Annotated in this window: 41 protein-coding genes, 2 tRNA genes and 4 pseudogenes; 26 read left to right on the top strand and 21 right to left on the bottom strand. The window is 52.7% G+C overall.

The window, feature by feature from the left end; all coding sequences use genetic code 11:
• Positions 1 to 209 precede the first annotated feature (209 nt).
• The 4 genes from JCM12308_RS26090 (at position 210) to JCM12308_RS26075 (ending at position 4,319) form a co-directional block, all read left to right on the top strand.
• The gene (locus JCM12308_RS26090; RefSeq protein ID WP_014283037.1) at positions 210 to 578 is read left to right on the top strand and encodes a group I truncated hemoglobin; all 369 of its coding nucleotides are present in this window, start codon (positions 210 to 212) and stop codon (positions 576 to 578) included.
• 163 nt (positions 579 to 741) lie between these two features.
• Positions 742 to 1,599 carry a CPBP family intramembrane glutamic endopeptidase gene (locus JCM12308_RS26085; protein ID WP_054785602.1) on the top strand — a complete coding sequence of 286 codons (858 nt, stop codon included), beginning with the start codon at positions 742 to 744 and terminating at the stop codon, positions 1,597 to 1,599.
• 109 nt (positions 1,600 to 1,708) lie between these two features.
• A complete protein-coding gene (locus JCM12308_RS26080; protein ID WP_054785601.1) occupies positions 1,709 to 2,989 on the top strand; it encodes an MFS transporter in 1,281 nt (426 codons plus the stop codon).
• 232 nt (positions 2,990 to 3,221) lie between these two features.
• Positions 3,222 to 4,319 (top strand): cystathionine gamma-lyase, encoded by a 1,098-nt coding sequence (locus JCM12308_RS26075; RefSeq protein WP_054785600.1) that lies wholly within the window; start codon positions 3,222 to 3,224, stop codon positions 4,317 to 4,319.
• Between the two features lie 150 nt (positions 4,320 to 4,469).
• On the opposite strand, the gene JCM12308_RS26070 is transcribed toward JCM12308_RS26075, so the two are convergent.
• The 3 genes from JCM12308_RS26070 to JCM12308_RS26060 form a co-directional block, all read right to left on the bottom strand.
• Positions 4,470 to 5,711: an MFS transporter gene (locus JCM12308_RS26070; RefSeq protein ID WP_054785605.1), complete on the bottom strand. Its 1,242-nt coding sequence runs from the start codon at positions 5,709 to 5,711 to the stop codon at positions 4,470 to 4,472.
• A gap of 78 nt (positions 5,712 to 5,789) precedes the next feature.
• A complete protein-coding gene (locus JCM12308_RS26065; RefSeq protein ID WP_054785599.1) occupies positions 5,790 to 6,194 on the bottom strand; it encodes a DUF2794 domain-containing protein in 405 nt (134 codons plus the stop codon).
• A gap of 472 nt (positions 6,195 to 6,666) precedes the next feature.
• Positions 6,667 to 7,266 carry a hypothetical protein gene (locus JCM12308_RS26060; RefSeq protein ID WP_054785598.1) on the bottom strand — a complete coding sequence of 200 codons (600 nt, stop codon included), beginning with the start codon at positions 7,264 to 7,266 and terminating at the stop codon, positions 6,667 to 6,669.
• Between the two features lie 135 nt (positions 7,267 to 7,401).
• Here JCM12308_RS26060 and ppa point away from each other — a divergent pair, with 135 nt between their 5' ends.
• The gene (gene ppa, locus JCM12308_RS26055; protein ID WP_008550487.1) at positions 7,402 to 7,938 is read left to right on the top strand and encodes an inorganic diphosphatase; all 537 of its coding nucleotides are present in this window, start codon (positions 7,402 to 7,404) and stop codon (positions 7,936 to 7,938) included.
• An 82-nt stretch (positions 7,939 to 8,020) separates the two neighbouring features.
• Here ppa and JCM12308_RS26050 read toward each other — a convergent pair whose 3' ends face one another.
• Both JCM12308_RS26050 and JCM12308_RS26045 read right to left on the bottom strand, forming a co-directional pair.
• Positions 8,021 to 8,548 (bottom strand): disulfide bond formation protein B, encoded by a 528-nt coding sequence (locus JCM12308_RS26050; protein WP_054785597.1) that lies wholly within the window; start codon positions 8,546 to 8,548, stop codon positions 8,021 to 8,023.
• Between the two features lie 105 nt (positions 8,549 to 8,653).
• On the bottom strand, positions 8,654 to 9,232 hold the full coding sequence (locus tag JCM12308_RS26045; protein WP_054785596.1) for a YqaA family protein: 579 nt from the start codon (positions 9,230 to 9,232) through the stop codon (positions 8,654 to 8,656).
• 263 nt (positions 9,233 to 9,495) lie between these two features.
• Here JCM12308_RS26045 and JCM12308_RS26040 point away from each other — a divergent pair.
• Positions 9,496 to 9,580, top strand: a tRNA-Leu gene (locus JCM12308_RS26040).
• A 66-nt stretch (positions 9,581 to 9,646) separates the two neighbouring features.
• Here the strand turns inward: JCM12308_RS26040 and JCM12308_RS26035 are convergent.
• Positions 9,647 to 10,570, bottom strand: a complete 924-nt coding sequence (locus tag JCM12308_RS26035) for a site-specific tyrosine recombinase XerD (protein WP_037037324.1) — start codon at positions 10,568 to 10,570, stop codon at positions 9,647 to 9,649.
• A gap of 7 nt (positions 10,571 to 10,577) precedes the next feature.
• A complete protein-coding gene (locus tag JCM12308_RS28425) occupies positions 10,578 to 10,718 on the bottom strand; it encodes a hypothetical protein (RefSeq protein WP_008550317.1) in 141 nt (46 codons plus the stop codon).
• 379 nt (positions 10,719 to 11,097) lie between these two features.
• Between JCM12308_RS28425 and JCM12308_RS26030 the strand changes: the two genes are divergently transcribed.
• The 3 genes and pseudogenes from JCM12308_RS26030 to JCM12308_RS26020 all read left to right on the top strand — a co-directional run bounded on the left by JCM12308_RS26030 (position 11,098) and on the right by JCM12308_RS26020 (position 14,135).
• Positions 11,098 to 11,721: a shikimate kinase gene (locus JCM12308_RS26030; protein ID WP_054785595.1), complete on the top strand. Its 624-nt coding sequence runs from the start codon at positions 11,098 to 11,100 to the stop codon at positions 11,719 to 11,721.
• A pseudogene (gene aroB / locus JCM12308_RS26025) lies at positions 11,718 to 12,841 on the top strand (3-dehydroquinate synthase). The gene JCM12308_RS26030 and the pseudogene aroB overlap by 4 nt, the downstream one beginning before the upstream one ends.
• A pseudogene (locus JCM12308_RS26020) lies at positions 12,838 to 14,135 on the top strand (HlyC/CorC family transporter). The pseudogenes aroB and JCM12308_RS26020 overlap by 4 nt, the downstream one beginning before the upstream one ends.
• Before the next feature lie 173 nt (positions 14,136 to 14,308).
• On the opposite strand, the gene JCM12308_RS26015 reads toward JCM12308_RS26020, so the two are convergent.
• A complete protein-coding gene (locus tag JCM12308_RS26015) occupies positions 14,309 to 14,569 on the bottom strand; it encodes a BolA family protein (protein ID WP_008550622.1) in 261 nt (86 codons plus the stop codon).
• Positions 14,570 to 14,700: 131 nt separating this feature from the next.
• Here JCM12308_RS26015 and JCM12308_RS26010 point away from each other — a divergent pair, with 131 nt between their 5' ends.
• The 4 genes and pseudogenes from JCM12308_RS26010 to JCM12308_RS25995 all read left to right on the top strand — a co-directional run bounded on the left by JCM12308_RS26010 (position 14,701) and on the right by JCM12308_RS25995 (position 19,410).
• Positions 14,701 to 15,321: a J domain-containing protein gene (locus JCM12308_RS26010; RefSeq protein WP_008550542.1), complete on the top strand. Its 621-nt coding sequence runs from the start codon at positions 14,701 to 14,703 to the stop codon at positions 15,319 to 15,321.
• 97 nt (positions 15,322 to 15,418) lie between these two features.
• Positions 15,419 to 16,392, top strand: a pseudogene (cobS, locus tag JCM12308_RS26005) (cobaltochelatase subunit CobS).
• Positions 16,393 to 16,402: 10 nt separating this feature from the next.
• Entirely contained in the window at positions 16,403 to 18,292 is a 1,890-nt protein-coding gene (cobT, locus tag JCM12308_RS26000) for a cobaltochelatase subunit CobT (protein WP_008550628.1), read from the top strand.
• A 110-nt stretch (positions 18,293 to 18,402) separates the two neighbouring features.
• A complete protein-coding gene (locus JCM12308_RS25995) occupies positions 18,403 to 19,410 on the top strand; it encodes an esterase-like activity of phytase family protein (protein ID WP_208608874.1) in 1,008 nt (335 codons plus the stop codon).
• Between the two features lie 83 nt (positions 19,411 to 19,493).
• Here the strand turns inward: JCM12308_RS25995 and JCM12308_RS25990 are convergent, their stop codons facing one another.
• Positions 19,494 to 20,096, bottom strand: a complete 603-nt coding sequence (locus JCM12308_RS25990; protein ID WP_008550233.1) for a VUT family protein — start codon at positions 20,094 to 20,096, stop codon at positions 19,494 to 19,496.
• 69 nt (positions 20,097 to 20,165) lie between these two features.
• Positions 20,166 to 20,453: a 50S ribosomal protein L28 gene (rpmB, locus tag JCM12308_RS25985; protein WP_008550259.1), complete on the bottom strand. Its 288-nt coding sequence runs from the start codon at positions 20,451 to 20,453 to the stop codon at positions 20,166 to 20,168.
• 491 nt (positions 20,454 to 20,944) lie between these two features.
• On the opposite strand from rpmB, the gene JCM12308_RS25980 reads away from it, so the two are divergent.
• The 6 genes from JCM12308_RS25980 (at position 20,945) to JCM12308_RS31065 (ending at position 25,098) form a co-directional block, all read left to right on the top strand.
• Positions 20,945 to 21,655 carry a DUF3108 domain-containing protein gene (locus tag JCM12308_RS25980; RefSeq protein ID WP_208978950.1) on the top strand — a complete coding sequence of 237 codons (711 nt, stop codon included), beginning with the start codon at positions 20,945 to 20,947 and terminating at the stop codon, positions 21,653 to 21,655.
• A gap of 177 nt (positions 21,656 to 21,832) precedes the next feature.
• Positions 21,833 to 22,789: an acetyl-CoA carboxylase carboxyltransferase subunit alpha gene (locus tag JCM12308_RS25975; protein WP_008550517.1), complete on the top strand. Its 957-nt coding sequence runs from the start codon at positions 21,833 to 21,835 to the stop codon at positions 22,787 to 22,789.
• 242 nt (positions 22,790 to 23,031) lie between these two features.
• Complete coding sequence (locus JCM12308_RS33175; RefSeq protein WP_208978949.1) at positions 23,032 to 23,481, top strand: L,D-transpeptidase family protein; 450 nt, start codon at positions 23,032 to 23,034, stop codon at positions 23,479 to 23,481.
• Complete coding sequence (locus tag JCM12308_RS33170; RefSeq protein ID WP_208978948.1) at positions 23,481 to 24,200, top strand: hypothetical protein; 720 nt, start codon at positions 23,481 to 23,483, stop codon at positions 24,198 to 24,200. Before JCM12308_RS33175 ends, JCM12308_RS33170 begins: the two co-directional genes overlap by 1 nt.
• Before the next feature lie 74 nt (positions 24,201 to 24,274).
• A complete protein-coding gene (locus tag JCM12308_RS25965) occupies positions 24,275 to 24,850 on the top strand; it encodes an FkbM family methyltransferase (RefSeq protein ID WP_208978947.1) in 576 nt (191 codons plus the stop codon).
• Positions 24,847 to 25,098: a hypothetical protein gene (locus JCM12308_RS31065; RefSeq protein ID WP_208978946.1), complete on the top strand. Its 252-nt coding sequence runs from the start codon at positions 24,847 to 24,849 to the stop codon at positions 25,096 to 25,098. Before JCM12308_RS25965 ends, JCM12308_RS31065 begins: the two co-directional genes overlap by 4 nt.
• Here the strand turns inward: JCM12308_RS31065 and JCM12308_RS25960 are convergent.
• The 3 genes from JCM12308_RS25960 to ispG are packed head-to-tail and all read right to left on the bottom strand — an operon-like array spanning position 25,095 to position 28,029.
• The gene (locus JCM12308_RS25960) at positions 25,095 to 25,841 is read right to left on the bottom strand and encodes a DUF429 domain-containing protein (protein WP_054785593.1); all 747 of its coding nucleotides are present in this window, start codon (positions 25,839 to 25,841) and stop codon (positions 25,095 to 25,097) included. The genes JCM12308_RS31065 and JCM12308_RS25960 overlap by 4 nt on opposite strands.
• Entirely contained in the window at positions 25,834 to 26,751 is a 918-nt protein-coding gene (pdxY, locus tag JCM12308_RS25955) for a pyridoxal kinase (RefSeq protein WP_054785592.1), read from the bottom strand. Before pdxY ends, JCM12308_RS25960 begins: the two co-directional genes overlap by 8 nt.
• Positions 26,752 to 28,029 carry a flavodoxin-dependent (E)-4-hydroxy-3-methylbut-2-enyl-diphosphate synthase gene (gene ispG, locus JCM12308_RS25950; RefSeq protein ID WP_008550310.1) on the bottom strand — a complete coding sequence of 426 codons (1,278 nt, stop codon included), beginning with the start codon at positions 28,027 to 28,029 and terminating at the stop codon, positions 26,752 to 26,754.
• A gap of 371 nt (positions 28,030 to 28,400) precedes the next feature.
• Between ispG and JCM12308_RS25945 the strand changes: the two genes are divergently transcribed.
• Both JCM12308_RS25945 and JCM12308_RS25940 read left to right on the top strand, forming a co-directional pair.
• A complete protein-coding gene (locus JCM12308_RS25945; protein ID WP_054785591.1) occupies positions 28,401 to 29,183 on the top strand; it encodes a 3-hydroxybutyrate dehydrogenase in 783 nt (260 codons plus the stop codon).
• 52 nt (positions 29,184 to 29,235) lie between these two features.
• On the top strand, positions 29,236 to 30,276 hold the full coding sequence (locus tag JCM12308_RS25940) for a patatin-like phospholipase family protein (protein ID WP_008550652.1): 1,041 nt from the start codon (positions 29,236 to 29,238) through the stop codon (positions 30,274 to 30,276).
• Positions 30,277 to 30,850: 574 nt separating this feature from the next.
• Here the strand turns inward: JCM12308_RS25940 and JCM12308_RS25930 are convergent.
• Together JCM12308_RS25930 and JCM12308_RS25925 are read right to left on the bottom strand one after the other, a co-directional pair.
• Positions 30,851 to 31,285, bottom strand: a complete 435-nt coding sequence (locus tag JCM12308_RS25930; protein ID WP_054785590.1) for a L,D-transpeptidase — start codon at positions 31,283 to 31,285, stop codon at positions 30,851 to 30,853.
• Between the two features lie 312 nt (positions 31,286 to 31,597).
• Positions 31,598 to 32,380 carry a MipA/OmpV family protein gene (locus tag JCM12308_RS25925; protein WP_054785589.1) on the bottom strand — a complete coding sequence of 261 codons (783 nt, stop codon included), beginning with the start codon at positions 32,378 to 32,380 and terminating at the stop codon, positions 31,598 to 31,600.
• Positions 32,381 to 32,825: 445 nt separating this feature from the next.
• Between JCM12308_RS25925 and JCM12308_RS25920 the strand changes: the two genes are divergently transcribed.
• On the top strand, positions 32,826 to 34,241 hold the full coding sequence (locus tag JCM12308_RS25920) for an L-serine ammonia-lyase (RefSeq protein ID WP_014283068.1): 1,416 nt from the start codon (positions 32,826 to 32,828) through the stop codon (positions 34,239 to 34,241).
• Between the two features lie 4 nt (positions 34,242 to 34,245).
• Here JCM12308_RS25920 and mnmC2 read toward each other — a convergent pair whose 3' ends face one another.
• Entirely contained in the window at positions 34,246 to 34,923 is a 678-nt protein-coding gene (mnmC2, locus tag JCM12308_RS25915) for a tRNA (5-methylaminomethyl-2-thiouridine)(34)-methyltransferase MnmC2 (RefSeq protein ID WP_054785588.1), read from the bottom strand.
• A 91-nt stretch (positions 34,924 to 35,014) separates the two neighbouring features.
• On the opposite strand from mnmC2, the gene JCM12308_RS25910 reads away from it, so the two are divergent.
• The 3 genes and pseudogenes from JCM12308_RS25910 (at position 35,015) to JCM12308_RS25900 (ending at position 36,989) form a co-directional block, all read left to right on the top strand.
• Complete coding sequence (locus JCM12308_RS25910) at positions 35,015 to 36,133, top strand: NAD(P)/FAD-dependent oxidoreductase (RefSeq protein WP_054785587.1); 1,119 nt, start codon at positions 35,015 to 35,017, stop codon at positions 36,131 to 36,133.
• A gap of 245 nt (positions 36,134 to 36,378) precedes the next feature.
• The gene (locus tag JCM12308_RS25905) at positions 36,379 to 36,669 is read left to right on the top strand and encodes a YggT family protein (protein WP_054785603.1); all 291 of its coding nucleotides are present in this window, start codon (positions 36,379 to 36,381) and stop codon (positions 36,667 to 36,669) included.
• A 3-nt stretch (positions 36,670 to 36,672) separates the two neighbouring features.
• A pseudogene (locus tag JCM12308_RS25900) lies at positions 36,673 to 36,989 on the top strand (ACR/YggU family protein).
• A 12-nt stretch (positions 36,990 to 37,001) separates the two neighbouring features.
• On the opposite strand, the gene JCM12308_RS25895 reads toward JCM12308_RS25900, so the two are convergent.
• The 5 genes from JCM12308_RS25895 to JCM12308_RS25875 form a co-directional block, all read right to left on the bottom strand.
• Positions 37,002 to 37,154: a Trm112 family protein gene (locus JCM12308_RS25895; RefSeq protein WP_174519225.1), complete on the bottom strand. Its 153-nt coding sequence runs from the start codon at positions 37,152 to 37,154 to the stop codon at positions 37,002 to 37,004.
• A 71-nt stretch (positions 37,155 to 37,225) separates the two neighbouring features.
• Positions 37,226 to 37,906, bottom strand: a complete 681-nt coding sequence (locus tag JCM12308_RS25890; protein WP_008550327.1) for an LON peptidase substrate-binding domain-containing protein — start codon at positions 37,904 to 37,906, stop codon at positions 37,226 to 37,228.
• A 43-nt stretch (positions 37,907 to 37,949) separates the two neighbouring features.
• Positions 37,950 to 38,945, bottom strand: coding sequence for a thioredoxin (gene trxA, locus JCM12308_RS25885; RefSeq protein ID WP_054785586.1), 996 nt, complete (start codon positions 38,943 to 38,945; stop codon positions 37,950 to 37,952).
• 121 nt (positions 38,946 to 39,066) lie between these two features.
• Positions 39,067 to 39,594 carry a prolyl-tRNA synthetase associated domain-containing protein gene (locus JCM12308_RS25880; protein WP_054785585.1) on the bottom strand — a complete coding sequence of 176 codons (528 nt, stop codon included), beginning with the start codon at positions 39,592 to 39,594 and terminating at the stop codon, positions 39,067 to 39,069.
• Between the two features lie 65 nt (positions 39,595 to 39,659).
• Positions 39,660 to 40,799 (bottom strand): cytochrome-c peroxidase, encoded by a 1,140-nt coding sequence (locus tag JCM12308_RS25875; protein WP_208978945.1) that lies wholly within the window; start codon positions 40,797 to 40,799, stop codon positions 39,660 to 39,662.
• Between the two features lie 776 nt (positions 40,800 to 41,575).
• Between JCM12308_RS25875 and JCM12308_RS25870 the strand changes: the two genes are divergently transcribed.
• Positions 41,576 to 41,650 (top strand) — tRNA-Gly (locus tag JCM12308_RS25870).
• Positions 41,651 to 41,670: the final 20 nt, after the last annotated feature.

The raw sequence follows: 41,670 nt of genomic DNA, 5'->3' as shown, positions 1-41,670 counted from the left end.
CCAAAGAACGTCACATTTCACATCCTTCAGGCAAACCACCATACAGAAAAACCAAGTAAATACAGGTAGTTAAATTTCAGAGGCTCAACACAACAAGCCAGCTCACCACCCATTTCAGCCAAATATGCAGACTTAACATTTATCAAGTAGAAATACCTAAATCCTGTTTAATCTCAGCCTTTTAACCCCCTAGGACAAAAGGCCTGATTATGAGTAACAAGACTTTGTACGAACGCCTCGGCGGCTATGACGCAATTTCTGCGGTCGTCGACAACCTGCTCCCTCGCCTTCAAAGTGATGACCTCCTCGCACGGTTCTGGCAGAACCGCGGTGAAGATGGGATCGCACGCGAAAAGCAGCTGCTCATTGATTATCTCGCCAACAGCGCAGGCGGACCACTCTATTACACCGGCCGCGACATGGTCCTCACCCACAAAGGCATGGGCATCACCGAAGCTGACTGGGAAGCCTTCCTCGGCCACCTCAAAGCCACACTGGAATCCTTCAGCCTGCCAGAGGCTGAGTTCAACGATACAGTTGGGTTCGTCAGCAGCCTGAAAGAAGAAATTCTGGTTTAACACGCCAGATCATTCCCAAACCAAACATCTCAGCATCTCCCGGTACACAGCCTCATCAGCTCCAGCCGGGCGATGCCTTCTGCACATTTGACTTAGCGGCAGCTTTACCTCACTCTCTAAAGCAACTCATTTTCTGCTTATTGCGACACCCAAAAGTTTCATCATGCCGCTTTCATTGAGTGCTTATCTTATTCTCGGCCTTGCCATTGCAAGCGTCCCTTTCATCACCCAACCAAGGGTGCCACTTGCTTTAATCGCGCTCTCTCTGATTTTAGCGGTGATCGCAGGCATACTAAACACAACAGGCCTTCTGCTCGTCCTCAGTTGGGCCGTGGTCAGTGCTTTCCTCTTCAAGCAAAAACACCCTGTCTGGCTCTATTATGTGATGGTCGCTCTGTTGCTGCTGGCAGGCCATCTCGTCATGAAGCACGAAGCCCCCGGCTTTCACAATCTGCAGGTTCTCTCTGATGTGAAGACCAGCCCGGATGCCGTGCCATACTCGCTGTATCTGAACTTCGATAAGGCCGCGCTCGGCTTCCTACTGTTCCTCTTCGCCGCCCCGCGCATGCGCTCAGCAAAGGAATGGCTCCGCAGTCTGCGTATTACGCTGCTGTTCTTCATCCCAACAGCAGCCGTCCTCATCGGCGCAACCTATGCCGCCGGACTGGTGGTACTCGACCCGAAACTGGTGTCTTTCCTGCCAGTCTGGATGTTCGCCAACCTGCTGTTCACCTGCGTGGCAGAAGAGGCATTCTTCCGCCAGTTCATCATGGGCCAGATCATGGAGAAGCTGGGCCGCAGCTTCTGGGCAGGCACCGCCGCTCTGGTGATCTCCTCCCTCCACTTCGCCTACTACCATCTGGAAGGCGGCCTGCCATACGCCGCCTTCTCTTTCGTTGCAGGCCTGTTCTACGGCGCTACCTTCTGGAAATCAGGCCGCGTAGAAGCCGCCATCGCCGTCCACTTCCTCGTCAACCTCACCCACATCCTGTTCTTCACCTACCCCATGCTGGCAAAGTAAGGCACACCAAACACCACGATACCTTTTCCGTAAGGGAATGCTGCTAAGCAGTGTTGTGTAACGAGCTCGCCAGCCACGGCTTCGAGCTATCTCGGCAAAGGGTTGTTGAATGTCCGGATCACAACAGAGACTGCCACCCCGCTCAATCATCGCAGCAGCGAGTGGCAATGTTCTGGAGTGGTACGACTTCACGGTCTACGGCTTCCTCACCGCCACGTTGGCCACCCAGTTCTTCCCGCTAGAAAACCGGGTTGCCTCCGTCCTCTCCACATTCGCCGTGCTGGCTGTCGGCTATGCCGCACGACCGATCGGCAGTGTCATCTTCGGCCATATCGGAGACCGTGTCGGCAGAAAGGCCGCCATGATGATCTCTGTCCTGTTGATGGGCGGAGGCTCCCTCGCCATTGCGCTGCTGCCCACATTTCATCAGATCGGCATCACCGCAGCAGTTCTTCTCGTCCTGATCAGGATCATCCAGGGCATTGCCGTGGCCGGAGAATACACCGCCTCAGGCGTCCTTCTGGTAGAACAGGCTGAACCGGAACGCCGTGCACTCACAGGCGCATGGATCGCCTGCGCCATGATCTCCGGTTGCCTCATAGGCTCTGCAGTCCCCGCTGGCATCAGCCTCTTGCTTACTGCAGATCAGATGGCGGACTGGGGATGGCGCGTGGCTTTTGCATTCGGCACACTGGTCGCCCTCTTCAGCGCAATCATCAGGCGGCACATCACTGACACTGTGCTGGTCAAAAACCAGTCAGATCAAGGCTCACCAGTCTGGCAAAGCCTGCGAGATCATTCCGCCTTGATCGGGCAGATGATCTTACTGCTCATCCCAACAGCGGTGATCTACTTCGTGATTTACGTCTACGCAGTGTCATATCTGAGCGCTGACCCAAACTTTGGCTCATCAGCAGCGCTCAACGTCACAACGCTTAATCTGGTCGTGATGGCTCTGTTCATTCCCGTTTGCGGACTAGCTGCAGACCGGTTCGGCTTACGGCCAGCTTTTCTGGCAGGAGCTGTTGCAACATTCATACTGGCAGGCCCATGCTGGTGGCTCATGCTCCGCCCAGACACGGCCTCTGTCTTTCTCGGCCAGTTCGGCCTCACCCTGACAAGCACAGTCGGCTGGGCACTCTCCATCACAGCCCTTACCCTGATGGCCCCGGATCATCTGCGATGCAGTGTGGTAGCTCTGGGATATAATCTGAGCATGGCCCTCTTTGGCGGCACCACTCCCATCGTCGCCACCTATCTGGTCAACCAGACCGGCAGGGATTACGCCCCTGTCTACTACATCCTCCTTGCCGTCCTCGTCTCCATCCCCATCATCTGGCGCCTCCCCAAACTCATCGCCACCACACGGCTGAAGAACGCTTTGGCATAACGTTCAGCGCCTCGTGATAGAGCGAGCCGCCTATTGAAAAAACCAACGTGTTAAGCTGAAAATACGCTGCTCATCAAAGGGATGCTTTCTCCTATTTGATAGGAAGATAGACAACTCTGTAACGCGTACATTACCATCACTGCAATGACCGTTGAGCCCCCCTCATAAAGGCCAGCATAAACAACAACTCAGTGCGGAACGCGCGCTGACACGATCCAATGGGAGATTCCGCATGACACAACGCACTTCACCAAACATGGGCGAGTTCCTGCATCTTCGCGGTCAGAACCTGTCTAAGGGTGAGCCAATTGCGTTACCTCTGGTGCAAAGCTCCATGTACCATCTTCCAGGATTGCCCGAAGACTTCCCAAACTACGGACGTGTCAGCAACCCAACATGGACCCAACTGGAACATGCTCTCGCCCATCTCGAAGCAGCGCCTTGCCTTTGTTTTCCATCCGGAATGGCAGCAATTTCAGCAGCCCTCTTCGCAACGCTCAAAGCAGGCGATCGATTGCTCGTCCCGGCAGATGGCTACTATGTGACCCGCATCCTCTCCAGCCAGTTTCTGGCAAAGTTTGGCGTTGAAGTCTTTGAGCGCGACACTGCTGAGTTCACCACAGGCGGCTTTGAGGGGTTCAACGTCGTGTTTCTGGAAACGCCCTCAAATCCGGGCCTCGACCTACTGGATATGTCAGCAATCGCGTCTGCCGTAAGCGATGCAGGTGGCATCACAATCTGTGACAACACAACCCTCACGCCGCTTGGCCAGCGTCCATTGGATTACGGGGTCGATATCGTTGTTTCCTCGGACACCAAATCCATGGCAGGTCATTCAGACGCTCTGATGGGTCATGTCGCCACTCGAAACACTGAGATCTTCGATGCTGTCGAAGAGTGGCGCAAGTTTTCCGGCTGCATTCCTGGCCCACAAGAAGCATGGCTGCTGCATCGTGGTCTGGAAACGCTGGATGTGCGTTATGATCGGATGTGTAACTCTGCGGCCCTTCTGGCAGAACGCCTTGCAAAGCATCCTGCTGTCAAATCCATCCGCTTCCCGGGCTTAGAAAACGACCCAGCCCACACGCTGGCCAAAACTCAACAAATGCGTTTTGGTTTCCTCATCTCCTTCACCCTTGAGACGGAAGCTCAGGCTGAAGAGTTCATCAACTCATGTGCACTCCTGCGCCCTGCGACCTCCTTTGGCGGAGTTCACAGCTCAGCAGAACGCCGCGCCCGCTGGGGAGATGCAGTAGGCCCCGCCTTTATCCGTTTGTCCGTGGGATGCGAGCCAGTAGAAGAACTCTGGCAAGCCTTCTCAGAAGCTTGAGCGGGTTTCAAAAGAGCGGGCAGTCAGTTCATGAGTTCAGCCTCTTAGGCTGCTCAAATACAATCTGGTCTTCGCTGTCAAACGAGCCACTCGTCAAAGACAGCGAAGAAACCTCCAATCCAGCAAATGCTAACTGGCAGAAATCAGCGCCTACCCATAATCCAAAGCCCGAATATCCGGTTGGCGCCAGAGGAGGAAAATGAGGCCAAGGGCGATGGCGAAGCAGGTGATACCGGCGATGAACACGCCATGGATGTTGGCTGTCATCAACGAGGCGCCGGCAATAGCAAGGATGAACTGGCCGCCTGTTGAGCTTGAAATGGTGATCCCCATAATCCAGCCCTGCTCGCTTTCATCAACGGCGGCAGAAAACAAAGAGAACATGAGCGGCAGGGTCAGCGCAAAGGCCGCAACGATAGGCACCGTCAGGAAGTAAGACAGCCACGCCACGTCGTTCACCGTAAAGACCAGCAGCCCGACGCCCATCACAGTCACGCTCACAACAATGGTCGCCACCTTCGAAAACCGCTGCGATATTGGCCCCACCAAAAGCGAACTGACAAGCGCCAGAACCGATCCGAAAATGATCATGAGAATGCTGTTCTGCAGGGTATCGAACCCAAAGCGCAGCACCATGTAGTTGTTGAGGTAGATGTAAAAGGCACTCAGCCCCACCTCGACAAAAAGAAACACAGCACACAGCTTCAGGATTGTTGGCCGAGAATGCGCCCGCCAAAGAACGAGAAACACCTCCGACAGGCCAAAATCTATCTTACGCCGTGTCTGATTTGTCTCCTCAAAGAAAATAATGATCAGAACAATGTTGATCAGGATCAGCACCAGCGCCGCGTAAAAAGGCAGTTCCAGCGAAGCATACCCACCCATGATCGAGGGATCACTGAGCGTTCCTGCAAACAGCGGCCCGATGATCAAACCAAGGGCAATCGCCGCCGTCACATACCCCATATTCCGGTTTCTCTCGGCACTCGTGGTGCTGAGATCAACAAGAGCCGCTTGCGCAATTGGCTGATTGCCAGCAGAAAACCCGGTAATCGCACGCGCCAGCACAAGCAATGGCAGATTGGACCAAAGCAGCGCAACAACAGCCAGCCCGTATCCGAACAAAGCGCCAAACAGGCAAACAAGAATGGCCTTCTTACGCCCGATGTAGTCTGAAAGCTTGGAGATATAAGCGCCACCAAAAAACCAGCTGATGTAGAACGCCGCCGTCAAAAGACTGAAATCAATCTCCCGGATAGCTAGGGAATCTCCACGGGGAACAAAGGTACTGCCCGGCACCAGCACGAGGGTGTTGACGATCGGAAAGATCATCCCTTGCCCCATAACATCCACGAGGACAAGGAGAAGCAATGCAAATCGAGACCAACCCATCGCTTCACGCCTTTCGCGCTTCACATCAGCAAATGCTCACCGGCGGCACCAGCATCCTCAGACAGCTTAACAGCCTGATCACTCCACCACACGCAGATGCTTTTTCTTTTCAAGCACTTTGAGTACGTTGGCCAGATCGTGGCCGCGTTTGAGGATCATGCCGCCAGCGCCAACAACACAGTAGGCGCCTTGTTTGCGGGCAAGTTTGGGGTCTTTTTCAATTCGGTAAAGCGGCATTTCGCTGGAGCGGCGGAAGATGGCGAAGATCGCCTTGTCTGTTCCGTGGCCGATGGCGTAATCGCGCCACTCGCCACTGGCAACCATGCGCCCGTACAGCCTGAGGATCTGATCGAGTTCCGTTCGATGAAAAGCAACTATCGGTTTCGGGAGGTTCGGTTTTCGTTTAACGGCAGTGCTGTTTGAGCTACCATCAAGAGAGCGAACGCTCCCCGACACTATTGCAATATCATCCCCTTCACTCATGAAGGCCTCCCGCGTTCAGATCCTGTGGTCAGGCACCCGCTGGAAAGACGAAGCTCAGCTCCCTCATCCGCGTTTGCACCGGGGCAATCTGGTTGAGCACGCAGCGTGATTTTGGAAATCCGCGACACACTTCAAGCCATCGACAAACCCATTTTACCACATAATCCGTCCATCCTGCGGCAAAGCCTGAAAGAACGCAAGTCAGGCACTTTTTGTTGCCCGGCAAAGGTACCCCTCAGAATTCAGAGTACACGCTAAAATTGTCACAGTAGTTTCTCTATTTCGCCCCAATTGGGTCATTGAGGAGCCACGAATGCCAGCCAAATTATCGTTGTTGCCCAAGCAGGTTCGGTTCTGTGGAGCTGTGGTGATGACTCTCACCCCTACCCCCCATTGACCCACTCGTCACAGTGCTGAAGGAGAACCGAACCGCTTCCCCCTACAACTTATTGCTGCGAGAATTCGCGGGGTCTTATTCAGTGAGGCCGAGGGAAAGACCACCACCTCCAAGTAGTTTCGGCTGGCTTGTACAATCCCATATACCCGCCAGAAGTCCGGCCGCATCCCGCGCCAGCTTGTTCGCATCCTTGGCAGCGCGCGCATCCACGTAGCCGATGTGACAGGTCTTGCCCTGCCCCAGCTGCGTGATCACCAGCACCTGTCCGCGATAAAACCCATCCGCATCCGCTTTTTCAGCACCAGCAACATCCGCCGGAATATCCGTATGCCACCGCAAAATGGTCGCCACAGGCTCGCCGCCCTCCAGCACCCACTCGATGGTGGTGCCGAGCCGGTTCCACGGGCTCAGGCCCTGCGTGGCAGCGGGCTCGTCCCGCGCCATATCACCAAAACTAACGAAGAACCGCAGGTCGCCTTCAGCTACATACACGGGGATACCGTTATACCCCTGACACATCCACACGGCAGAGCCCTCTGCACGATCAGAGGTCACTTCCTGAAGCTTGCAGGTCTCGTTCAAATCAAGGGTGGAATAAACACTCTCAGCCCAAGCCTGACTGCACATAAAAATTCCGGTCATGGCAACAATGAGGAACTGAAAATTCTTCAACATCAAGCACCCACTTATCCCAGAGTTATTCGTCAGAAATTACTTGGACGAATTACGCAAGCTCAACAGCGAAATATATCTTGCAAGACGCCGGTGCCCCTGTAATACAGGCAGCAAATGAAATTGGAGTATACATAAATGCGTATCGATCGTATTCCCGTCGGTAAGAACCCGCCTGAGGACATCAATGTTATTATTGAAGTTCCAGTTGGTGGTGAGCCGATCAAATACGAGATGGAAAAAGAATCCGGCGCAATGTACGTCGATCGCTTCCTCTACACCCCTATGCGTTACCCAGGCAACTACGGCTTCGTTCCACACACCCTGTGCGGTGATGGCGACCCAATCGACGTTGTTGTTGTGAACCAGCGTCCAATCGTTCCAGGCGCTGTCATGAGCTGCCGTCCGATCGGCGTTCTGATCATGGAAGACGAGTCCGGCCAGGATGAAAAGATCATTGCTGTCCCAAGCAGCAAGCTGACCCGCCGTTATGAGTCCGTACACACCATCGAAGACCTGCCTGAAATCACCATCAAGCAGATCGAGCACTTCTTCGAGCACTACAAAGATCTGGAGCCGAACAAGTGGGTTAAGATCACCGGCATTCACGGTGCTGAAGAGGCAAAGCGCCTCATCGTAGAAAGCATCGAGCGCTACGGCAAAGAAGAAGGCTAAGCCCTCTTTCTTACAAGCCTACAAAAAAGCCCGGGGTTGCGTAGAGCCCCGGGCTTTTTTCATATCATCAGATCACTGAGACTTACCGCTTGCGTGGCAGCACCAGACCGCACACGGCAATGATGCTCATGGCAGTCGCGTAGATCACGTTCAGGCCAGCAAACGACAGGCCGAAGATGCGGAACTGAGCAACAGAGCAGCTCACCACTTTGGTGGTTGCAAGGCTCTGCAGCATATTCGCAGCGGACCCCAGCTCCATGCTGCCGCCAGCGGCACAGTCATTCGGGCCAAGCCAAAGTTCCCACTCCGCGCCAGCCTGATAGAAGCCAACACCGCCGCCATACAGGAAGCCACCAGTAGCCCCCAGCAGCGCCAGCACGGAAACCCAGCGCAGCTTCTCGATACGGGTGAAGATCAGCGCCAGAATACCCAGCACCAGACCAGCATAATAAGGGTTACGCTGAATGAGACACAGCGGGCATGGCTTGAAGCCGCCAATAAGCTCAAAACCCCACGCAGTTGCCAATGCAGTGGCACTTCCCAGTGTCACCAGCGCAGCACCAGAGGTGAGCGGGTCTTTCAGAAGCAGCGCAAAAAAGCGTCCTAGCATTTCCAGTTAACCTCTCCGGCGAGCTTCCGGAAACCCTCTGTCTCCGGCAAACCCGCACGATCACAACGAACAAGGCGGCTGTTGCGTCTCACAAAACGCCAGCAGCTAGATAAACTTTATCAGAGCGAAGCCACCCACCAGCAGCACCACAAACACAGTGAACACCAGCGCAAGCCGCTTCTCGATGAAATCCCGAATAGCCGGGCCAAACAGGTACAACAACCCTGCCACGACAAAGAAGCGGATACCGCGCGAAACGATGCTCGCCACGATGAACACTGGAAGATTCAGAGCAAAAACGCCACTCGCAATAGTAATTACTTTGTACGGAAATGGCGTCAAACCAGCGATAAACACAAACCACCAGCCCCAATCATCAAAGATCTGCGCAAACTGGTCGAATTTATCCATGTAGCCGTAGAACGCGAGGATAGGCTTTGCCACTTCCTCAAACAACACGGCACCAATCAGATAGCCCAGCAAACCACCCAACACAGAAGCAATGGTGCACAGCCCGGCATAAAACCACGCCCGATGACGCTTGCTCACACACATCGGAATAAGCAGCAGATCCGGCGGCAGCGGAAAGACAGAGCTCTCAGCAAAAGCAACTGCGCTCAGTGCATGAGGGGCACGCGGTCCGGCAGCAAGAGAAAGGGTCCAGTCATAAAGGCGACGCAGCATAAGTCAGCAGTGCTCCAAACAATCAATCATTCAGTCGAAGAATACAGTTCATTTCACCGTGCGGTAACATTCAATAACGGCCCCACGCTGGACTCCTACCCCAATCAACAGCAGCAATCACAGGAATATGGCTGTAAATGTGGCCTCGCCCTTTTTATCCCCCGTAAATATATATGATTACAGGAACACAAATGCTGTGGTTAGCTGAATCAAAATATTGACGCCATACCCTATCTCGATATATTTCGCCCTTACCAACCGTTGCCCCTGTGGCGGAACTGGTAGACGCGTCGGATTCAAAATCCGATTTCTTCGGAAGTGCCAGTTCGAGTCTGGCCAGGGGCACCACTCTTCTCTTCCCAAAAATTTCAGCAGCTTTCCACCAACGCTACACGTGCGTGTTCACTGACGTACTCACGCCAACGGATGGTGGTCTTCCACGAGCTTTTGCAGGCGCTCTTCCAGGACGTGGGTGTAGATCTGGGTGGTGGAGATGTCTGCGTGGCCGAGCAGTTGTTGCACGACGCGCAGGTCAGCGCCGTTCTGCAACAGATGCGATGCAAAGGCGTGGCGGAGCACGTGCGGAGAAACCTTGTTGCGGTCAATGTCCGCTTCCAAAGCCAACGCCTTCAGATCACGCCCAAACGCCTGCCGCGTAAAATGTCCGCTTTCGCCGTGAGACGGAAACAGCCACACACTGTCTGCATACGCACCAACTGCCGCACGCAGACGCACATACTCCACCATGGCAGACTGCGCCCGGGGCGACAGCGGAACAGCGCGCTCCTTACCGCCCTTGCCTTTCACGGTGATCAGGCGGCTGTCACGGATCGCAGCAGAAACTGGCAGAGAAACAAGCTCGGAAACACGAAGACCCGTGGCATACAAAACTTCCAGCAGAGTGTAGATGCGCGCAGCTCTGATCTGCTTGGCATCACTATCATGCGTGATATTAGCTAACTCTTCGGCCTTACCAATCAGCCGATCCACCTCTTCCTCGCTCAAAACACTCGGCAAAGTCGCGGCTTTCCGCGGAGAAGCAACGGTTCGCGTCGGATCATCATCACGAATATCCTCCGCATAGCAGAACTGATAGAACTGGCGCAGAGCAGAAAGACGACGCGCCTGAGAGGACGCAGCAAACCCGCGATCTGTCAGATCAGAGAGGTAGGCGCGCACATCTGTCACCTGCACAGCCAGCAGATCAACACCTTGCGTAGTCAGGAAACTATCAAAATCTTCCAGATCGGTTCGGTAGCTTTCCAGCGTGTTGAACGCACTGACGCGCTCAACGCTTAGCATTTCAAAAAAGCGTTCAGTCTCAAGAGTTCGACGCATAAAAAGCCTATTCGAAGCCTTCCTTTTGAATTTCAACGATGATTTCGCGTGGCTCCGGCTCAACATAGCTGACGAGCAGGTACATGCTCAGCACAGCGCCCGTAACGATCAAACCTATGATAGACAGCAATCGCGTCAATGTTGGCATGGCAGAACCGGATGCTCCCGTATAACTTGACCGCGCATCTCCGAAAAGTGGTCGTCGGTTTTCGGATAAAGCTACGCGACACGATAAGGTTTTGAAGCATTTCACTCTCATGCTTCAAGTCACCCCGAAAGAGGTGGGGTGTAGCAGTATACTTTACAATCAAAAATAGACCGTTTCACTGTGCAGGTTCAACCCAAAGGCACTCCGTGTACCGCCTATTTCGCGATATCCTCTCAGTGCAGGGTCCACACCCCGCACATTCTGTAGAAAAGTAGCCGTTAAATCCTATCAAACACACTTAGCCTAGAACCTTGACAGGACACTGTGTGATAATGTCAAAGCGTAAGTAAGAGTAGATGAATCGGCGAGGGCGTGGACGATGATAGGCAAACGACACAAAGTCAGACAAAAAACGTCAACGGCAGCAGAATATTTTGAAGCGCTGGGCAATAAGCCGATTGTACTTGTTGGCATTATGGGATGCGGCAAATCCACTGTGGGGCGCCGTCTGGCACAATATCTCTCTCTCAACTTCGTTGATGCAGATACAGAGATTGAAAAAGCGGCAGATCGTTCTATCTCAGAGATATTCGCTGAACACGGTGAAAGCTACTTTCGGCAAGGTGAAAAGCGTGTCATCGCCCGTCTGCTGGACGAAGGACCACAAGTCCTCGCAACAGGTGGCGGTGCCTTCATCAATGAAGAAACACGCTCCCGCATCAAAGAAAAGGGCATCTCCATCTGGATGAAGGCTGAGCTGCCTGTCATCATGACCCGCGTGCGCAAGCGCCCAACCCGGCCATTGCTGCAAACCGCGGATCCTGAGGCAACCATGCAAAAGCTGATGGATGAGCGCTATCCGATCTACGAAGAAGCGGACATGACAATCTGGTCACGCGATGTGACCCATGAAGCTGTGATGGAAGAAATCCTGATCGCTCTGGAAAAAGGACTACCGCCTCTGACCGATGAGGCACCTGAAAATAATGAGGTTGGAAAGTGACAAAAGAGAATAAAGCCACAGTCGTCAATGTAGAACTCGGCGACCGTAGCTATCCAATCCTCATTGGCCGCAATCTGCTTGAACGCGCCGGAGAAGAAATCTCCAATCGCCTCCCCGGTTCCAAAACAGTCATCATCACAGATGAGACCGTAAAGAAGCTCCATCTGAAGACACTGGAAGAAAGCTTCCAAGCTGCAGGTGTTGAGTACAGCACGCTTGTTGTACCGGCGGGCGAAAAAACCAAACGCTTCGAAATCTTCGAGCACCTGTGTGATGACATCCTCGCTCTGCGCCTTGAGCGCGGCGATGCCGTTGTCGCCTTAGGCGGCGGTGTTGTGGGCGATCTCTCCGGCTTCGTCTCCGGCGTTGTGCGCCGTGGCATGAAGTTTGTGCAGATCCCAACCACCCTGCTCGCGCAGGTCGACAGCTCTGTTGGCGGCAAAACCGGCATCAACTCCCGCCATGGCAAAAACCTTCTTGGCGTCTTCCATCAGCCGCTCTGGTGCTGGCGGACACGTCCGTTCTGGACACTCTGAGCCCGCGTGATTTCCGTGCAGGCTATGCAGAAGTGGCCAAGTACGGCCTGATCAATGATCCGGAGTTCTTCGAATGGCTGGAGAGCAACTGGGAAGGTATCTTCTCTGGTGGGCCTGAGCGAGATCAGGCAGTTGCACATTCCTGCCGTGCCAAAGCAGCTGTTGTTGCAGCGGACGAACTGGAATCCGGCAACCGGGCACTGCTCAATCTCGGCCACACCTTCGGCCACTCGCTGGAAGGTGCCGTCGCCTATGAGACTGAACGACTGGTGCACGGAGAAGGCGTTTCCATCGGCATGGTACTGGCCCACGAGTTTTCTGAGCAGCTTGGCCTGTGCCCAGCAGAAGATACCAAACGTGTCATCGCGCACATGGAAGCCGTTGGCCTGCCAACCCGCATTGATCAAATCCCCGGGCAGTTACCGCCAATTGATACTTTTATGGACCTAATCGCACAGGACAAAAAAGTAAGTCGCGGTCAGCTCACTTTTATCCTTACAAAAGGGATCGGCACTTCCTATGTCGATAAAACTGTAAGCGCGGAACCCCTCCGCGCGTTTCTTGAGGAGAAACTCGGCAAATGACGGACTACGCTTTTTGGGCTTCCGTTGTCGCAATTGCAATTTTGCTCGTCCTATCGGGCTTTTTTTCCGGGTCGGAAACGGCCCTGACAGCTGCATCACGCGCACGCATGCATGCGCTGGTTAAATCCGGGAATAAAAGAGCGTCTATTGTTGCAGGACTGATCGAGTTCAGAGAGCGCCTCATCGGCGCCCTGCTGCTTGGCAACAACCTGGTCAACATTCTGGCCTCCGCACTGGCAACCTCCCTGTTCCTGAAGCTTTTCGGTGACGCAGGTGTAGCTTACGCCACATTGGTTATGACCTTGATGGTTCTGATCTTTTCAGAAGTGCTGCCAAAAACATGGGCCATCGCCAACGCAGAAAAGTTCGCACTCAGTGTGGCACCGGTCGTTCGTGTACTGGTCATCGTCTTCGGTCCGATTGTTGCTGCAATCGAGGTGATTGTTCGCCTTGTACTGCGCATTTTCGGCATCCGCATCGATGAATCCACCGCTGTGCTGTCCGCTCACGAAGAGCTGCGCGGCACGCTGGACCTTCAGCACAAAGAAGGCGGACTGATCAAAGCAGACAAAGACCGTATCGGCGGCCTGCTGGATCTGGCGGAGCTGGAAGTCTCCGACGTCATGGTCCACCGCACCAAGCTGTTCGCGCTCAACGCTGACCTGCCACCGGAAGAGCTGGTGGAAGAAGTGCTGGCCAGCCCGTTCACCCGTATCCCGCTGTGGCGCGATGATCCGGACAACATGGTCGGCCTGCTCCACGCTAAAGACGTTCTGCGCGCAATCGCAAACCTCAAAGGCGACATGGCGCGGTTTGAGCTGGACAAGGTCATGAGCCCGCTGTGGTTCGTACCGGACACCACCAGCCTGCAAAACCAGCTTAACGCCTTCCTGAAGCGCAAAACCCACTTCGCCCTCGTGGTGGACGAGTACGGCGAAGTGATGGGCCTCGTCACGCTGGAAGACATTCTGGAAGAGATCGTCGGTGAAATCGCAGACGAACACGACATCGAACTGCCAGGCCTCAAACCTCAGGCAGATGGTTCCGTCATCGTCGAAGGTTCAGTCCCGATTCGAGATCTCAACCGCGCAACCGACTGGAACTTGCCAGACGACGAAGCAACCACGATTGCGGGTCTGGTTATTCACGAAGCCAAGATGATCCCTGAAGAGCGTCAGATCTTCACCTTCACGGCTTCCGCTTCACAGTTCTGAGCCGGGAAAAGAACCGCATCACACGCTTGCGCATGATGGCGCTCAACCCACTTCAGGACGCGAAGAAAGCATCCAAATAAAAATGGGCCCTGCGGGGCCCATTTCTATCTCTGCGGTTCAATAAAAAACGCAGAAATAACGCAAAGCGCTCAAATCAACGCACATAACAACGCAAACGCGTGAAAGGCTAATGTCTACAACGTACTAGCCATTTGCCGCATTGATTTAGTGCTGCCAATATACCAAATATGACTTAGTGAGATTTGGCTTCAATGGCGAGCGCATGAATGCCTCCGGCGATCTCCTCAGCCACGCATTCGTTTACTGCACGATGCATAGCGACGCGGGACATACCCTCAAAGGCTGTGGATATGATCTTGATCCGGAAGTGGGTTTGTCCCCCTTCGCGCCAGCCGCCATGGCCGCGGTGGCTCTCGGATTCGTCGGTGACTTCAAGAAGCTGCGGCTTGAACGCTGCTTCCAGTTTAGTGATCATGATGTCTCTTGTGCTCATGTTTTCTGTATCTCTCACGAAGGAAACCGTCGTCAAGGCCTTGCCTAACAGGGTCACTTTTTTCTATTTATACCGGCTACCTGCTTTAAGGCAGGTGCTGTTCCAATCGCAAGGCAACTGAAAACCGAAAAATGAAGCAAACTTCCTCCATTTTCGACAGCATTCGCGTTAAGTCAAATAAAGACCGCACTCAGAACACCGACGGGCCTAAGTGCGAATGGGACGGCTGTGACAAGCCTGGCACCCACAAAGCACCGAAAGGTCGCGACCGGGAAGGCCAATACTTTCACTTCTGCGTAGACCACGTAAAGGCCTACAACAAATCATATAATTACTTTTCTGGAATGGATGACGACAGCGTTCGCCAGTATCAGCGCGAAGGCATGACCGGACACCGTCCAACCTGGAAAATGGGTGTTAACTCCAAAGCAGACGCCGCCAACGCCCGCGATGGTAGCCGCTCCAGCATTGGTGGAGACAACGTCAACGACCCGCACGACTTCTTTGCCGGAGCCGCCGGAGGCCGCCGCCAACCACAAGAGCCGCAACGTAAGGTGCTGGCACTTGAGAAAAGGTCATTTGAAACTTTGAACCTTAGGGTAACTGCCCGTGGCGCCGAGATAAAAACCCGCTATAAAGAGCTGGTAAAGATTCATCACCCTGATGCCAACGGCGGAGACCGCTCCTCGGAAGACCGCCTACGCGAGATTATTCAGGCCTACAACGTGCTCAAGAAATCCGGTTACTGCTAGGTCATCCGTTCGACTAGTTCCCAGATCTCTTATGATTTTCTAGATTTTCATTACCCCGATTTCGACGTGGGGCCGCGGAGGAAAAATGATAGATACGATGCAGACCGCTCAAACCCTGCCGACCGAAACTATTTCTGTACGTGAAGTCTTTGGCATCGACAGCGACATGGAAGTGAAAGCATTCGCTGAGCCGAATGAGCATGTTCCTGAAGTTGATCCGGACTACCTCTTTGATAAAGCGACAACTCTCGCAATTCTGGCAGGTTTTGCAAGAAACCGCCGCGTAATGGTCTCCGGCTACCACGGTACTGGTAAATCAACCCACATCGAGCAAGTCGCTGCCCGCCTTAACTGGCCTTGTGTGCGCGTAAACCTCGATAGCCACGTCTCTCGTATCGACCTGGTTGGTAAAGACGCCATCGTCGTAAAAGACGGCCACACCGTAACCGAATTCAAAGACGGCATCCTGCCATGGGCGCTGCAGAACAACGTTGCTCTCTCTTCGACGAATACGATGCAGGTCGCCCGGACGTGATGTTCGTGATCCAGCGTGTTCTTGAGGTTTCCGGTCGCCTGACCCTCCTCGACCAGAACCGCGTGATCCACCCTCACCCGGCTTTCCGCCTGTTCGCGACAGCAAACACTGTCGGCCTTGGCGATACATCCGGCCTCTACCACGGTACACAGCAGATCAACCAGGGCCAGATGGACCGCTGGTCTATCGTGACCACCCTGAACTACCTGCCTCACGACAACGAGGTAGAGATCGTTCTGGCGAAGTCTCCGCACTACAGCGGCGCAGAAGGCCGCTCCATCGTTTCCAAGATGGTCCGCGTGGCAGATATGACCCGCAGCGCCTTCATCAACGGGGAACTATCTACCGTGATGAGCCCGCGTACAGTGATCACATGGTCAGAAAACGCTGAAATCTTTGGCGATATCGGCTTTGCCTTCCGCCTGACCTTCCTGAACAAGTGTGACGATACCGAGCAAGCGCTGGTTTCTGAGTTCTACCAGCGTTGTTTCGGGGAAGACCTTCCTGAATCAGCGGCAAACATCGTCATGAGCTAAGGGGAGTTACATGGCAGGTACCAGCAACTCCTCTAGTAAGAACAAACCTGCCAGCCAGCCATTCAAGCAAGCGATGGGCTCTACAGTCAGGGCCATCGCGGGCGAACCTGAGCTGGAGGTTGTTTTCTCACCGGATAAACCGGGTATGACCAGCGGGCGCGTACGCCTGCCGGAACCATCCCGTACGATGACAAAGGAAGAAGTCGCGATCACCCGTGGTCTTGGCGACTCCATGGCATTGCGCCTTGCTTGTCACGATCCGGCAGTGCACTCCAAGCACGTCCCTCAGGGCGAAAACGCACGCGCTATCTTCAACGCAGTCGAACAGGCTCGCGTCGAAGCCCTTGGTGCTGTTCGCATGCCGGGCGCTGGCGACAACATCGACGCCATGCTCGAAGACCGCTATTTCAAAGGCAACTTCGCTGAAATCACCGCCAAAGACGAAGCGCCGATGCAGGATGCGATCGCTCTGCTGGTGCGCGAACGCCTGACAGGACGCGAAGTCCCGAAAAGTGCTCAGCGTATGGTCGATCTCTGGCGTCCATTCGTGGAGGAAAAGGCGGATCACGAGCTGAACAAACTCGTTACTCGCATGGACGATCAGATCGCATTTGCCAAGCAGATGCGCGATCTCCTCACCTCTCTCGACATGGCCGATGAGCTCGGTGAAGAGCCAGAGGACGACGACGAGAACAACGACGAAAGCCAGCAAGATCAGGAAGATCGCTCCGATACGTCCGGTGACATGCAGGAAGATCAGGGTGATCAGGAAGGCGCTCCTGAGGAGATGGAACTTTCCGGCGAAGAGCAGGAAAGCGGCGAAACCGAAGGCGTCGACAGCGAGATGCAGGACATTTCCGAAGAGGATATGTCCGATCAGGCTGAAGAGCCGGGCGAACAGGAACGCCGGGATCATCCGTTCTCCAACCAGCCTTCTGCTGATGAGTATCGCGTCTTCACACAGGCCTTCGATGAGATCATCGCTGCCGAAGATCTTTGCGATCAGGAAGAGCTGGATCGTCTCCGTGGCTTCCTTGATAAACAGCTGGCATCCTTGTCCGGCGCTGTCTCCCGTCTGGCCAACCGCCTGCAGCGAAAGCTCATGGCGCAGCAGAGCCGGTCCTGGGACTTCGATCTGGAAGAAGGCATCATCGACAGTGCCCGCCTCCATCGCGTCGTAATCGACCCATTGCAACCTCTTGCGTTCAAATGGGAAAACGATACCGAGTTCCGCGATACCGTCGTGACACTGGTGCTCGACAACTCCGGTTCCATGCGTGGTCGCCCGATCACCGTTGCAGCCACGTGCGCAGATATTCTGGCGCGTACACTGGAACGTTGCGGCGTGAAAGTGGAGATCCTTGGCTTCACCACGAAGGCATGGAAAGGTGGCCAGTCTCGTGAGGCTTGGCTCAAGGATGGCAAACCATCCAACCCGGGCCGCCTGAACGACCTACGCCACATCATTTACAAGTCCGCAGATGCCCCTTGGCGCCGCGCCAAGCGCAACCTCGGCCTGATGATGCGTGAAGGCCTTCTGAAGGAAAACATCGACGGTGAAGCTCTGGATTGGGCACACAAGCGTTTGCTTGCTCGTCCAGAACGTCGCCGCATCCTGATGATGATCTCAGACGGCGCACCGGTAGATGACTGCACACTCTCTGTGAACCCAGGCAACTATCTGGAAAAGCATCTGCGTAATGTGATCGCCGAGATCGAAAACAGATCTCCGGTCGAACTGATCGCAATCGGCATTGGTCACGACGTAACGCGCTATTACAAACGTGCAGTAACAATCGTGGATGCTGAAGAGTTGGCAGGCGCTATGACAGATCAGCTCGCTGACCTGTTTGATGAGCACAGCAGCCAAGATCACGGCAGACGTCGCGGACGCCGATGAAGCTATCTCGACGTATATTTTTGACAGGAGCAGCGGCCGCAGCAACAACTGCAGTCGCTGCTTCTTTGCCTTTTAGCGAAAGCGAAGCCCAGCAAAGCGGTTTTCAGCCAATGAAAATCCGCTCTAAAGAGATCAAACGCTTCAAGTTCTCCGGTGGCCAATCAGAGCAATACGGTCCCCTCCTGTTTCTAGGCGGCCTTGAGCTGAGCAGCTCCAATGGGCGTTTCGGCGGCTACTCTGGTCTACTGACACTTAACAACGGCACAGACATCATCGCCGTGTCAGATCGCGGACACTGGCTGCGTGGCCAACTCTCACAGTCATCCCGAGGAAAGCCCCAAAAGCTCCTCAACGCTGAAACAGCTACTTTGCTGGACAGTAAGGGTAGAAAACTCAAAAAGACTTCCAGAGCCGATACAGAAGGCCTGAGCATCGGCGGCTCCGCCAGCGCACCTCGCATCTTCGTAAGTCACGAAGGCAAAGGCGGCATTATGACGTATCCTCTGAACCTGAAAACAGGCGAAGAGCGCGCAAAGCACCTGCTGATCCCTAAAGAGATCAGAAGCCTTGCTAGAAACAAAAGTCTTGAGTCTGTAGCAGTTGGCCCACCAAACTCTCCCTTATCAGGGTCGATTATCACCATCGCTGAACGTGGAAAGTCGCTGGATCACCACAGACCTGCATGGATCATCGGCGGCCCTAAGGAAGGCAAGTTCTGGATTAAGAAGCAGGGCAACTACGATGTCACGGATGCAGCATTCCTGCCCAACGGCGACCTGTTGATCCTTGAGCGCCTGTTCAACCTCTCAGAAGGCCTTGGGATGCGCATCAGGCAGCTGGATGGCTCCAACCTGAGGCCAAACCACCTCCATACAGGAAAGACGCTCCTGACCGCTGATTTCAGCTATCAGATTGACAACATGGAGGCTCTGAGCGTTCACAAGAACACCTTCGGAGAAACTGTTCTCTCCCTCATGTCAGATGACAACAGATCATTCCTGCAACGCACAGTCCTGCTGCGCTTTGTTCTGACAGACAATGATCCTTTCAGAGAACCGTTTGAACGCGCGCCCAAAGAAGCGAAGATCGTTCCTAAGCCCAAGTCCAAGCCGAGGTAAGCAGGCTTTAACCGCACCCTGAAAAGCAAAAAAGGCATCGGAGCAAATCCGATGCCTTCTCAAATTCTTTTAAAACGATCAGCTTATCCGCGCTGCGGAGCAGGTACCGCGCCGATTACTCCCAAAGCGATGCGGTAAGGAACAAGCATGCTCATCGCTACGAGGATCTTCACGCTGAAGTCGCCAACTGCCCAGGAAACCCAACGAGGAACTTCCAGAGCGAACACACCAAACAATGGCGCGACCTCTACCGCAAACGCATCGTGATAACCCAGAAACGCAAACTGTGTAGCAAAAGCAAGGCTAAAGAACAGCGCAGTATCGAGCATGGTGCCGAGCGTGGAGGAGACCACAGGAGCCTTCCACCAGCGACCATCACGAAGACGATGGAACACAGTCACATCGAGCAACTGAGCAATCAGGAATGCACTTCCTGATGCAATTGCAATGCGTGGTGTTGCCAGAACGATAGAGAGTGCAACAGCAACAGCGAAGCCCGCATACACGACTTTGCGCGCAGCAGCAGGACCAAACTGTCGGTTAATCAAATCAGTTACAAGGAATGCCACCGGATAGGTGAAAGCACCCCATGTAAGCAGGTCTGCCAGATTAACAGCCCCGAGCATTCCCTGAACAGGAAATTGAACGAGGTAGTTCGAAGCGACGACCACTGCGGTCATTGCCATAATGGCAAGAGCCAGTGGTCGAGCAGTATTCGACTTAGTCACGCTCAATCCCTTTCAAGAATGATGTGATTAAGCAGCTGCCTGACGACGCTTGATTTCGGTGCGCAGCAGACGTGCTTTTGGAGAAAGCTCAGCTTCTGCAGCTTTCATCAAGAATGCGTCCAGACCACCACGGTGCTCAACAGAGCGCAGTGCGTGTGCAGAGATACGCAGCTTGTAGGTTTCGCCGAGAGTATCGCTCATCAGAGAAACGTTGCAGAGGTTTGGCAAGAACCGACGACGGCTCTTGTTGTTTGCGTGAGACACGTTGTTGCCGGTCATCACGTCTTTACCGGTAAGTTCGCAGCGGCGTGCCATGAGGGTCACCCTTTTAATTTGTAGGCGCCCTCATTTTTGGGCGCATTCTGTTAAAACCGGCAGGTCGCGGACGACATAGTCACGCGGAACCACCTCCGGCCCTGTACGGAAAAGTTGGCTTGCTATAATTAGTACAGCAGAATTCGTCAAGGCTTTGCTGCCTATTTGCCTGTTCGAAGCCCATATTTCAATCAAAACTCGAACAAACTCACATCTCTTAACCACCGTGTTACCATGTTTAGGTAGTTTCATATTTCAATGACTTTGAATTTTTTGTTCAGTTTCCTGAGTTCTCAGGCTGTCAGGCGCCAATGTCTGCGGCTGCGGAGGTACAGTATCGTGCGAGTATCAGTTTCTAAGATTTGCAGTTTTGCAGGCAAATCGAGCGTAATAGCCGTCGCAGCACTTTCATTTGGCACACTATCACAGCTGCGCTGGGGAAAACGGAACGCCTCGGCGGTGTCTACAATATTTCTTATGCAGGTTTCACTGTGGGAAAAGGGTCTTTCTCACTCATCCTTAGAGACAACGCCTACTCCGCAAAAGTCGGCATGGAACCAGCAGGCATCGGAACTCTCTTCTCCACAGGCAAAGGTGGAGCGCAGGCCACAGGCTGGATGAAGGGCGGTAAAATTCTGCCAAGCACCTACACCATGGCCTCCCGCGCATCTAACCGTGACTTCTATGTAAACCTCGGTCAGGGCTCAGGTCACGTCCGCACTACTCAGGTCACTCCGAAATACAAACCTTCCAAGACCCGCGTTAAGGTTACCGGCCAGCACAAACTCAATGCGATGGACCCATTGAGCGCAGCAATCGTTCGCGCACCGTCCCGCTCTAAAGTGCTTGATCCATCAGTATGTAATCGCAAACTGCCAATCTATGATGGCTGGGCACGCTTCAACATCAACATGAAGTTCAAGGAAGTACGCGAGGTCTCCGGCAACGGATACAACGGCCCTGTCGTCGTCTGCTCTGCACGCTGGGAGCCGATTGCCGGGCACCGCCCGGAAAGAAAGTCAGTTCAGTATCTGGCCAACAACGCCAATATTGAGACATGGCTGGCACCGATTGGAAACACGCGCATTCTCATTCCTTATAAGGTCTCTATTCCAACTGCGACGGGCACACTCGTTCTGGAGGCTTCAAAGCTCAACATGCCGCAAACGTCAGGACTCCGCAAAAAAACAGCTTCCCGCTAGGATTTGCACTTTAATCCAAGATCTTCTTGTTTGAAGGGGTTCAAACACCCACATTTGTGCTGCAAAGCCTTGACAGATGACCCAGCTGTCGCCAGTGTCGCGCCAAAATTATAGCGCGGTCCAACGCCTTTTAGTCGGCGGGTCAAGCCCGCTGATTGTTACGAGTGAATATCCAATATGCGCAGTTACCTCGAATTCGAAAAACCAGTTGCTGACCTTGAAGGCAAAGTACAGGAATTGAAGATCCTGGCTGAAGGTGGGGAAGCGGTTGATGTGGAAGACGAGATTGCCCGTCTCCAGGAAAAAGCAGATCAGGCACTCAGCGACATCTACTCTCGCTTGACGCCTTGGCAGAAAACTCTGGTGGCCCGCCACCCAGACCGTCCACATTCACTGGACTACATCAACGCTCTGATCACAGACTTCACACCTCTTGCTGGTGACCGCAAATTCTCCGAGGATTGCGCAATTATTGCAGGCTTTGGTCGCTTCCGCGGTCAGTCCGTTGCAATTCTTGGCCAGGAAAAAGGTAACGACACCGAAAGCCGCCTGAAGCACAACTTCGGCATGGCTCGTCCGGAAGGTTACCGCAAAGCCGTCCGTATCATGGAACTGGCTGATCGCTTCAACATCCCTGTTGTCTCTTTCGTAGACACCGCAGGTGCATACCCAGGCATCGGCGCTGAAGAGCGCGGCCAGGCAGAAGCAATTGCTCGCTCTACCGATATGTGTCTCGGCCTTGGCGTTCCAAACATCTCCATCGTCATTGGTGAAGGCGGCTCCGGCGGCGCGATCGCGATCGCCACCACCAACCACGTGGCAATGCTGGAACACTCCATCTACTCTGTGATCTCTCCGGAAGCAGGCGCATCCATTCTATGGCGCGACAGCACCCGCGCACAGGACGCAGCTACCAACATGAAGATCACTGCAGAAGACCTCTCCGGCTTCCGCATCATCGACGAGATCATCAAAGAACCAATCGGTGGTGCACACCGCGCAAAAGAGATCGTTATCGATCGCGCAGGATCCAGCATTGAGAACGCTCTGAGCAAGATGGCAGGTCAGTCCGCAGACGACCTCAAGAAGCAGCGTCGGGAGAAGTTCTTACGCATAGGTCGTGAACTCGGCTGATTCGAACCTACGATTTATTGTGGGTATCCACTAAATTTTTTATAAAAGGCATCAGATATACGTCTGATGCCTTTTTTGTTTGATCCAATCAAACTCGGGGGAAAGTGCATCTTGGGGAATACCCCTCAATCTCAGAGAGAATGATCTGTGGTAAGATTCGATCAACCTTAACCCAGATAGTCTAAGTGTAGAGTCGAGATTGGGGTTCGGGCAAACTAGCCCCAGCATGGTGGGTCAAGCACATGATTAAAGTGTTTCAGGGAGAGTCTGGCAAGAACGTAAAGCGCGCCGCTGCGCTTGCGCTGGCACTAACGCTAGCCGCTTGTCAGGGAACAGAATTTGGCGCTGAAAAGCACCAGCAGCCTGTCAGCAAAAGCCTTTCCAACCGCATGAAGTCCAAGGACATGGAGCTCAAGTCTCCAATCATGGTCCGACTGTTCAAGCAAGAGTCCGAGCTGGAAGTCTGGAAGCAGACCAAATCTGGCGAGTATGCACTGCTTGAAACATTCGATATCTGCAAATGGTCTGGCAAACTCGGCCCGAAATTCAAAGAAGGCGACCGCCAGGCCCCTGAAGGCTTCTATGAAGTCACTCCGGGCCTGATGAACCCGTTCTCTTCTTACTATCTGTCATTCAACCTTGCTTCCCAAACAAGTTTGACCGCGCCCACGATCGCACAGGTTCAAATCTGATGGTCCATGGTGCCTGCTCTTCTCGTGGCTGCTACGCCATGACTGACGAGCAGATTGCAGACATCTACGCTCTTGGCCGCGACAGCTTCCTGGGTGGTCAGAGAAAGTTTCAGGTTCAGGCGTTCCCATTCCGCATGACACCAGAAAACATGGCAAAGAACGCAAGTTCCGAGCACTACGAGTTCTGGCGCATGTTGAAGCGTGGCTACGACCACTTTGAGGTCACCAAACGCCCACCGGCTATTGAAGTCTGCGATAAGAAATATGTCTTCAACGCGAAGGCAGACCGCCGTGGCACCAAGTTCAACTCTCGCGCAGCCTGCCCGGCTTACACAGTACCTGAGCACATCGCAGTCGCAGTTGCTGAAAAGCAGGCCAGAGACGCGCGTGAGACAGCTGAAATCCAGATCGCAATGGAAAACAGCAAACGGCGCAAAGAGAAGATTGCAGCATTCTTTGGTGGCACCTCCACAACCGATGTTGCAAAGGCAGAAGCACCAAATGCAACGCCTGTGAATGTAGAAGCCGCAAAAGTTCTGGCACTTGCAGCGGAAGAGCCATCCCCGGCTCCAAAGAAAGCATCTGAAACAGAGCGTGCCTTCAACTACTTCACATCCCTGTTCTCAAATAGCCGTATTGGCGAAGAGAACAAGGTTGTTGCAGAGGTCAAGGATCCGTTCCCGGCAGCCCCTGCCCCACGCATCAAACCGCAATTGTGACGCTGCGTTAATCGAAACCTAGCCTGGCTCATGTACGCTGGTCTCAATGAAGATCAACAAGTCAGGTTAGGCAGATGCCAGGCTCAAAAACCTTCTTTGGCAAGTATCACAGCAAAGAGTACATCAACGAACGCCGCCACCTGCGCGGCCTTCTGGGCTATTACATCAAGTACATCCCCATGTCGTGGGGTGTCCGGCTTGGCCTCTCCTCTGGCATCCTGACCAGATATGGCGTTGAACTCACCCCCAACGTCTTCGACGCAACCTTCCGCATGTGCTGTGAAGGCGGCTACGGCACATTCCTCTCCAGCTATATGGTGGACTACGAAAAGCCCTTCATCATGCTGGACATTGGTGCCAATCAAGGCCTCTTCAGCCTGCTTGCCGCTCAAAACACCAAATGTCAGCAAGTCATAGCCTTTGAACCTGTTGCCACCACATTTCAGCTGCTGGAACAGAACATCGAGCTCAACCTTGCCACCTCACGCATCAAAGCAGTGCAGGCAGCTGTGTCCGACCATGCCGGACAAGCTCGGATCTTCCTCAGCAAGACCCATAGCGGCGGCGCCTCACTCAGCCAAAGCACAGTGCACTCCTCTGACAAAACAGAGGAGATCGAAACCGTATCAGACAGCAACTCAATGAGATGATAACAGATGACGTTGATGTGGTGATTAAACTGAACGCAGAGGGCCACGAGGAAACCGTCGTCAAAGAACTCATAAAGACGAACTTCTTCCCGCAGGTTCAGGCAATCTTCTATGAAAGAGATGTTCGGTGGACTGATCCCAACATGCTCAAAAACCTACTGGAGGAACAAGGCTTCAAGAGCTTCAAACGCGTTGGTAAGGAGCCGCGCCTCGATGTCCTTGCAAGCCGGGAAGCCGACGAAGCTTAAGCCCAGATAGCCATCCGCAAACCGCGTTCATCCCGCCCAAAGTCAGCAGGGAACGGCTCCGCTTGCCCAGTCAACAACCGCTCCGCAATCACTGCATTAACAGCAGCATCCATCAGATCATCCCGCGCTGCCCCTTTAGGTGGCTTCTGATCCAGAAAGCTGGCGGTGTAGTCATATTGCACAAGCAAGTCCCGCCGTGCATCTAAGCCCGCAGGGTAGCTGCTCCCTTTGACCTTCTTAGGGACCGCAATCGGCTCCTGCCCGTTTAAACGCCAGAAGGCCACCTCGGGATGAACCTCAAACACCCGCTCTTCCAGCTCAGGTGTCATCAGCTGATCAATCTCGCGGATTTTCGGGAAGATATGGAATGCCTGTTTAGAGACCTTCTTCGGCGGCGTGGAATGCGCCAGCGCAGCAGAACAAGCCTCGCGATAATCTTCGCAGTAAATCGCAGCACGTGCCGGAATGGAAAACACCGTCGATTGCCGCATCCCAAGAAGTGGCCGAACCGCCTTCTCCGGTCCGCGCCCTACACTGCCAATCTGCTTAGGCAGTCCAATCGGCATATCGACCGCTATCTTTTGAGGCTTAAACTCTGAAGCCAGCAAATCAGCAAAATGCGGGAAGATTTTCACTTCAGAAGGTCGGTCAGAACCAACCCAGCGGAAAACAGCGATCCACCCAGCTTTACAGCCATCAACACCAGCGACACAGACGGGTGCAGATTGAGCTGTCTCAGGCACGCTCAGGAGCCTCTACCACGCGGCGACTATTCACCAATGCCATCGGCTGGATCAGCGGATCCTGATGCTCCGAGTAAAGCAAATCGTCAGAACCAACTTTCACAGAGCGAGCAACCAGCTCAAATGTTGAAGCAGTCGCTTTTTTCAACGCCTCTTCGTCACTCTGGCCACTCAAACTGCGCGCCAGATAAAGCGCCGCCAGCAAATCGCCAGTGCCATGCGGAGCGCCCTGCACTTCTGCATGCTCAATCGCCAGACTTCCACGCGGGCCAACCAGCAAGTTGGAAATGGAATTACGCCGGATAGCAGGAGAAGACGTCACAATCGTCCGCTCCACCTGTAGCGTACGCGCCGCTGCAACAGCTTCATTTTCCATCTCGGTACCAAACCCACTCAGCCACGCAAGCTCATAGCGGTTTGGCGTGATAACGTCTGCCAAAGGCAACAGCTGATCGCGAATAGCTTCAGCGATAGGCTCAGCAACATAAAGCCCGCCTTTGTCACCGATCACAGGATCGCAGAGATAAACCGCATCATCATTACGGCTCTTCACCTCTTCCACGATCTTCGCCACCTCAGTAACCTGAGCGGCGTTTGCCATATAACCAGAGATGACGCCTTTAACGGAGCTCAGCCGGTCACTCGCACAAATTTGTTGGGTGATCTGCGTAAACGCTTCTTCACTGGCAGAAATCCGCTCACCTGCACCTTGCCCCGGATGCCACGGCAGCAAAATAGTAGGCAACATCCAGACATTGAAGCCCATGCGCTCCAGTGCAAACACAGCGCTACGCGTGCCAACACAGCCACTGACGACCTGAGAGGAGATCACCAGAACCGAAGGTTTTTCCTTCGGGGCATTGTCTCTGATTTTGTGCTCTACTTTTTTGACAAACCGCTCAAGCGACATCTAGGAAATCTCGTGTTCTGAAGAAACGCCGGTACCATAGCGCTTCTCGATATAATCCAGAACCATCGCTTTAAATTCATTAGCGATGTTCGGCCCACGCAGGGTAACAGTTTTAACACCGTCAACAAACACAGGTGCAGCAGGTGTTTCACCCGTACCCGGCAGGGAAATTCCAATATCAGCGTGCTTGGACTCACCCGGACCATTCACGATACAGCCCATAACCGCAACGTTGAGCTCTTCAACACCCGGATACTGCTCACGCCATTTCGGCATGCTCTCGCGAATATGTTCCTGAATGTCTTGCGCCAACTCCTGGAAGACGGTGGAAGTTGTACGGCCACAGCCCGGACATGCCGCAACAATCGGCACAAAGCTGCGGAAACCCATAGTTTGCAACAGTTCCTGAGAAACCTGAACCTCACGGGTACGATCTCCACCCGGCTCAGGTGTCAAAGAAATACGAATAGTATCACCAATGCCCTGCTGCAGCAGAATGCCCATAGACGCAGAAGAAGCCACAATGCCCTTCGTTCCCATACCAGCTTCAGTCAGACCAAGGTGAAGCGCATAATCACAGCGCTGTGCCAGATCTGTGTAAACAGCAATCAGATCCTGAACCTGAGACACCTTCGCGGACAAGATGATCTTATCGCGGCCAAGCCCAAGCTCTTCAGCGCGCTGAGCAGATAGCAAACCAGACTGGCAAATCGCTTCGCGCATCACTTCCTGCGCAGTCAGCGGAGAACCCTCTTCCTGGTTCTTATCCATCAGATGTGTCAGCAGCTCCTGATCAAGGGAGCCCCAGTTCACGCCAATGCGCACAGGCTTATCGTGCTTCATCGCCATTTCGATGATCTGGCCGAACTGCTTATCCTTCTTGGTTTTGAAACCAACGTTTCCCGGGTTAATCCGGTACTTGTCGAGCGCTTCAGCACAGTCAGGATGATCTGCGAGTAGCTTATGCCCGATGTAATGGAAGTCACCAACCAGCGGAACATTGACACCAATGCGCTGCAAACGCTCTTTAATGCGTGGCACAGCAGCAGCAGCTTCATCACGGTCAACAGTAATACGCACCAGCTCAGAGCCAGCACGTGCCAATGCAGACACCTGCGCGACAGTGGAGTCCACGTCTGCAGTATCGGTATTGGTCATGGACTGAACAACAACAGGCGCTTCACCGCCAACAATCACCCCACCAACGTCGACAGCCACAGAACGACGGCGCGGAAACGGGGAAGAAATATAGGTTTGGCTCTTGTTAGTCATGATCATTCCACTGGGATAAATCTTTAGGCAAGCAAGTGCAGCATGCAGCCCGCCCTGTCAACTTTTTAGCGCACTCTCAACTCAGTTTGATGTCATCTCCAGACACCATCATGCTCCCCAAGATTTCACAGTAAACCTCTCCTCGGAATGATGCTAGGTCCTCAGCATCATCGGGAAACACAAAATGCCAGAGAGCTTTTGACGCAACGCACGCATCTCTAACCTTACATTAAGGACAAAAGACAGATTGGCGGTCACTTCTGACCTTTTTGCACTGCACGCTAGATAACTATGCTTTTTGCTAATGCAACCAGACTAAAAAGTGGCGCAAGCTCACACCAACTCATTTTTCAATACATTTGGTCAGGAGACTCAAAATGCTCTCAGGGAAAACCGCTGTAATCACTGGCTCCACCTCCGGCATCGGCCTTGCTTATGCCCGTGCAATGGCGAAGCAAGGCGCCAACATCATGATCAACGGCTTTGGGGATGCAGACGCAATCGAGAAAGAGCGCGCAGGTATCGAAGCCGACTTTGGCGTGAAATGCGTTTATTCTTCAGCAGACATGACCAAGCCTGACGAAATTCACGCTATGATCCACGAGGCCCACAAAACCCTTGGCTCTGTCGATGTTCTCGTCAACAACGCAGGTATTCAGCACGTTGAAGCGATTGAGCATTTCCCGGTCGAAAAATGGGACGCCATCATCGCGATCAACCTGTCTTCCGCATTCCACACCATCCGCACGGCAGTGCCTTACATGCGCGAAGCAGGCTGGGGCCGTATCATCAACACCGCCTCCGCACATGCTCTCGTCGCCTCCCCCTTCAAGGCAGCTTACGTCTCAGCCAAACACGGCATCGCAGGCTTGACCAAAACAGTTGCTCTGGAAGTGGCAGAAAACAACATCACGGTGAATGCCATCTGCCCGGGTTATGTCTGGACTCCTCTCGTTGAAAAGCAGATCCCGGACACCATGAAGGCACGCAATATGACTGAGGAGCAGGTAAAAAAAGAAGTCCTGCTGGCCGCTCAACCAACCAAAGAGTTCGTAACCGTAGAACAGGTTGCTGGTCTTGCCGTGTTCTTGTGCTCTGATACGGCAGCTTCAATCACTGGCACTCTATTGCCAATCGATGGTGGCTGGACAGCTCAATAACCAAACCTACGATTTCCCAGCTGTTCTAATCTGGCGACCCACGGAGGTCCATATGGCAACGCCTCGGAAGACTGCGAAGAAAGAACGGAAGAAAATCAATCTGGCCTTACAAGGTGGAGGAGCCCACGGCGCCTTCACCTGGGGCGTTCTGGATTGGCTCCTGGAAAACGAAGACTGGGAAATCATCGGTATTTCGGGCACCAGCGCCGGAGCCATGAACGCCGTTGTAATGGCAGATGGTCTCGTGGAAGGTGGTCAGGAAGGTGCTCGCAAAGCCCTCACCCGCTTCTGGAAGTCAGTCAGCGCAGCGGGTGAAACCAGCCCGTTCCAGCGTAACCCGCTGGATGTGTTCATGGGAAACTGGAGCTTGGACAACTCTCCCATGTATCTCGCCTGGGATCTCGCTTCACGCGTTGTTTCGCCGTACCAGCTCAATCCTATGAACTACAATCCGCTCCGTGATCTCGTCGAACAGCAGATCAACTTCGAACGTGTTCGTAGCTGTAAAGAAGTGGACGTCTACGTCGCCGCCACCAATGTGCGCACGGGTAAGATCAAAATCTTCGCCAATGAAGAGCTGACGCTCGACGCTGTTATGGCCTCCTCCGCCCTGCCGCATATGTACCAGGCCGTCGAAATTGGAGACGAAGCGTATTGGGACGGCGGCTTCATGGGCAACCCACCGCTCTTCCCATTGTTCAAGCAAGGCGGACACACGGACGTTCTGCTCATCCAGATCAATCCGGTTGAAAGAAACGAGCTACCGCACACCGCCCAGGAAATCTCAGAGCGCCTGAACGAGATCACATTCAACTCCACCTTATTGCGCGAGCTGCGTGCGATCGAGTTTGTGACACGACTGATTCAGGAAGGACGTCTGGACACGGACAAATACACCCGCGTGTTCATGCATCGCATCGAAGCAACAAAGGATTTGGCCCCGTTTGGCGCCTCATCAAAATTAAATCCACAATGGGAATTTGTGGAACTGCTCCACGACATCGGCAGGCAGGCAGCTAAAAAATGGGCTCACGATAATTACGACCATATCGGCAAACAAAGCACGCTCAACCTCGATCACGAGTTTAACTGAGCGTAAATGCAATGGTTAACACTCCCAAACCGCGTTGCAAATTGCAAAGCAGCAAAGGTAATCAAGCTGTAAAATTAACCTGCATTTTGGATGGAAACGATGCAGTCACCCCAGATCTTGTGCCAAATTTTTCTCTCAAAACTGGCACAGCTTTTGCTCTTAAATAAGCAGCTGATATCAAGGTACTGCGTAATCAGCTTTAGAGAATATAGAGAGGGTTTTTGAGCGTTCTTTCAAAGCCCTCTTTTTCTTTGGCCAATGCATCCACGCTACACACAGGCCTATTCGAAAAAAATCGTTTTATCCCTAAAAAACTCTTTCAAAAAAATCAGCGTGCCAACCTTTTGGCAAGATTTTGGCGTTAGGAAAGACACGCTGATTGTTGAGTTATGCGTATTCAGCGCTACGGCGGGAGAAGCAGGCGTTTGCGACCCGACTTGCTTCTTCCGCTCACAAGCCTTCAAGCACATCTCTTAGCCCTTGATTTAGTAAGGAACCCCCGCTCTAGCAAGGGCAAAGGGCCTTATTCGACGGATATCACACCACGATCCGCGTTGCACGTAAAGCGTGTTCACTATTTCACGATTACAATCTTGGCGTTTGAAGCGCCATTCGCCTGAATCAAACTGAACAGCCTCTTCGCATTTTTCGGGTGCAACCGAACACAGCCATGCGATGCAGGCGCTCCCAACCGCTTGACCACATCCGTCCCATGAATGGCATAGCCTTTATAGAAGAACACTGAGTAAGGCATCGGCGCGCCGTTGTACTTCCTGGAGAAATAACGCTTGTGCATCCGGGTTGGCTTAAAGGTTCCCACGGGCGTCCTGTACCCACGCCGCGCAGTCGACACTGGCCATGAATGGCGCACCTTCCCATCGACAAAAATCCGCATGGTCTGTTCGGAGATATCAATTTTAGCCAGCACCTTGGAAGACGACGCCTTGGCTGGAACCATAAGAAGTAAGCAAATAAACAGCAGTCCTGAAATAGTAATTATCGTACGCATACTGAAGCCCCCTCACTCAACGCAATACTCGTCGTGAACTAACACGAGCCCTAATCTGAGTCTTTCATTAAGTTATTCTAAGGAGATTATTACCGACGGCGACAAAGCTGATACTTCAATAATGAGGTAATACAACTTTCAATATCAATACTGCATACATGCTTCTATTTTCATGAATATACACCCAGCTTCACTTCAAGCGGTGTTTTATTTTTAGATAGCTAGATGAAAACTCACCACAAGCAACAAAAACAAAAGCCCGGAACCAAGTCCGGGCTTCATTCATAAATCAAACTGTAAGTGCTAGCCGCTCTAGAACATGTCCCAGGCAAAGCGATAGGTAGCGCCAAATCCAACGGACCACATGTTGTCGTTTTGAGTGATCGGGCTATCCGCAGCCTCACCAATCAAACGATCATACCCACCTTGCAAGTGCAGACCAATTGTGTCGGTAAGCGCATAACTTGCACGAACAACACCGCCAACGCTCTTGAAACCACCTTCAGCGGTATAAGGGCCGGAAGGTCCACCAGCCGGAACACTGAAGTATGTGTTCATATAAGAACCATCCGCAGCATCAACACGCGGACCAAACACAAACGTCAGACGATCAGTAACCTCGGTGATCACATCGATACCAGCACGACCGACAAACCCGCGGTGACCGTTGAAGCCATGGCGCACCTCAATAAAGGCGCGGAACCAATCATGACGGAAACCACCACCAAGACCAATTTCACCGGCCCAAGGCACACGGCTCGTACCATCCAAAGATCTGGAATCTGAAGGATTACGCTCACCTACAAAGCCAAAGGATGGGTAGATGAAGACACCCTGCGTTTCCCCTTCCTTCACCTGACCAAAGCCTGGCAGATAAAATCTTGAAAACGCAATCAACGGCAACGGGTAGATGATGTACTCATCGGCGCCGTCATATTTTGGATTAACAAATCCAGCAACGCCGATATCCATTACGTATCTCTTGCTGGCTTGCTCGTCAGTCAGGTCGCCTGGCGTGAAATTATCTTCTGCCAGCGCGTGACTGGAAACGGAAGCAAGCGCTAAGCCTGCAAGAATACGAAATGAGGCGGTCATAGGTGCAGCCTTGATCGGAAGAAACAATTACCACCTATGATATACGTTTTGCCCCGATTTGCAGACCTGTAGTTTCAGGAGTTTTCTACAGACTGTTGCGCATAGGCACCACAAAAATGAACCAGAGACAGTTTTTTCATCCCTTTTCACATTGGGTGAGTAAAACATGGTCATCAATTCCACGTGAAGCTGGCGTATTTTCTTCAATATCTTCAGTAAACATCCCGATAAAAAGCCCAGTTGAATCAACAGGCACACGATCTTTGCAGATATTTTCCTAGGCTTCTGGACAAACGCAACGTCAATTTCAAATATCGGGAAAAATAATCCGCTTGGTTTCAGAGCCTTTGCCGATTATTCCTAGAAAATTCAGTGATAGTGGCTGTTTCTCTATCCAACACGAAACAAAAACAAAGCCCCCAGCCATTTGAAAGGTGCCAAACACATGTTTCTCAGCGTCTTTGAAATTTTCAAGATCGGCATTGGCCCGTCATCCTCCCATACCATGGGCCCGATGACCGCCGCTGCACGTTTTCTGGATGAACTGAGAGACGGACGACGGATATGGCCCGGTGCCGGCGCACCAAAGCGCCTCCGCTGCACGCTTCACGGTTCTCTGGCATGGACCGGCAAAGGCCATGCGACCGACAGAGCCGTTGTGCTGGGTTTAGCAGGCTGCACCCCGGAAACATTGGATCCGGATGAAGCCGAAGCCCTTGAGAAGAAGATCGCCAAGGAAAAGAAAGTCCACCTGCCAGACCTGCCTGAGCTGGACTTCGATCCGGACAAAGACGTGATCTTCGACTTCGAAAAAAACCTGCCCGGCCACGCAAACGGCATGGTGATCGAAGCCTACGATGCTCAGGATCGCCTCCACCTGCAGGAAACCTTTTACTCCATCGGTGGCGGCTTCGTTCTGACGGAAGAAGAGCTTGACCGCATGAAAGCAGCGGAAGCTGCTGGCAATGACGCTCCCGATGAAATCAAAGGCATGCCTTATCCATTTGCCACCGCAAAAGAAATGCTGGAGATGGGGCAGAAATCCGGCAAGACCATCGCTCAGATGAAACGCGCCAACGAGATCACCTCGCTTGATCCACAAGAGTTGGACAGCAAGCTCTGGCAAATCTGGGAAGTTATGGACGGCTGCATGGAGCGCGGCCTCAACACGGAAGGTGAGCTACCGGGTGGCCTGACTGTGAAACGTCGTGCTGCAGCCATCAAGCAGCAGTTGGAAGATGAGCGCGGCAACAACATGAGCATGCCTCATGTCGCCAATGACTGGCTCTCCGTTTACGCCATGGCTGTGAATGAAGAAAACGCAGCAGGCGGCAAAGTTGTCACCGCACCAACAAACGGTGCAGCAGGCGTAATCCCCGCAACCGTCAAATATTATCGCGAACATTGCCCGGGCAGCAACGACGAAGGTATCAAAACCTTCCTGCTCACCGCAGCAGCAGTCGGCGGCATCATCAAACACAACGCCTCTATCTCCGGCGCAGAAGTAGGTTGTCAGGGCGAAGTAGGCTCAGCGGCAGCCATGGCAGCAGCAGGTCTCTGCGCAGCTCTTGGCGGCACAAATGAACAGATTGAAAACGCTGCTGAAATCGCGCTGGAGCATCACCTTGGCATGACCTGTGACCCAGTTGGTGGCCTGGTTCAGGTACCATGCATTGAGCGCAATGGCCTTGGTGCCATCAAAGCAGTTTCAGCGGCCTCACTGGCGCTGCGCGGCGACGGCTCTCACTACATGCCACTCGACAACTGCGTAGAAGCCATGCGCCAGACCGGCGTTGAAATGAACGACAAGTACAAAGAAACCAGCAAAGGCGGTCTGGCAGTCAACCTGCCAGAATGCTGATCAATCAGGCTACGGTGGCGGCAGGTTTCTGCCCCACCATCATCTGGCGTTTTGTGCCATAGCCTTTGATACGCTCAACATCAAAACCCGCAGTCTGCAAATTCCGGCGCACCCATCCGGCAGCTGTGTAGGTGCCGAACGTGCCGCCAACAGCAGTTTTCTCACCAACAGCCAACATCAGATCTCTGCCCCAAAGTTCCGGGTTCCGTGCAGGATTGAAACCATCCAGGAACCAGGCATCCACCGGGAATGACAGCGTAGGCAGCATTTCGCGCGCATCACCAACACCCAGCAGCAGCCGCACTCCATCAATGGTAATCGGGTTCCAACCCGGCTGAGGGTTCCAGGCTGCTAAAAGCTTGTCTTTAAGAGTTTTAAGCTCGGGCCATTGAGAAAGCGCTTTATCAATCTCTGCGGCTTCCATCGGATAGAGCTCAAACGAAACATAAGTCAGCTTCGCCCGCTCCGCCTCGGGCAAGCTCAACAAAAGCTCCAGAGTGGCCAGAAAATTAAGTCCGGTTCCAAACCCCAACTCGGCAATGGTAAATGACGGAGCATCCTTCCAGCGTTCTGGAAGCTTGTTACCCTGCAGAAATACGTAGCGCGTTTCGCCTAATCCACCCGCTTTGGAGTAATAAGTATCTCCAAACTGCGACGCATACGGCACATTCGCATCATCCATTCCAATTTTGGGCGCTCTGTCATATGTCTAAGCCAAATCTCTAACGTACAAATCGGTTGGGCTTATACCCCAACCTGGGAAATAAAAAAACATGACCTACGATATAGTTGTTGTTGGTGGGGGAATTTTCGGACTCAGCGTCGCTAAAGCCGCACTCGGAAAAGGCTTGAAAGTCGCTCTTCTGGAAAAGAACACAATTGCTTCGGGTGCAAGTGCCGGTCTTGTCGGCGCTTTGATGCCTCACGTTCCTAGTCAATGGAACGAAAAGAAGCAGTTTCAGCTGGACGCCCTGATCGAACTCTCCGATATCGTAGCAGAGCTTGAAGAAGCCACAGGCATGACCGTCGGCTACAGCCGTGCAGGCCGATTGATCCCGCTCTACACCGAACACAAGCTCGAACACGCCCTCTCCCGCGTTGAAGAAAGCAAGCAGCGCTGGAGAAGCGATGAAACCGGCTTCACTTTCAACGTGGTGAAAGAAACACCGTTCAGCGACTGGCTCACACCGGAAGCAGCACCGCTCGGCATCATCTGGGATACTCTGGCGGCACGCGCCAATCCACGCCTCGTGTCAGCTGGCCTCAAAGCTTTCCTAGAAACCCGTATCGATATCATGGAACACACTGAGTTCCTCAGCTTCGATGAAACTACCAGTACCGTCTCACTCGGAAACGGCGAGACCCTGACAGCAGATCGTGTCGTTCATTCCGCAGGCTATGAAGGATTTGGGCCGCTCAGCGAAATAGCAGGCAAAACCATCGGCATGGGCGTAAAGGGACAATCCCTTCTGCTGGAATACAAAGCTGAAAAGCCTCTGCCGGTAATCTACGATGATGGTATCTACGTTGTCTCCCACGCCAACGGAACTGTCGCTATCGGTTCCACCTCAGAGCAGGAGTGGACCAGCAAAGAGCCTGTAGAAGCTGACATCCAGACCATGCTCAAAAAAGCAATTGGCTTCTGCCCGTCCCTCAAAGGCGCACCCATCATCACCCGGTGGGCTGGCATCCGTCCAAAATGCAAAAAACGTGATCCATTGGTTGGCCTCATTCCAGGCACTGAGAAAACGTGGGTGGCAACCGGTGGCTTCAAAATCTCTTATGCCATCTCTCACCGCATCGCAGCTTGCTTGATGCAGGAAATGTTCCCGGAACAGGGCAAACCAATTCACCTGCCAGAGAGCTTCAAGCCTACCTTCCACTTTGGCTAAAGCAAATCACCATAGCCCGTAAGCGGTATGCCCCTCCATTTCAGGGGCATACCGCTACCGGCAATTGGCATTTTTTCATGGGCTCATTGCGGAAATTAGCTCTAAATATAGAAAAATGAGGCATACTGGATCTTGCAGGTGCCTCAGTTCAAAGTTACATGAAGAACAACTCTGTTTCCTGAGCTCTGTCTTAAAGGAAGCAATTTAGAAAGTTCATCTCCGCAAACTTGGAGTTTAACCAGTCCATGCGCGCTATTCTTGATGTCGTTTTCATCATCTTAAATCTTTACACGTGGGTCATTATTGCAAACGTGATCTTCTCGTGGCTCTACGCGTTCAACGTGGTGAACTCGCACAATCAGTTCATCGCTATGATCGGACAGACGCTCTACAATCTGACAGAGCCGCTCCTGCGACCGATCCGCCGAGTCCTGCCTGCAATGGGTGGACTGGACCTTTCACCGATTGTGCTGCTACTCGGCATCTTTCTCATCGAGCGCGTCATCGGCCTCTACATCTACCCCTACGTATTCTAAGTAGTGGCAGACGAACGCCCTTGGAAACTGCAGGCTGACGGAATTCTCATTACCGTCCGCCTCACCCCCAAATCCTCCAAAGATCAGATTGAGAAAATCGGCACACAGTCTGACGGACGTCCGCTTGTCCTAGCGAGAGTTCGCGCAGTGCCGGAAAAGGGCGCAGCAACAAAGCCGTTGCAGCCCTGTTTGCAAAAGCACTCTCTGTTCCAAAATCTTCAACTGAAGTGATTGCAGGCTCCACGGCCCGCATAAAAACTCTGCGTGTTCTGGGTGAACCGCAGGATCTGGCAAAAAGGCTAGAAGATCATCTCTCCTAGCCTTTACAGCATTTAGTCTTCCAGCTTACGCGCTTCTTCTTCCAACATGATCGGAATGCCGTTCCGAATTGGATAAGCCAGCTTAGCAGCGCGAGAAATCAACTCCTGGTTCTCAGCGTTGTACTCAAGCGTTGTCTTCGTCACAGGGCAGACCAACAACTCCAGAAGCGTCGGTCCAGCTGCGGCGCTTCAAATTCGCTCATAGAGCCCTCATTCATCTCTTATCATTACCTGCATCACTGAAGAGTGCTGCCTGCACCACCGTTGCCACGTGCCAGCTCCACTTCAGCCAGCGCAATCAGCGTATCCGCACGCACTTTCAGATTCTCTGTCTCCAACAGAGCCTGCTTCTCTTTAGGTCCATAAGGACTCATCATGCACAGCGCATTGACCAATACCTCTGTCGAAGCAGAATTCACGCTATCCCAATCCGCTTCCAGATCATTCACGCTCAAATACTCCTTGAGCGTTGAAAGCAGCAGCTCACGATCCACATCGTCTTCACCAAGACCTGTCTTCAGATCACTGGCAAATCGGGTCGGATCCACATGCCCACGACGGAACGGCGCACGTTCTTCCAACTCACCACGAAGCTCAAAGCGGGAAACACCGGAAAGCGTAATCAGATAGCGGCCATCGCCACTCTCCTGGAAACCGGTAATACGCCCCATACAGCCAACGGTGCAAAGCTTTGGCCGTCCGGCCAACTCTTCATCGCTTGTATCAAACTGCGGCTGAATCACACCAATCATCCGATCAGTGCGCAAAGCACTGTCGATCATCGCGGTGTAGCGCGGCTCAAAAACATTGAGAGGCATATGGGAGCGCGGGAGCAAGATAGCTCCCGGCAAAACAAACAACGGTACAACCTGCGGCAGGTCATCCAGACCTGCGTAGGTCGCATTTCCAACAGTCATCGAGGCCACTTAAGTGCTCTCCGCTCTTATCATTAGGCCAAGATTACGAGAATAAAATTGAGGAGAGTTTACGGCGACCGTAAACAGCACCTGCATCTTTGAAGCCCCAGGCCTCAAAAAACTGCAGCAACTGCTTGCGTGCACCATCTTCATTCCACTCGCGGTCACGGCGAATAATTTCAATCAGCTCATCAACAGCGCCAGTCTTGTCACCCTTACCACTCAATGCAAGCGCAAGGTCAAAACGGGCCTGATGATCATCTGCATTTGCTTCCACGCGCTCACGCAACTCAGCTAGATCGTCCAGTCCTTCAGACTGTTCAGCCAGTTCCAACGCAGCCTTAGCCGCAATAAACTGCTGAGAATCCTGCTTATCTTCCGGAACCATGTCGAGCATCTGCTTGGCATGTTCTTTCTCACCAAGAGCGAGATAACACATAGCAAGGCCGCTCAGTGCATGCACGTTGCCAGCATCAATGGATAGCGCGCCACCATAAAGCTGCGCAGCTTCCGGATAGCCTTCCGCATCACGAAGCTCATCAGCCTTCTCAAGCATCACTTCCAGATCGCTTGGACCAATCTTCACACCGATACGGTCGAGGAACTTTTTAACTTCACCCTCAGTCTGAGCGCCCATGAAGCCATCAACAGGCTGGCCACCTTTAAACGCAAACACAGCTGGGATCGACTGAACACCCATCTGACCCGCAACTTCCGGGTACTCTTCGATGTTCATCTTCACCAGCTTAACAGCGCCATTCGCTTCCTTGACCACTTTCTCAAGCGTTGGAGTAAGCTGTTTACACGGACCACACCAAGGTGCCCAGAAATCAACGAGAACAACCTGATTACGGGAGCCCTCGATTACATCCTGCACAAAGGTCTGAGTGGTCGTATCTACAATCAAGTCAGCCGCAGCTGCAGGAGCAGCGGATGGGGAAGCCGCACCAGCCTGTGTGTTGGTCTGGTAACCACCGCCATATCCACCACCAAGGGAGCCTCCAAAGCTGCCACCTACGGAATAACCGGATCCACTCATTATCTTGACCCTTTACCTGAACTGGGAGCTGCTTTTATCAGCGCTCCGCATATCAAAATCTTTAACTGCTGCCTAAAATGGTCTTAGACGAGACCAATTACAATTGGCGATCACTCAGTTTTTATAGATCTTCAGTGACTTTCTGCGCCTCTGCAGACACCGCAAGCACTCTTGCGTCATGCCCACATGCCTTTGCAAATGCCATCAACCCATCTGCCGAAATCGCTGTAGAAGCGTTGTTCAGCAGCGGATGGAAGTTCAGAACTTCCTGCTCCATCATGTTCGCGTCAAACACAACAGAAACCCGCTGCGCCTCGCGATCATTGATCAGAGAAAACGGCGTCACAGATCCCGGCGTTACACCCAGAACCTCTTCCAACAGATCAGCCTTACCAAAAGAAACACGACCAGATGCACCAATGATGCTGGAGATCTTTTTCAGATCAATCGTAGCATCATGAAGCGCAACAACCAAAAAGAGATTCCCCTTCTTGTCTTTCAGAAAGAGGTTTTTGGTGTGCCCACCGGGAATACGATCATGCAAGTCAGCAGACTCAGCAACCGTGAAAACCGGTTCATGATCAATGGTAGAAACCGGAATGTTCAGCTCTTCCAAAAAGGACATCAGTTGCGAACGGCTTGCTGGCATGTAGAAGAACCTCCCCCAAGTCTCTGAGATAAACCAAGTGTTTGCCACATAAATGCTGCACCGTTTTAAGGCACCCATAAAAAAAGGCAAGCAGTCCATAAGAACTGCCTGCCTCTCGCAAACCGGGGGCGATTAGTTTGCTTAGTGAGCGTCATGACAGACGGATCAGGGAGTGGTGTAGAATCCGTCCGAACCGGAAGGATCGGATACTCAACAACCGGCTGCTCACCTGTAAGGGTCTTCAGGAAAGCAGTAATCGCATCAATATCTTCATCAGTCAGTTCTGCACCCAGCTGAGAGCTGGCCATAATGGCAACTGCCTGTTTCAGATCCCAAACTTTACCGGAATGGAAGTAAGGGGCTGTCAACTCGATGTTACGCAATGGAGATGCACGGAAAACGTACTCTTCTTCAGCGGTTTGAGTGACAGCAAAGCGGCCTTTGTCGTTTGCCGGAAGAACATCAGCGCCTGGTTTCTCAACCACACCGAATGGATAGTACCCTTCACCACCAATGTTCACACCGCCATGACAAGCAGCACAACCAGTGTCCATAAACGCCTGAAGTCCCTGCTTTTCCTGAGCATTGAGCGCATTTTCATTGCCCTCAAGGAACAGGTCAAACTTGGATGCTGGCGTGATCAAAGTTGCCTCATAAGCTTCGATAGCCTTCGCCATATTGTCGAAGTTCGTCGCTTTGTCTTCACCGGGAAATGCTCTTGCAAACTGTTCGGTGTAGCCAGGCATACTGTTCAGCACAGCTTCAACCCGCTCTGGCGTACTGGCCATTTCAACACCAGCCTGCACAGGGCCTTTTGCTTGCTCTTTCAGGTCTTCAGCACGACCATCCCAGAACTGAGCAAGGTTGAACACAGCATTCAGAACGGTAGGCGCATTGCGCGGCCCCTTCTGCCATCCATGGCCGATGGATGTTTCCAGATTGTCATCCCCACCCATGCCAAGGTTGTGACAACTGTTGCACGACAACAAACCAGAGAGCGATAGCCGCGGATCAAAAAACAGCTTGCGCCCCAGATCGATTTTTTCGCGAGTGATTGTGTTGCCTTTTACAGTAGGTACAGCGTGCGGGATCGGCTTGAAGTAAGAGCGCGCCTCTTCCAACAACTCAGACTGAGCCAAGGCTCCTCCCTGAGCAGCCAAGCTGAGAACAGATGCGCCAATCAATGTCTTAATTATAGCTCGCATGAATTCCTCCATCATCACGAGATAATGGATTTTAGAATCGCTATAAACAAAAGCACATTGATGCAACCGCTTGACATTTACTATAGGATTTTCAAAACTAAAAACCCCGCATAACGTCACTTACGACGATCCAATATTTAGATTTATAAAAAATATTCAGAATATGAATTGAATGTATACTTATAAATACTTCAATATTAGCAAAATCTAATCATATAGCATGCACAGTTCATCTCTTTTTGGATTTAGAATAACTCTAATATAGTATTCTGATTGAGTACTCTCAAAATCTGCAACTTGCGTTTCCTAAGGGCAGCACTGGATCGCTGAAAAAGTTCTCAGCAAGTATACAAATCTGTATGTGCGACATACTGCCCCCACTTACAAAATGTGATCTCCTCCACTCAGCTACAATTTTCTTAGCCATGATCTCACAGGTGATTTTCCCGGTTGGACAAAAAATTTCCTGATCCCATTGAGATATATGAGAGAACTAATTTCCTTTTTGCAGCTCATCGCCTCAGTTTCCGACAAAATCACATAGGTTATTTTGCGCAGATGCAATTATTTCCACAACAGGAAAAACACCTTATAATTTCACCTAAACCATTGTATTTAAATAGATTACAAGATCAGCCTCACAACAGTTACGTCCACAAGCACTTGGAAATCCCACAATGAATTTCAAATTCCTTGTTGCATTCACTCCGAGCTTTTGTCATATAGCTCCCACCTCACCGACGGGGCCGCAACAAACGGTCCTAGCGAAACAGAATGCGGGCGTAGCTCAGGGGTAGAGCATAACCTTGCCAAGGTTAGGGTCGTGAGTTCGAATCTCATCGCCCGCTCCAGTTTCTCTAAGAAGCTGAGT

This window comes from Pseudovibrio denitrificans JCM 12308 (assembly GCF_001310815.1).
Lineage (GTDB): Bacteria > Pseudomonadota > Alphaproteobacteria > Rhizobiales > Stappiaceae > Pseudovibrio > Pseudovibrio denitrificans.
The sequence above is the reverse complement of the archived record's forward strand: the minus strand, read 5'-3'. Positions and strand labels throughout refer to the sequence as shown.

What these genes read in the sequence shown, in the direction of transcription:
- JCM12308_RS26090 (WP_014283037.1), top strand. Translation starts at nt 210, where the DNA reads ATGAGTAACAAGACTTTGTACGAACGCCTCGGCGGCTATGACGCAATT.
- JCM12308_RS26085 (WP_054785602.1), top strand. Translation starts at nt 742, where the DNA reads ATGCCGCTTTCATTGAGTGCTTATCTTATTCTCGGCCTTGCCATTGCA.
- JCM12308_RS26080 (WP_054785601.1), top strand. Translation starts at nt 1,709, where the DNA reads ATGTCCGGATCACAACAGAGACTGCCACCCCGCTCAATCATCGCAGCA.
- JCM12308_RS26075 (WP_054785600.1), top strand. Translation starts at nt 3,222, where the DNA reads ATGACACAACGCACTTCACCAAACATGGGCGAGTTCCTGCATCTTCGC.
- JCM12308_RS26070 (WP_054785605.1), bottom strand. Translation starts at nt 5,711, where the DNA reads ATGGGTTGGTCTCGATTTGCATTGCTTCTCCTTGTCCTCGTGGATGTT.
- JCM12308_RS26065 (WP_054785599.1), bottom strand. Translation starts at nt 6,194, where the DNA reads ATGAGTGAAGGGGATGATATTGCAATAGTGTCGGGGAGCGTTCGCTCT.
- JCM12308_RS26060 (WP_054785598.1), bottom strand. Translation starts at nt 7,266, where the DNA reads ATGTTGAAGAATTTTCAGTTCCTCATTGTTGCCATGACCGGAATTTTT.
- ppa (WP_008550487.1), top strand. Translation starts at nt 7,402, where the DNA reads ATGCGTATCGATCGTATTCCCGTCGGTAAGAACCCGCCTGAGGACATC.
- JCM12308_RS26050 (WP_054785597.1), bottom strand. Translation starts at nt 8,548, where the DNA reads ATGCTAGGACGCTTTTTTGCGCTGCTTCTGAAAGACCCGCTCACCTCT.
- JCM12308_RS26045 (WP_054785596.1), bottom strand. Translation starts at nt 9,232, where the DNA reads ATGCTGCGTCGCCTTTATGACTGGACCCTTTCTCTTGCTGCCGGACCG.
- JCM12308_RS26035 (WP_037037324.1), bottom strand. Translation starts at nt 10,570, where the DNA reads ATGCGTCGAACTCTTGAGACTGAACGCTTTTTTGAAATGCTAAGCGTT.
- JCM12308_RS28425 (WP_008550317.1), bottom strand. Translation starts at nt 10,718, where the DNA reads ATGCCAACATTGACGCGATTGCTGTCTATCATAGGTTTGATCGTTACG.
- JCM12308_RS26030 (WP_054785595.1), top strand. Translation starts at nt 11,098, where the DNA reads ATGATAGGCAAACGACACAAAGTCAGACAAAAAACGTCAACGGCAGCA.
- JCM12308_RS26015 (WP_008550622.1), bottom strand. Translation starts at nt 14,569, where the DNA reads ATGAGCACAAGAGACATCATGATCACTAAACTGGAAGCAGCGTTCAAG.
- JCM12308_RS26010 (WP_008550542.1), top strand. Translation starts at nt 14,701, where the DNA reads ATGAAGCAAACTTCCTCCATTTTCGACAGCATTCGCGTTAAGTCAAAT.
- cobT (WP_008550628.1), top strand. Translation starts at nt 16,403, where the DNA reads ATGGCAGGTACCAGCAACTCCTCTAGTAAGAACAAACCTGCCAGCCAG.
- JCM12308_RS25995 (WP_208608874.1), top strand. Translation starts at nt 18,403, where the DNA reads ATGAAAATCCGCTCTAAAGAGATCAAACGCTTCAAGTTCTCCGGTGGC.
- JCM12308_RS25990 (WP_008550233.1), bottom strand. Translation starts at nt 20,096, where the DNA reads ATGGCAATGACCGCAGTGGTCGTCGCTTCGAACTACCTCGTTCAATTT.
- rpmB (WP_008550259.1), bottom strand. Translation starts at nt 20,453, where the DNA reads ATGGCACGCCGCTGCGAACTTACCGGTAAAGACGTGATGACCGGCAAC.
- JCM12308_RS25975 (WP_008550517.1), top strand. Translation starts at nt 21,833, where the DNA reads ATGCGCAGTTACCTCGAATTCGAAAAACCAGTTGCTGACCTTGAAGGC.
- JCM12308_RS33175 (WP_208978949.1), top strand. Translation starts at nt 23,032, where the DNA reads ATGATTAAAGTGTTTCAGGGAGAGTCTGGCAAGAACGTAAAGCGCGCC.
- JCM12308_RS33170 (WP_208978948.1), top strand. Translation starts at nt 23,481, where the DNA reads ATGGTCCATGGTGCCTGCTCTTCTCGTGGCTGCTACGCCATGACTGAC.
- JCM12308_RS25965 (WP_208978947.1), top strand. Translation starts at nt 24,275, where the DNA reads ATGCCAGGCTCAAAAACCTTCTTTGGCAAGTATCACAGCAAAGAGTAC.
- JCM12308_RS31065 (WP_208978946.1), top strand. Translation starts at nt 24,847, where the DNA reads ATGATAACAGATGACGTTGATGTGGTGATTAAACTGAACGCAGAGGGC.
- pdxY (WP_054785592.1), bottom strand. Translation starts at nt 26,751, where the DNA reads ATGTCGCTTGAGCGGTTTGTCAAAAAAGTAGAGCACAAAATCAGAGAC.
- ispG (WP_008550310.1), bottom strand. Translation starts at nt 28,029, where the DNA reads ATGATCATGACTAACAAGAGCCAAACCTATATTTCTTCCCCGTTTCCG.
- JCM12308_RS25945 (WP_054785591.1), top strand. Translation starts at nt 28,401, where the DNA reads ATGCTCTCAGGGAAAACCGCTGTAATCACTGGCTCCACCTCCGGCATC.
- JCM12308_RS25940 (WP_008550652.1), top strand. Translation starts at nt 29,236, where the DNA reads ATGGCAACGCCTCGGAAGACTGCGAAGAAAGAACGGAAGAAAATCAAT.
- JCM12308_RS25930 (WP_054785590.1), bottom strand. Translation starts at nt 31,285, where the DNA reads ATGCGTACGATAATTACTATTTCAGGACTGCTGTTTATTTGCTTACTT.
- JCM12308_RS25925 (WP_054785589.1), bottom strand. Translation starts at nt 32,380, where the DNA reads ATGACCGCCTCATTTCGTATTCTTGCAGGCTTAGCGCTTGCTTCCGTT.
- JCM12308_RS25920 (WP_014283068.1), top strand. Translation starts at nt 32,826, where the DNA reads ATGTTTCTCAGCGTCTTTGAAATTTTCAAGATCGGCATTGGCCCGTCA.
- mnmC2 (WP_054785588.1), bottom strand. Translation starts at nt 34,923, where the DNA reads ATGGATGATGCGAATGTGCCGTATGCGTCGCAGTTTGGAGATACTTAT.
- JCM12308_RS25910 (WP_054785587.1), top strand. Translation starts at nt 35,015, where the DNA reads ATGACCTACGATATAGTTGTTGTTGGTGGGGGAATTTTCGGACTCAGC.
- JCM12308_RS25905 (WP_054785603.1), top strand. Translation starts at nt 36,379, where the DNA reads ATGCGCGCTATTCTTGATGTCGTTTTCATCATCTTAAATCTTTACACG.
- JCM12308_RS25890 (WP_008550327.1), bottom strand. Translation starts at nt 37,906, where the DNA reads ATGACTGTTGGAAATGCGACCTACGCAGGTCTGGATGACCTGCCGCAG.
- trxA (WP_054785586.1), bottom strand. Translation starts at nt 38,945, where the DNA reads ATGAGTGGATCCGGTTATTCCGTAGGTGGCAGCTTTGGAGGCTCCCTT.
- JCM12308_RS25880 (WP_054785585.1), bottom strand. Translation starts at nt 39,594, where the DNA reads ATGCCAGCAAGCCGTTCGCAACTGATGTCCTTTTTGGAAGAGCTGAAC.
- JCM12308_RS25875 (WP_208978945.1), bottom strand. Translation starts at nt 40,799, where the DNA reads ATGCGAGCTATAATTAAGACATTGATTGGCGCATCTGTTCTCAGCTTG.